The following is a 56605-nucleotide window of genomic DNA, read 5'->3' as shown; positions in this document are numbered from 1 at the left end:
CGCATCTCGCCGCCGCGGCCCGCGCCTATCTGCGCGAGAAGTTCATGACGACCAAGGTGGCGATCTCCGGCGCCAACTTCGGTATTGCCGAGACCGGCACCCTCTGTGTCGTCGAGTCCGAGGGCAACGGCCGCATGTGCCTGACCCTGCCCGACACCCTGATCACCGTCATGGGCATCGAGAAGGTGCTGCCGCGCCATCAGGACCTCGAAGTCTTCCTGCAGTTGCTGCCGCGCTCCTCCACCGGTGAGCGGATGAACCCGTACACCTCGATGTGGACCGGTGTGACACCCGGCGACGGGCCGCAGGACTTCCATCTGGTCCTGCTCGACAACGGACGCACCGCCGCGCTCGCCGACCGGATCGGGCGCGAGGCGCTCAGCTGCATCCGCTGCTCGGCCTGTCTCAATGTCTGCCCGGTGTACGAACGGGCCGGCGGCCATGCGTACGGATCGACGTACCCCGGACCGATCGGCGCGGTCCTCACCCCGCAGCTCGCCGGGATGCACGCGGCCAAGGACGACCCCAACAGCTCTTTGCCGTACGCCTCCAGCCTCTGCGGTGCCTGCTTCGACGCCTGCCCGGTCAAGATCGACATTCCGTCGCTGCTGGTGGAGCTGCGCCACCAGCACACCGAGCAGTCCGGTACGACGGCGGAGAAGCTGGCCATGAAGGCCGCGGCCGGAGTGATGAAGAGGCCCAAGCTGTACACCGCCGCGCAGAAGGGTGCGGTGATCGGCCGCGTCGTCGCCGGGCGGGACGGGAAGATCTCGCATCTGCCGCCGCCGTTCAACGGCTGGAGCGACAGCCGCGACACCGCCGCCCCGCCGAAGCAGACCTTCCGCTCCTGGCTGGCATCGGCCGAAGGCGCCGCGACGATGCGGGCCGCCGCCGACGAGTACGAGCAGAGCCAGAAGAAGGAGGAGGAGAAGTGACGACCGCTCGCGAAACGGTGCTGGGCAGGATCAGGGACGCCCTGGCCCTCGCCCCGGCCCCCGACACCACCGTCCGCCGCGCCTACCGCACCGGCCGCAGCCTCCCCGACGACGAGCGGCTGGCCCTCTTCACCGACCGGCTCGTCGACTACAAGGCACAGGTGCACACCTGCACCGCAGAGGGCACGGCGCAGGTCGTCGCCGAGGTGCTGCGGGAGTGCGGCGCCCAGCGGATCGGTGTGCCGGCCGGACTCGACGCGGCGTGGCTCGGCGCGTACGACGGTGAGGTTCAGCAGGACTCCGCCGACATTCCGGCTCCCCGGCTCGACGCGTTGGACGGGGTCGTCACCGCCTCGGCCGTCAGCTGCGCGGAGACGGGCACCATCTTTCTGGACGGCTCACCCGACCAGGGGCGGCGGGCGTTGTCCCTCGTCCCCGATCTGCATGTGTGTGTCGTCGATCTGTCGACGGTCGAGGTCGGGGTGCCGGAGGCGGTGGCCCGGCTCGTGCCGGAGCGGCCGACGACGCTGATCAGCGGTCCTTCGGCCACGTCCGACATCGAACTGGAGAGGGTGGAGGGCGTGCACGGTCCGCGCACACTGGCCGTGGTGATCAGGACAGACGTGTAGGGGAAGGCGGCGGCGAGGAACGTACGCGCGTACCTCTCCAGACCGTCGGAACGCACCCCGGATGTGGACGGGCGGCCCGGCAGGTCCAGCAGCGCGCCGCCCGGAGTGGCCCACTGCCAGGCGGCCTTGAGCAGTCCGTCCGCAGCCGCCTCCCAGTGCGCACGGGTGTAGCCGGTGTGGGGGCTCAACACCCGTTGATCGGTGGGGAGTTCGATGGGAGAGCCCAGATGGGGTGCGGTCATGCGAGGAATGCCAGCCTTTCGCGTCGTACGGGGTGGGCGAATCCGTCGCCCGCGGCCCAGCGGCCGGCCTCGCCGACCACCAGATCGACCAGTCGCCGCCACTCGTTGCCCTGCGAGCCTGCGAGGTGCGGAGTGATGGTCACGTTGTCGCACTCCCAGAGGGGGTGTGCGGCGGGCAGGGTGTCGGGCTCCGTGACGTCGAGGATCGCCCGGATCCGGTCCCGCCGGAGTACGTCGACGAGTGCGTCCTGGTCGACGACGGCGCCCCGCGAGGTGTTGATGAGCACGCCGTCGGGCCGCATCGAGGTGAGTAGTTCACGGCTGACGAGCCCGCGGGTGGCCGGCAGCAGGGGGGTGTGCACGCTCACCACGTCGCTGCGAGCGAACAGTTCACCGAGGCCGACGGGCCGGACGCCGAGAGCGGCGGCCTCCGCCTCGGAGACGTACGGATCGTGGAGCAGCACCGGCAGGTCGTACGGCCGCAGCAACTCGATGACGCGTCGGCCGATCAGCGAGGCGGACAGAATGCCGACGGTACGGCCGTAGTTCCCGACCTCCGTCGAGGTGGCGAGCCAGTTGTCGCGGCGGCGTTCCGTCCGGTAGTCGCGGGCCCGTTCCAGGACCCGTTTGCCGGAGAGCAGGATCATCGCGACGGTGTACTCCGCCACCGGCAGGGCGTTGGCGGCGGCCGCCGACGACACCTCGATGCCGCGTTCCCAGCAGGCTTCGGTGATGTGCCCGCGGATGGTGCCCGCGGTGTGGACGACGGCGCGCAGATGCGGCGCCGCGTCCAGGGCCGCCCCGTCGAGCGGCGGACAGCCCCAGCCGGTGACCAGGACCTCCACGTCGGCCAGTACGGCGCGCGCCCGGTCGGTGGTGAAGTCGTCGAGAACGGGCAGGGGAGCGAGGTCGCACACCTCGCCGAGCGCGGCCAGGGACCGTGCGTCGAGGAGCGCGGCCGCGGCGTCCGGCTTCATGGTGACGGCGGCGCGCGGTCGGTTCCGCGTGCCGGGGGAGGTGCGGGCGGTGCTGGGCATCTTTCTCCTGGTACGGGGGTGGGGGTGGCGGCGCGGCTATTTGACGGCGCCCGCGGTGAGCCCCGACTTCCAGAACCGCTGGAGCAGGGCGAAGGCGAGAATCAGCGGCAGGACCGCGAGCAGCGAACCCGTGATCACGGCGATGATCTGCCGCTGCCGCTGCAGGCGCTGAGCGCGCCTGTCAGAGGCAGGGCGGCGATCGTGGCGAGCACGGATCGACGACTCTGTCGACCGGGCATGTGCGCCTCCCGCGGCTCCTGATTCGGGTCACGGGGAATCTTGATCGGCTGATCGGTAGTGGTGCACGCATCGGTCAAAAGGCCAGGTTGGCGCACCGTGATCGGTTTTGAGCCTTTGGAGGTCAACTCTTTTCGCATGCACCGCACTTGCTTACGGTGATCACTGCGTCGCGCCGGGGCCCCGGCTTGGACGTCATCAGAGCAGGGCTTTGCACCAACCGGCGAATCACGCCGCTGATGCCTCTCTGGTATGCCCTGTGTTCTTTCGACATCTTCATCTGAAGGAGTGCACACGAATGACGAGGACAAAGTTCATCGCTGCCGCGCTGCTCACTGTGTCGCTCGCGGTCCCCACGGCCACTGCCGTTGCCGCTGACGCCGTCGCCAAAGGCGCCCATGCCTGGTCTCCGGCTGACGGCGGTGACAGCGGGAAGATAGCCGTCAAGGACAACAGCAGTGATGGGGACCCGGTGAAGGCCGAGTACTACCGGGTGGACAGCTCGGAAACGAAGCGGACCCTGTGGAATCACAGCGGCCCGGGAACCACCGTCTACTCCGGTGACGGGTCCAGAATCCACAAGTTCAAGGCGTGCGACGAGAACTACGGCTCGCCGGACGACTGCTCGGGCTGGGTCATTCCGTAAGTCTGCTCTTCACGCCCAATATGCCGCGCCGGCCCGGGACGGGCCGGCGCGGTGTCCCCATTTTCTGACAAGAGGCAAAATTCTGTGAAGCAAAGTGATTCGTCGGGGCTCCGCGTGAGTGGCCTCTGCTATCGGGTCGAGGGACGGACTCTCCTCGACGGCGTGGAGTTGTCCGTGTCCGCCGGCGAGTCGGTCGCGGTGACCGGCCCCAGCGGGTCCGGTAAGTCGACGCTGCTCATGTGCGTCCTCGGCCTGATCAAACCGCAGGCGGGCACCATCACCGCCGGGGGCCGGGAGATCACCGGGCTCAGGTCCACGCAGCTTGCGCAGGTACGGCGGGAGACTCTGGGCATGGTGTTCCAGTTCGGTGAACTTCTGCCCGAGCTGAGTCCGGTAGAGAACGTCGCCCTGCCGGTCCTGCTCGACGGAGGCCGCCACCAGGACGCCTACCGACGCGCGGAGGAGCTCCTCGACGAGCTCGGTGTCCCTGTCGGTTCCACCCCGACCGGCATGCTCTCCGGCGGCGAGCGCCAGCGCACTGCCGTTGCCCGGGCTCTGATCACCGAGCCGGACGTCCTCCTCGCCGATGAGCCCACCGGCGCCTTGGACCCCGACGCCAAGGAGGAAGTCGCCCGGCTGCTGTTCACGACTGCCCGTGAGCGGGGCTGCGCACTGCTGTTGGTCACGCATGACCTGACGGTTGCTGCTCGGGCCGACCGCCGACACGAGCTCCTCGGCGGGATCCTGGCCGAAGCAGGAGCCCTCTGATGCAGGAAAGAGCCCGAACCGCAGGAAAGTTGTTCAGGATCGGTCTCGCAGCGGGCCGCTCCACTCCCGGCGACCGTCTGCGCTGGTGGGGTCTGTTCTGCGCCGCGGCCGCAGTCGCCTTCGTCACCTTGGCGACCGTGGCCACCGTTGCGACGTATCACGGCCGTGAGACCAGAGCGGACGCCAGAGGGCCGGTGATCACTTTCAGCAAGGACGCCACGCTGCTGTACCGGGAGGGGATCGACTCTGTCGGCTCCAGGCCCGTATCCATCGTGTTCGTACACCCCCTCACACCCGAGGCTCCTCTTCCTGCCGGTGTGGCCCGCTGGCCGGATCCGGGCGAGGTCCTGCTTTCTCCCGAACTCGTCAGGACCGGACGCGGAGAGGGAATCCTGAACCGGTACGGACGGTTCGCCGGAACCATCACCAATGATGGGCTGGTCACTCCCTCTGAGCGGATCGCGTATGTCCGGGTGGCGGACAGTCCGCCGAAGAGCGATCCCAGGTGGATGGGAGTGTCTGCCTTCGGAAGCGGCGGCGGAGCGACGGGAGAGATGGCCGATCAGCCCTCTGTGACCTCCCCTGTCCTCGCTCTCTGGGCGCTGACCGGGCTGCCCGCCCTCGCCCTGGCTGTGGTCGCTGCTCGGGTCGGCTCCCGCACCCGTGACCGGCGCAGCAGCCTGCTGCAAGCCCTGGGTGGGACATGGCGGCACCGGATGATCGTCAACATCGGTGAAGCCGCGATTCCTGCAGTATTGGGAACAGTCACCGCGTTCGTCCCGTATGCCGTGGCCTCCGTATGGGACACCCGCCTCGCGCCCACCGGATACATCCTCGACCAGCGTGACGTGTGGGCGGCATGGCCGACCGCCATGGCGTCGGCGGCTGTATCTCTGTTGGTCGTGCTGGGCATCGTGGTGGGTACGCACCGCATTGCCCGGGACGGTACGTCCACCCGCCCCGCCTCTTTCACCTCCCGTGTTCCCGCGTGGCGCCTGGTCGCCTGTGGTGTCGGCGTCGCGCTGGTCCTGACGAGCCAGTACGTGCCCCGGAAGGCCCAGCTCGTCGTGTTCACCTGCGGGACCGTCGTGATGTGGGCCTTTCTTTCCTCGGTCGTGGCACTCCTCACCCGCCACCTGGGCTCCTGGCTCGCCGCCAACGGGAAGCGCAGGGGGCATGCGGGCCGCATGATCGGCGGACGGTGGACGCACGCGCATCCCGGCGTGATCGTGCGCCTCGCTCTGGCCATGGTGATCGGTATCGGGATTGTCGCCCAGATGCAGGTGTGGACCAGCAGGCTCGGAGTGCATTCACAGGCGGCAGCCGCCACGCACCAGCGGATCAAGGACACGGTGATCGAGGTGACCTCCGGCGGCATGACCGCGCCGGAGACGGACCGGTTCCGCTCGTCGCTTCCGTCCGGTTCGATACTGCTGAACCGGACTTTTTACGATCCGGGAGCGTCCAGAGACCCCTGGACGACCATCGGAGGATCCTGCCGCGACCTACGCAGGTTGCATGTGACCTGTGACGGTGACACGAGGGCAGTGGCGGGAAGCAGTGCCCAGTTGGCCAAGGTGGAAGAGATGCGCCGCTGGTACGGCGACCTCAGATTCACACAGGTCCCCCGGATCAGCGTGAAGCCGGACGGCACACAGTCCCTTCTCGTCGTGCCCCCCGCACCGGGGCAGCTCGCAGCGGTGAAGCAGGCCGCGTTCACACTTCCCAACCCCTCGGTGCAGGTCGAGGCCCTGGGCGGAAACTGGCTGGGGTCCTCGCGCTCTCGCCTGCCGAACTGGATCCAGCTGTTCGGCATCACTGGCATCCTGTTCATTCTCGTGGCCGGTTCGATGAGCGCGGCGGCCGAGTTCGTCAGGGTCCGCCACGCTCTCGCCCCGCTCTCCGTCCTGACCGGCCACCGCCGGGTATTCCGCTCCGTGACCTCATGGCATCTGACCGTCCCGTTGCTCATCTCCACCGTTGTCGCCGGGGCCGTGACCGCATGGCATTCGGTGTTCTTCATCGCCCTGGTACAGGAAGGCTCCGTGTCCTGGACGATTCTCGGATACGGGATCACAGCGTGTGCTGCGGTTTCCCTGACCGTCGGTTTCCTCGGCGCACGAGCGGCAGCCCGGGAGGCCAACCAGTGGCGACCCACCGCCGACTGAACGAAAGCACACCACGGCCGGCTCTTACCGAGACCACGCGCTGAGCCGGCGCATTCCGGCGCAATCGGCACGCAGTGCAATCGGCGCCCGACGCAGCCGGTGCACAGGGGCCGGACATCACGTGCAAGGGCGGGCGTGGGGCGCTTCCCGGCGTCCGCCCGGCGCCATGGGAGGCGCAGTGCGAATTCATCTGGTGACCGTGCCGTGGCAGCCGCTCGAACTCCCCTCGCTCCAAGTGGGACTGCTGCACTCACTGCTGCACCGCACCCGCCCGGACGACGAGGTGCGCGAGTCCCACGGCTCCTTGCGCTGGGCGGAATTCCTGCTGGAACGCTCGCAGGGAACGCTGCGACCCGGCGATCATGTCGCGGTGGGGAGCGAATCCATCTTCGACAGCCTCGGGGACCGGGTATTCTCCGGTGTCCTGCACAAGGATCCCGAATGGGGTGTGGCCCGGCCGAAGGACTACGCCTCGCGGCGCGGGATCGATATCGGCACGGCGACCGCGATGCGCACCCATGCGGCGGAATTCATCGACGAGAGAGAGGAACGGTGGACCTGCTGGCGGCGGAACGCCTCGCGTGGGTGACGGACGGCCGGGTGGTGGCCCTGCCACCGTGCGTCCGCCGGTGGCCCGTCCCCTGCACAGACATCTGAACGATGGAGCCGCCGCCCGACCCCCCTTCCTCTCCTCCTCGTACGGCTTTTGCCGGTGCCGGGAGCGACCACCCCGCGCACCCCGGACACTCCCTGCTGCGCCACCGCCCGTTCGCGCTGCTCTGCGGAGAACAGATCGCCAGCTCGGTGGGGCGCCAGGTCGCCACCCTGGCGCTCGCACTGCTCGCGGTGACCCGGCTGGACGCGGGCCCGTTCGGCGCGTCCGCTCTGATGGCGCTGAGCTATCTCCCCGGAGCGCTCCTGGGCCCGTTCGCCGGTGTGCTGGTCGACCGGGCACGTCTGCGCGGCCTGACCGCTCCCCGCCACCCGCGAGCTCGCTCTTCCCGCCTGGCAGTTGGGGACGGTGTACGCCGCGTTCAGCGTCGCGACCGTCCTGGGAGAGCTGCTGGCCGGCCGGTTCGCCGCCACCATCGGGCTGGCCCCGGCGACCCGGATCTGCGCGGTTGGGCGGCCTTCGCCATCTTCCTGGTTCCGGCCGCCTCCCTGGGATTCGGCTTCCCGGCGCTGCTTTCGTACCAGTTCCTCTTCGGCCTTTCGGCCACGGTCTGGGCCCTCTCCATGACCACCACCCAGCAACTGATCACACCGCCCGAGCTCCAGGGCCGGGTTGCCGGGGTCTCCAGGCCGCACTCATCGGTACGGTGCCGATCGGCGCACTCGGCGGCGGCGCGCTCGCCGGCTGGCTGGGTCCCGGTGATCACAGGTGGGGCGACGGTGGCGCTCCTGGCTGCCGCCTGCCTCTGGCTCCCATAGGTGGGCCTACCATCTGTTCCTGGCATGGACACTCTCACACTCTGGCAACTGGCCGCGCTCGCCGCGGCATCCGCTCTCGTCGGCTTTTCGAAGTCGGCCGTCAGCGGCGCCAAACGATCAGTCTGGCGGTCTTCGCGGCCGTACTCCCGGCCCGCGACTCCACCGGAGTACTGCTCCCGATCCTCATCGCAGGCGATGTGCTCGCCGTTCTCATCTACCGGCGGCACGCCCACCGGCCGACTCTGCTGCGGCTCTTCCCCGCTGTAGCCGTCGGCGTGGTGGCGGGAACGGCCTTCATGATGTGGGCCGACGACGCGGCCGTACGGACATCGATCGCCGCGATCCTGTTGTTCATGGCAGGTGTCACCATCTGGCGGCGGAGGCCCGCGGCCACGGGCCGGGAGGTCACGGAGGAGTCCGGCGCACCACCGATGCGAGGCGGCGGCAGGTTCAAGGCCCGCTCGTACGGGGTGCTCGGCGGTTTCACCACCATGGTCGCCAATGCGGGCGGCCCCGTCATGTCGCTCCATCTGCTCTCCGCCGGCTTCCGGAAGCTCGGCTTCCTGGGGACGTCGGCGTGGCTCTTCCTCATCGTCAACACGTCCAAGGCGTCGTTCAGCGTGGGCCTCGGCCTCATCGACGCACAGTCGCTGCTACTGGACGCCTGCATGCTGCTGTTCGTCCTGCCCGGCGCGTACATCGGCCGCAAGTGCGTGGACCGCATCAACCAGAAGCTCTTCGAGCAGCTGGTATTCGGCGCGACCGTTCTCGGCGGACTCCAACTGCTCCTGCGCTGACCGCACACAGCGCGTTCCGTACCGTCACCGCACACGCGCCTCAGCCCTCCCCGACAGCTGCTCGCTGCGGCCGGGGAGGGCTGAGAACACGGCGTGGACGGGGCGGGGTCAGACGATGCCTTCCTCGATCTCCGCCTGCTCACGAGCGTTCCCGTACGCCGAAGGCGTGCTGTACGAACGGCGCGCGACGAACCACCACACGGTGGCCAGAACCAGCACCGCGACCAGCGCGATCGACGCGTAGTTCATCGAGTCGACCGTCACCGGGGACGACTGCGGGAGCAGGAACAGCACGGTCACGATGGCGACCCACACCACGGCGATCCAGCCGATCGGCTTGCTCCAGCGGCCCAGGTGCCAGGGACCGCGTTCGAACCGGTCGCCGGAGCGCAGCTTCAGGAAGATCGGGATCGCATAGGCGGGCGTGATGCCGATGACATTGATCGCGGTCACCGCACCGTAGGCAGTGGCGGAGTACAGCGACGGCAGCGCGAGCACTCCGGCGATGACGACCGACAGCCACACCGCGTTGACGGGTGTCTGGGTGCGCGAGCTCACCTTGTGCCACAGCGCCGAGCCCGGCAGTGCGTTGTCACGGCTGAACGCGAACACCATCCGGCTGGCGGCGGCGACCTCGGCGTTGCCGCAGAACAGCTGCGCCGCGATCACGATCAGGAGCATGGCCGTGGCCCCGGAGGTGCCCAGCGCATCGATGAGGATCTGTGCCGGAGGCACCCCGGTTGCGCTGTCCTGGGCGCCCGCGTAGTCCTGGATGGCGAAGGTCAGCCCGGCCAGCAGTACGAAACCGGCGACCCAGGAGACCCAGATCGCGCGGACGATGCCCTTGGCGGCCGTCACCGAGGCGTTCGACGTCTCCTCCGACAGGTGGGCGGAGGCGTCGTAGCCGCAGAAGGTGTATTGCGCGAGGAGCAGGCCGATCGCCGCCACATACAACGGGTTGTGCCAGCCGGTGTCATTGACGAACTCGGTGAAGACGAACGACGGCGACTGGTGGTGCGAGGGCACGATGGCCAGCACGGCGACGATCACCGCGACACCGGCGAGATGCCACCACACACTGATGGAGTTGAGCACGCTGACGAGGCGGACACCGAAGAGATTCAGCACGGCGTGCAGCAGCAGAATGCAGACAAAAATGATCATTGTCTTGCCCGGTGTGGGGGTGAATCCCCACTGCAGATTCATCAGCGCACCGGTGAACAGCGCGGCGCCATAGTCGATACCCGCGATCGCACCGAGCAGCCCGAGCAGATTCAGCCAGCCGGTGTACCAGCCCCACTTGCGGCCGCCGAGCCGGTCGGCCATGTAATACAGCGCCCCCGAGGTCGGGTAGGCGCTGGTCACCTCGGCGAGTGCCATGCCGACGCAGAGCACGAAAAGACCGACACCGGCCCAGCCCCAGAGCATCACCGCCGGGCCACCGGTCGACATGCCGAAGCCGTACAGGGTCATGCAGCCGGACAGGATCGAGATGACGGAGAAGCTGATGGCGAAGTTGCCGAAGCCGCCCATGCGGCGGGCGAGCACCGGCTGATAGCCGAGTTCACGCAGTCGCTGCTCCTCGTCCAGGGGTGGGGTGGTCTCCGCACCCGACTTGGTCGGGGTGGATATGGACATGGGAAAGACCTCCATGAGCGGGATGGGGAAGGGACGGAAAGGGATCGGTTCGAAACGGGGAGGGAGACCGCGCGGTGTCACGGCGCCATGGCTCAGCCGTGCGGCCCCCGTCCGGGGTCGCGGGATCCGGCGAGACAGCGGCTCCGGGCGCGCAGGAAAACCTCCTCGGCGCCTCCCGCGGCCTTGGGATCACGGGTGCGGTACACCCAGGGAACCGAGGTGAAATAGGGGCCGAGCTCCTGGAACACCGGTGCGGCGTCGGTGAATTGGAGTGCTCCCCACAGGGCGTGGGCCAGATGGTTCAGGTCGAGCAGAGAGTGGGAGATCGGGGCCGTGCGACGGAACCAGAGCTCCAGGGCCCGGGCCGCGTCCCGCTCGGCATCCTCGGTGACCCAGTGGAGATCCAGGGCCTTCTCGTGACCGTGCTCACGGCGATAGCGCTCGACCCGCACATACAGCGGCAGCACATGCAGCGCAGAGCCGTCGGGGGCGGAAGATGCCGCCCACTGCACGAAGTTGACCGCTTCCGAGAGGGTCCCGCCGGCCTTTCGCGCGTACACGAACTGGAGCATCCGGTGGTAGGCCTCGCGGTTGTACGGATCGCGCTTGTCGGCCTCCGCCAGCAGCCCCCACGGGCCGGGGAAGAGCATCGGTCCCGGCGGATGCAGCCGGTGCTCCTCCAACTGCTGCCGCTCGTCGAGCTGGGACAGGGCCAGCAGGCACACCCATGGCACCGGGTCCGCGGGCGAGGTGTGCGCGGCAGTGCGGCAGGCTCCCCACGCCTCCTGCCACAGCTCCTGTGCGCGGGGATGGCCTTCGCGGTGGGCCCGCACGGCCCGTTCCACGACGACCCGAGCGTGCATCACGGCAGCGGCGACACTCCGGGGTTCCTCGGCCAGCCAGGCCTGCACCGCATCAGAACCGGCGGCAATCGCCCCAAGCACCTGGGTGCGCTGGGTCCACAGGGTCCAGTCGGGCGTACTCTCCAGTAGATTTCGCATGGACACCCAGCGTCCGGTGCGCAAGTCCTGTAACGCGACACGCAATTCGTTGTCATGGCCGGCCGGGTGATAGACCGGCCGGAAATCACTGTTGGCCATGGACTCGCCCTGCCCTCGTTCGACGGGACGGAATACGACGGATGGGGGATCTCCTCAGCACGTCACGCAACCCGGCGGTGGCACGGAACCCGTGCAGAAGCGGAAGGCCCGGGAGTCGAGATGTTGGTGCTCGGGGCGGAGTGTCGGTCTCATCAATCCTCAAGGACGTGGGGGGCTAAGCAGCTGTTGAAAAATGAACTGCTCGAAAGCGTCCGGTTGTTGCTCGGCGGTGAGTGTAAGGCCAGTTGCTCCGAACTCCGGACCGATTCGCGGATCTTACTCAAGTCATCCGATTCGTACGGACGTTGACCGACATCCGGTCGTTCCGGGCGGGAGTCCGTGCAGCCCTTGACGTACGCGGTGGTCTGCACCACTCTGGGCGACGGAGATCAATGATCACGATTCCGTTCAAGCCGCAGAGCTTCCGCACAGCTGGAGTGTCGATGACAGGCCCGGTACTCGCCGTGGACCAGGGCACATCGGGAACCAAGGCTCTGGTGGTCTGCCCCGAGCGTGGCGTGATCGGTTCCGGTTCGGCGCCGGTGCGGCCGCGTCACGGCGCCGGGGGAGCGGTCGAGGTCGACCCCGCCGAACTGCTGGACTCGGTCGTCGACGCCGGGCGACGGGCGCTGCACGAAGCGGGTGAGCCGGTGGCGGCCGTCGGCCTCGCCAACCAGGGCGAGACGGTACTCGCCTGGGATCCGGACACGGGGCGGCCACTCACCGACGCGATCGTCTGGCAGGACCGGCGCTCCGTCCAACTTTGTTCCGAACTCGCCTCGCACGAAGATGAGTTGAGGCAACTCACCGGACTGCCGCTCGATCCGTACTTTGCCGCACCCAAGATGGCCTGGATCCGCCGTGAGCTGACGCGCGAAGGCGTCGTCACCACCAGCGACTCCTGGCTCGTCCATCAGCTGACCGGGGCATTCGTCACGGACGCGGCGACCGCAGGACGCACCCAACTGCTCGACCTCGACCGGGTCGGCTGGTCGCCCGCGGCCCTGGACATCTTCGGCCTCGGCGACGAACGCCTCCCGGCCGTCGTCGACTCCGACGGGACCGTCGGTACCACTACCGCCTTCGGTGGCGAACTCCCGCTGACCGGACTCCTCGTCGACCAGCAGGCCGCACTGCTCGCCCAGAACGCCCTGGACCCGGGCAAAGCCAAGTGCACCTACGGAACCGGTGCGTTCCTGCTCGCCCAGACCGGGCCCGCCCCCCGCCGCGGCTCCACCGGACTGGTCAGCTGTGTCGCCTGGCGGCTCGGCGGCCGTACGAGCTACTGCCTCGACGGCCAGGTCTACACGGCCGCGTCCGCCGTCAACTGGCTCACCGACCTGGGGGTGATCTCCGGCGCGGTCGACCTCGACCCGGTCGGTGCCACCGTCCCCGACTCCGCCGGCGTCACGTTCGTACCGGCGCTCGCCGGACTCGCCGCCCCGTGGTGGCGCGGCGATCTGCGCGGATCGGTGACCGGCCTCGGTCTCGACACCACCGCGGGCCACCTGGTGCGCGCCCTGTGCGAGGGCATTGCCGCGCAGGTCGTCGAACTCACCGAGGCGGTCGCGACCGACCTGGGTTCCCCGCTGACCTCGCTCCGCGTCGACGGTGGCCTGACCCGCTCCGCACTGCTCATGCAGACCCAGGCCGATCTGCTGCAACGCCCCGTCGAGGTGTCCGCGCTGCCCGATGTCACCGCACTGGGCGTCGGAGCCGTCGCCCGCCTCGGCCTCGACCCCCGGCTCCCGCTCCGGCAGGCCGTACCCGAATGGAAGCCCGCCGCCGTGTACGAGCCCCGGATCGGCGCCGACGAGGCGGCCGAACGCCTCGCCGGATTCCGTGCGGCCGTGCAGACCTTGCTGGAACATGCCTGATACGTGCGAGAGTCACGCGATGAACTGCACGATCACCACGACCGGAGACCTGACGGACGACCTGCCCGGGGATTCGGCGGACGAGCTGCCGGGCACGCCGGTCCATGACGTGACCGTCGTCGGCGCCGCCATTGCCCGCGAACCGGCCCGCTACCGGCTCCGTACCGCCCTCGTCGACGCCTCGGACGACATCGGCAACGGCACATCGAAGGCCAACGCCGCCATAGCAACTGGCGCCGTCGGCGGCATTTGCTCCACCGGACTCACCGCCTCGATGGCCATCGCCGCGCACGTCTGTGAACTGCTCGGCGACCGGATCCCCGACCACGAACTGGCCCGGCGCGGCGCGGTCACCCTGGACCCCGGCACCCGCGGCCCCGCGTACGACGCCTCGTACCGCACGACCGAGACCGGAGTCTTCGCCGTCGGTAATCTGCTGCACGGTGTGGAGAGCGCCGGCATCGCGGCCGCCGAGGGACGGGCCGTCGCCGCACCCGTACTGCGTCACCTGGCGGCGGATACCTGGCCCGTGGGCCGGCCCTCCGTTGCGGTCGATTCCCCGCTGCAGTGGATCGCGCCGAACCTCATCGGTCCCGGAGGCGACACCCCGCTCCGTGGCCGCTTCACCCTGCGCACCAGCCGGAGGCTGCCCTCGCCGCTGCTCGTCGTCCGCCAGGACGGCCGTGTGCTCCACCGGCAGCGACTGCTGCTGCCCGCCGTACCGGGCCGTCCTTTCCATCTGCGCGCCGACTGGCTCGACCGCGTCGATCCGCACGGCGCGACCGTGCGGATCGCGATGCACTGACCGTACGTCAGGGAATCAGCAGCCAGTCCGAACCGATAGCCGCCAGCAGGCCGGCGGCCAGCAGCCAACTGCCGAGCCGCGTACGGCCGTTCCTGCTGAGCTCGATCACGATCCCGCACAGGATCAGCGCCAGCCCGTACACGCCGACCACCAGCACGGACGACCGGCTGGCGATCCGCAGCGCGAGAACGACCGCCATCGCCGCCATGCCGACCGACGAGAGAACGATCCGCAGCCGTCTCGCCTGACGAGGCGTCAGCCTTTGGTTCTCGGTCTCGGCAGCGGCCTCGGCAATGGCCTCGGAATCGGTCTCGGGAAGGATCTCCGAAGCGGCCTCGGAATCGGGTTCCGAAACGGTCTCGGGACCGGCTATCGGGGTGTCCACGGCCTGGTCCTGGTCAGAAGTGCTCATGACGCCGGATCGTAATGGCTGCGGGCCGCCCTGTTCACCGCTCCGGGCGGCGGGCGGCGAAAGTGACGTAGGTTCGGTGCATGCCCGGCCACATCCTGATCCTCGGCGGTACGACCGAAGCCCGGCAGCTCGCCGCTGAGCTGACCGGGCCCGGCGGCGACGCGACGGTGCGCATCACCACGTCGCTGGCCGGCCGGGTCGCCCGGCCCCGGATGCCCGCCGGCGATGTACGCATCGGAGGTTTCGGCGGCCCCCAGGGCCTTGCCGACTGGTTGCGTACCCACAGTGTGGACACCGTCGTCGACGCCACCCACCCGTTCGCCGGCAACATCAGCGCCAACGCCGCCGCGGCCGCGCATGCCACCGACAGCGCACTGTTCGCGCTGCGCCGCCCCGGCTGGACGGCGGGCCCCGGTGACCGCTGGCACCCGGCCGACGACCTCGCGCACGCCGCCGAGCAACTGCCCGCCCTGGGCCGCCGGATTCTCCTCACCACCGGCCGTCTGGGTCTGGCCGCCTTCACCACCGCCCCGGGCGCGGACACGCTCCACTTCCTCGTACGGTCCGTGGAGCCCCCCGAGCCACCGCTGCCCCGCGACACCGACGTACTCCTCGACCGTGGCCCGTACACCGTCGAAGGAGAGACGGCGCTGCTGCGCGACCGCGCCGTCGATGTCCTCGTCACCAAGGACAGCGGCGGCCCCGCCACCGCGGCGAAACTCACCGCGGCCAGGAACCTCGGCCTGCCCGTTGTCGTGGTCCGCCGCCCGCCGCCGCCCGAAGGCGTACCCGTAGTGCACGATGTGGCGTCGGCACTCCAACTGCTGTGCAAGGAAAACTGATTCAGCCGCGACGCAGCAGATACGTATCCATGATCCAGCCCTTGCGGGCGCGCGCCTCGGCCCGGAGCTCCTCGATCCGGTCCGACACCTCGGCGAGGCGCCCGGAGACCAGCATCTCGTCCTCGGTCCCCACGTACGCGCCCCAGTAGATGTAGAGGTCCTGGTCGAGATGGCGGGTGAACGCCTGCCGTGCGTCGAGCATCACCACCACGTCGTCGACCCCCTCGGGCCAGCCCTCGGCCAGCCGTCGGCCGGTCGTGATCTGCACCGGCCTGGCCACCCGGTTCAGCCCCGTCCGGTGCTTGGCCAGCAACGCGGAGACACTGCTGATCCCGGGTACCACCTCGTGGTCGAAGGCGACCGAGCCCCGGTCGAGGATCTCTTCGAGGATGCCGAGCGTGGAGTCGTACAGCGCGGGATCGCCCCACACCAGGAACGCCCCGCACTCGTCCGCACCGAGATCCTCCGCGATGAACCGCTCGTACAGATCGGCACGGCGCCTGCGCCAGTCGTCCACCGCGGGTGAGTAGTCCGACGTCCTGCGGTCCCGCTCCGGATCCCGTGCCTCGACGAGCCGGTACGAGGTGTTCTTCACATGCACATCGAGGATGTCCCGCCGCAGCCCGGTCAGATCGGACTTCTCCTCACCCTTGTCGAGGATGAAGAACGCATCCGCCCGGTTCAGCGCCTTGACGGCCTGGAGGGTCAGATGGTCGGGGTCGCCCGCGCCGATACCGATGACATAGATCTTTCTCACCGCACCGAGTCTGCCCCATGCCCCACCGCCCCGGGCGTCCGGGCTACCGGCCCCCGGCCCGCAGACACGGCGCCTCGTCGGCCGCGTCGACGGGCCGCACCCGCGCCGCGTCCGCGCCGCAGGCCTTCTTCGCCTCGACCCGCCCCGCCAGCTCCTCCGCCCAGCCGATCAGCCCATCGACCCCGATCCCGTGAGGGCGGGTGGTCCCGAACCCTGCGAGCGCCGCCGCGCCCCGTCGCAACAGCCGGGCCCCGCCCGTCGTATTGCCCCGCGCCGCGTGCGTCAGCCCCACGGCGAGCTGCGCCAGACCGCGCCACAGCTCTCGTTCCGCCACCGGGCCCGACTTCCACGCATCCTCGAGCACCTCGTGCGCATGGAACGGCATCCCCGCGTCCAGCAGCCGTTGCGCCTCACGCAGGGTCTCCTCGGGGGTACGGGTCACACCCTCGGGCTGCCGATCCACTCCCGGTGCCCCGTACGGCAGGGGGCGTCCCAGCCCGTCACGGGGGCGCGCACTGCGCGCGCGGCCCTCGGCGTCGCGGTCCCTGCGAGTCTCGTCCACCCCTCGATTGTGCCCCGCACCTGCGGCGAACTGTCCGAACCACTGTCCGTGGGCCCTCGCGCACGACTAGTGTCGACAGGCATCCGCACCACTTTGGGGAGGGTAGGGATGAAGCAGTCCCGGCCGCTGTACGAACGCGAACCGGAGCTCACCGCTGCCGCACAAGCCGTGGACGCCCTCTGCGGTACCCAGGCGGCAGGCGGGCTGCTGATCTTCAGCGGTGAGGCAGGCATCGGCAAGACAGCACTGCTCGCCGAGATCCAGGCGATGGCCGCCGACCGCTGCACGGTCTGCTCCGCACGCGGCGGCGAAACGGTCACATCCGTGCCGTTCCACGTCGTACGCCAGCTGCTGCAGCCCGCACTCGACCAGTTTCCGCCCGACGAGGTACGGGCCTTGTTCGGAGCCTGGTACGAGATCGCCGCGCCCGCACTCGGACTCGCCGAACCGAGCGGTCCCCAGCCCGATCCGCAGGGTGTGCGGGACGGCCTCGACTGGGTCGTCTCCCGGCTCGCATCCCGGCTGAGCCACCGTCCGCTGTTGCTCGTCATCGACGACGCACACTGGGCGGACGGCGAATCCCTCGCCTGGCTCGCCTCGTTCACCGCACGCCTCGGCGAACTGCCCGTCCTGGTCGTCCAGGCCCACCGGCCGGAAGAACTGGCAGCGCGGCAGAAGGAGAGCGGATCGGGCGGCGCCCACCCCTCCCAGGTCAGGGTCGCGCTGCGCGCCCTCACCCCGGACGCCACCGCGGCACTGGTCCGCGCAGGCCTCGGCGAACACGCCGACGACCCGTTCTGCCGCGAGGTGTGGGCCGTCACCGGCGGCAACCCCTACGAGGCGGTCGAACTCGTCGCCAAGGTCCAGGACCGCGAACTGGCGCCCCTGGAGGAGTCGGCCGGGCTGCTGCGCGAACTCGGTGCAACGGCCCGCGGCAGCGGACTCGTCGCCCGGCTCGAACGGCTCGGTACCCACGCCAACCGGTTCGCCTGGGCCGCCGCCGTGCTCGGTACGGACATCTCGCAGGATCTCGCCGCCACCCTCGCCGGAATGAGCCCCGCCGAGGCCGCCGACTGCACGGCGCGGCTGCGCGAAGCCCGTGTCGTCACCGGCTTCGACCCGCTGGAGTTCGTCCACCCGCTGATCGCCACCGCGGTGTACCGCTCCATCCCGCCGGCCACCCGAACCGCCATGCACGGCCGGGCCGCCTGGGCGATCACCCGTGCGGGACTCGGCCCCGCCGCGGCCTCCCGGCACCTCCTCGAAGTACACCCCGACGACGACCAGGAACTGGTCGAGCAGCTCCGCGAAGCAGCCGGACAGCACCTCGCGGTCGGTGCCCCGGAGGCCGCCCGCCGCTGCCTCGAACGCGCCCTGCAAGAACCACCGCGCCAACGGGTCAAGGCCAACCTGCTGTACGAACTGGGCTGCGCCACACTGCTCAGCTCCCCGGCCACCACCGTCCAGCATCTGCGGGCCGCCCTTGAGGTGCCCGGACTCTCCGACGACCAGCGGGTCGACGCCACCTTCCGGCTCGCGGCCGCGCATTCCCACAACAACCAGCTGAAGGAAGCGGCACGCGCCCTCGCCGCCGAGGCTGCACACACCGCCCCCGGCCCCGGCCTGATGCGGCTCCAGGCCGCCCACTTCCTCTGGGAGGGTATGCAGGCCGCCGAGGACGACGGACCCGCCCGTTCCGCCAGGCTCGCCCGGAACGCCGACCACCTGTCCGGCCGCGACAACGCCGAGCGCGCCCTGCTCACCATCCGCGCCTTCGACGCCATGATGCGCGGCGAGAACTCCCAGCTCATCGTCGACCTCTGCGAACGCGCCCTGGTCGACGGCCACCCCGCCCGCGGGCTCGGCTGGACCGACACCGAGTGGGGCTTCGAACTCCCGACCCTCGTCGGCATCACCTACGCCTTCACGGACCAGCTCGACCGGGCCGAGGAACTCTTCGGCGAGGCCGTCCGCGCCTTCGAGATCTCAGGCTGGAGCGGTGCACATCTCGCGTTCGCACACACCCTGCTCGGGCTGGTCCACCGCCGTCGCGGCCGGCTGGCCGAAGCGGAGGGATTCCTCCGCGAAGGACTGCGCCTCGCCGACCGTGTCGGCAGTGGACTTCCCGTCCACTGGGACGCGGCCTGTCTGCTGATCGACACGCTGGTCGCCCGCGGCCGTGTCACCGAGGCGCGCGAGATCGCCGACCGTTACGACTTCGGCTCGCCCTACCCCAGCGCGATGGTGCTGCCCGACGCGCCGTGCGTACGTGGACGGCTGCTGCTGGCCGAAGGCCGTACGAAGGAAGCGGTCACCGAACTCCAAGCGGCCGGTCAGGCCCTCGAACCCCGCGGCAGGTTCAACGGCGTATGGGCGCCCTGGGCCGGTGATCTCGCCCGCGCACTGGCCGAGGAGAACCCGGGCCGCGCCGCCCAACTCGCCGCCTCGGCCCGGGTGCACGCCGAACGCTTCGGCACGGACACCGCGATCGGTGAGGCCCTGCGCTGTGTCGCCCTCTTCGCCCGCGCCGAGGACGCCACCCATCTGCTGGCCGAGTCGGTCCGCCACCTGGAAGCGTCCCCGTCCGCGTACGAACACGCCCTGGCCCTCGTCGACTACGGCATTGCGATCCGCTCCCCGCGCGAACTCGCCAGAGCCCACAAACTGGCCACGGCGTGCGGCGCCGAATCCCTGGCAAACCGTGCCCACCAGGCACGGGCGTCGATCCGGTCCTCGGAGTGAGGTAATGTTTGTCCTGCGCAGCCGCCCGGGAACACCGGGGGGAATCGCATCGGGACGTGGCGCAGCTTGGTAGCGCACTTGACTGGGGGTCAAGGGGTCGCAGGTTCAAATCCTGTCGTCCCGACTCGTGAGAGTCGCAGGTCAGGGCCGGTTTCGGAGAGATCCGAAACCGGCCCTTGATCATTCTTGGGGACCAGTTGGGGACCAGCCTCCTTGACCGGCGTCAGCGGGTCATGACGATCGGGCCCGGCAGGGAGCGCGGTGCGCGCAGCACGCTGAGGTGCGCGGACGTGAGCGATCCGACCCTCATCATGGGCCTGCACGGAGTCTTCCACCGGCACCCGTGGATCGATCACGTCCTTGCCGAGAACGACCTCGGGGACGAGGACGTGTTCAGTCTGGCCGTGGCCAGGGCGGAAGCCTACGGCCGGAGCAGCACTCACCTGGGCCGCGGTCCACTGGACGGCAGCCGATGGGGACACAATGACGCCGGTGAAGACTGGACCGAGGACAACCGTGTCCGCCAACTGGCCTGGCTTCAGGTCGCCGTGGAAGAGAGGCTGCACGGCCAACGGCTGCCCCTGCTGCCCGTGGCCACCGTCCTCAGCGACGTACTGCACCACATGGGCACGTACGGTCTGCACACGGTCGCGCCCCTGCAACTGTCCGCAGACAACAGCCTCGTCTACTTGTCGCAGGCCGCGGATTCCCGGGCCGCGACGGTGAGGACACAGTCAGCCGAGCGGACTGGGTGGCCACCGCAGGGCCTGGACCGTCGAACGCTCCTTCGGCCGCCTGATCATCCATCCCACCAGACCCTCTACACCTACTGGAGGTCTGGCTCCTTCGCTGGTGGGTGAGGTACAGACCGAGGGAATGCAAAACGCGGCGTCGATCCACTGCTCCTTGCCGGCCTGGTCTCTCGACACCGCCATCTGGGCAGCCGAAGTCACCGCCGCCGCAGTACGCGGCGTCGGCGTGACAGAACCGGTGCTCCTGACCATCTCCCATAACGGCGGTGACCTCGCACAGAACGTGTAAGCGGGCTACAGGCCCACAGGACCGGGAACCAGTGGCGGGCGAGTACACGACCGCGCGGCACCACGCCCGCGGTGTTCACCACGCGATTCCCTCAGCGGGGAGTTCCGTGATGGGGGACGGCGCTGCGAGCGGGATGCCCCATTGTTTGCGGGCCAGACGGGCGGCTTGGGCCGCCTGTAGGTGGCCCTGCTCGCCCCAGCCGAGCAGAGCGGCGGCCTGCTCGGGCGCGGCCAGGAGCCGGGCGAACTGTCGGCCACTGGCAGGGTCGGTCGCGGACGGGCCAGCTGCTGTGATCGGCGCGGCCAGTCGCAGCCGCGCACACTCGCCGATGCCGCCATAGACATCACCAGTGGCGTCGTACACCCATCCCAGCCGTTCGGCCTTTCCCGGGGCCAGGGTCAGCTGCGCTTCTTCGGCGGTCTCGCGCACCAGCGCGGCCTCCGGGGACACATCTGTGGGCTCGACCGTGCCGCCGGGCAGTGTCGCCAGCGGTTCAGCGGGGTCAATGACCAGGACAACTCTGCCGTCAGGCGCGAAGAGCCACCCCCAGGCTTGGGGGACTGGGAGTTGGTCGGGGACGCGGTCGGGGTGCCAGGGCCACTCGCGTCCGTCCCGGGGCCGTGTGTGTACCTGGTGCAGGTCCAGTGGTGGCACCGCCCCGACGTGCCGGCCGCCTTCGAGGTGGGCGGTCGTGCCGGCCAGGCGGGCGCGCAGCGCTGCCAGCATGATCTGTGCGTCCACGGGGATCATCCGCTCGGCCGCCGCCCGGGAGTCAAGGAACTCGCACCCGTGCAGCTCGTCTGCGGGCAGGCGGAGGGCGGCGATGTCCGGCTCGGTCAGGGTCCCGCCGTCCAGCACATAACGTACCTCGCCAGGGAAAGGCAGGTCCGGCGCGACGTCCGGATGTCCAGGGGCGAGCCAGTTCACGGCCAGCACCCTCCCCGACGTCCTCAACAGTCCGAGTTCCTCGTGTACTTCGCGACGACAGGCCTGCTCGGGGCTTTCACCCGGCTCGGCACCGCCACCCGGCAGCAGCCACTGCCTGCGGTAGGTCGGCTTGACCAGCAGGACACGGCCGAGCCCGTCCGTGAACACCGACGCTGCGCTCAACCAGACAGAATGGCGTGATCGGGCGTATCCCTCCTGGGACATCTTCGGCTGCTCGGGTAAGGCGGCTGCGCCACTGTGTGCGGGGGTATTCATTCCTGCTCCCGTCTCTTGCGTTCGTGGTGCATGGCATTGGTGTGTTTGCGAGCTTGGCGGAACGGACCCGGACGCGGTAGCCCGTGCAGTGGCGCCGTCCCGGAGTCGGGATGTGGGCCAGCCCTGGGGAGACGAGGTGGTGGAAGCCGGTGCCGCCCTCGCGGAGCGGGGTGAGGATCTCTGCGGCGTACGCCCGGTTGAGGACCGTCATGGGCACGATGACTGGCCCGCTGGTGTACTCGGCGAGGTCGGTGACGAGCACACTGGTCAGGTGCCGCCATGCCGGCAGGTCGTGGTAATCCCGGGGATGGAGGGCGTGGCTGGTGAGCGTGCTCTGCAGCAGGTTGCCGATGGCTTCCGGGTCGGCGACCACGGCGCCGGGCAGAGCGCGGCGCAGCTCGGCAGCAAGGGTGCTCTTGCCGCCGCCGGCCCACGCTCGGCGCCGAGGATCGGTCGCGGTCTTGGAGAAAGCATGCTGACATAGACGGACAGAGTGCTGGCATGCGTCAGTCCGCTCCACGTGGAGCGCATTCGGCGGCCAGGACGTCGATGACCACTGGTGCCATCCATACGAGAGGAAGCACATCAACATGGCGAGTGCAGCACTCAAGAAGGTCCTCATCACAGGAGCGGGTACCGGCTTCGGGTATAGAGGCCGCCATGCGCTTGGCGGAAAAGGGCTTCGACGTGATTGCCGCGGTTGAGATCTACGCCCAGGTCCAGACTCTGAAGCGGCAGGCGGCCGAGCGAGGGGTGAGCCTGCAGGTCGAGAAGCTCGATGTCACCAACGACGGTGATCGTCGCAAGGCTCTCAACTGAGGTGTGGAGATCCTCGTGAACAACGCAGGAGTCGGCGAAGGTGGCTCAACAGTTGACATTCCCGCATCGAACATCCGATCACCAGTTCGAGGTCAACGTCACTGGACCGCTGCTCCTCACTCAGGGGATAGCCAAGCGGATGGTCAAGCGCGGCGCCGGTAGGGTCGTATGGGTCTCATCCCGGGAGGGCCTGAACGTCAACCCCTTCACCGGCATCTACTCCGCTTCCAAGCATGCGGTCGAGGCGATCGCCGAAACCATGGCCTACGAGCTGCAGGAGTACAACGTCGAGGTCGCCACGGTCAACCCGGGTCCGTTCCTGACCGGCTTCAACGACCGCATGTTCCAGACCTGGGAGAGCTGGGAGGATGACCCATCTCAGCGGCTCTTTGACTACTCCAAGCTCGCCTTCCCCCGAGCGCAGTTCGATCCTGAAGCCGTCTATGCGACGTTGACATCCGTCGCTGCCGGAGAGGTCGACCGTTTCCGCAATCTGGAGCCTGCGTCGATGCTCGAAGAGACCAAGCACCTCCAGCAGATTCCCTGGGAGCGCAAGGTCACGGATGGCCTCGGGACCCGGCATCAGGCCATTCAGCGCTCCTACGAGATGCAGCCTGAAATTCCCGTCGCCCACTGACGGCTTCCCAACCGACCGCAGTCCGGCCTGAGATGCGCTGGAGCCGCTCACAGCCGGACGATGCTGAGCGCAGGCCGCGGCTACCGAGGTGCCGGCCGAGTCATCCCGCACCGCCGCGAGACCGCAGGGTCCGCACGCGCGTCGAACACGCCCTCGCCCGCATGAGGAACGGGAAGATCCTCCGTGACTACCGGCTGAAGGGCAACGGCGTCCACCACGCCATGCTCGGCATGGCCCGTTTGCGCAACCTCACCCTGGCCGGGTGACACGGAAACAAGCAGATCAACTGGCACAGTAAAGATCATTTAAGGGACAACGCTTAGCCAGTGCGCACTCATGCCTAGGCGTGGCTGATTCGTAGCTGCCCTGACGGCAATAGCTGGTGATTCCCGCATGGGGGCTGATGACGAGCCCCACAGCGGGTCGTCAAGCTCGCGAGAGCGTGCGGAGATGCCCTGGCGGCAGCGCACATAAGCGAAACCCACAACGTGCAGAAGGGACACCAAGTGCCTATCAAACCGACCATTCTGCAGGATCGCTATCGCAACCGCGGCACAGCGTTCTCGCTGGAGGAGCGGGCGAAGCTCGGGATCACCGGCCGGCTGCCAGCCACTGTGGAGACCCTGGACGAGCAGGCTGCCCGCGCGTACGCGCAACTGCAGGATCAGCCCTCGAACTTGCACAAGTACATCTACCTCAACCGGGTCCACAACCAGAATCAGGTTCTGTATTACAAGCTGCTGGGCGACCACCTCGCCGAGCTGCTGCCGGTGGTGTACGACCCTACCGTAGGCGATGCCATTCAACAGTGGTCGACCGATTTCCGCGACTCGCGGTCGGTGTTCCTGTCGATCGACAGGCCGGGGGACGTCCGGGCCTCGTTCGAGTCGCTTGGGCTCGGCGCCGATGACGTCGATCTGATCGTGGTGTCCGACGCGCAGGCGATTTTGGGCATCGGCGACTGGGGCGTGAACGGCACCGACATCTCCATAGGGAAGCTCGCCGTCTACACGGCCGCGGCCGGCATCGACCCTAACCGGGTCATCGCTGTCAACCTGGACGTCGGCACTGACAACGAGCAGCTGCTCAACAGCCCGAGATACCTCGGGAACCGCCATGCGCGGGTGACCGGCAAACGATACGACGACTTCATCGCCCTGTACCTCAAGACGGCCTCAGAGCTCTTTCCGAACGCCCTGCTGCACTTCGAGGACTTCGGGCCATCGAACGCGCGGCGGATTTTGGTCGAGAACGCCGAGACCTATCGGATCTTCAACGACGACATGCAGGGTACTGGGGCCATTGTCATGGCCTCGGTGTTCTCCGCCTTGAAGGTGACGAAGGAACCCTGGGTCGAGCAGCGACTCGTGGTCTTCGGCGCCGGTACCGCGGGAACCGGGATGGCCGACCAGATCCACGCGGCAATGCTGCGTGACGGTGCGACGCCCGAGGAGGCGAAGAACAATATCTGGCTCATCGACGTCCACGGCCTCGTGACCGACGACATGCAAGACCTGCCGGACTATCAGCGGGTCTACGCGCGGTCAAAGGCCGAGGTCAGCTCCTGGGCGGACGGCGAGGTCGACCTGCTCACCACCGTCAAGCGCGTCAAGCCCACTATCCTCATCGGCACCTCGACTGCCCACAACGCATTCACCGAGGACGTTGTCAGGGCCCTGGCGCAAGGGGTGGAACGCCCGATCCTGCTGCCGCTGTCCAACCCCACCAGCCGCATCGAGGTCATGCCATCCGATGCGGTGCTCTGGTCCGAAGGGAGGGCGCTGATTGCCGTCGGCATCCCGGTGCCGCCGGTGGAGTACAACGGCATCATCTACACGATCGGGCAGGCCAACAACGCGCTCCTCTATCCCGGACTCGGCCTCGGCGCGATCATCTCGGGCGCCCGTCACGTAACCGACAACATGCTGCTGGCTGCCGCCGAGGCAGTAGCCGGCCAGGTCGACGTGTCACAGCCGGGCGCCTCCCTGCTGCCGCCCGTCGAGAACCTGAGGGCATCGTCGGCAACGGTCGCGATTGCTGTAGCCAAGGCCGCCGCCGCAGATGGAGTCGCAACGAAGTCCCACGAGAACCTCATTCAAGCCGTCCAGGACACAATGTGGCAGCCGGTCTACCCCACAGGCGATGTGGAGGACGAGCGATGAGCCAAGACAACCAGCCAGCACCCGAGATGAGAGACATACCGATCGGGGTCCGGGCGAGCGGAAAGCGGAAGGAATTCGACAGCATGGGCACCGTCGAGGTGCCGGCAGACCGTTACTGGGGTGCGCAGACGCAACGGTCACTCATTCACTTCTCCATCGGCGGCGACCGGATGCCCAAGCAGATCTACCACGCCTACGGTTATGTGAAGAAGGCAGCGGCGCTCGTGAACGCTGCCGCTGGACGGCTGCCCGAGTGGAAGAAACAGGCAATCGTGCGGGCCGCGGAGGAAGCCATTGCGGGGAAGCTTGACGAGCACTTTCCTCTCTTTGTCTGGCAGACGGGATCGGGCACCCAGAGCAACATGAACGTCAACGAGGTCATATCCAACCGTGCCTCGCAGTTGCTTGGCGGGACGCTCGGGACCCAGAAGCCGGTTGCCCCGAACGACGACGTCAACATGGGGCAGTCCAGCAACGACAGCTTCCCGACCGCGATGCACATTGCCTCAGTGCAGGAGATCGACGGCCATCTCCTGCCCCAGGTCCGGGAGCTCGCCGCTTCCATTGAGGCCAAGGCCGAAGAGTGGGCCAGGGTTGTCAAGATTGGCCGCACGCACCTCGAGGACGCCGTACCACTGACGGTGGGACAAGAGTGGTCCGGCTATGCCGCACAGTTGCGAGCCTGCATCGAGGAGATCGAGCATAGCCGTGAGGGGCTACTCGCCCTGGCTCTGGGCGGCACCGCCGTCGGGACGGGACTGAACGCCCCGGAGGGCTTCAGCCGTGACGTTGCGGCGCAGATCGCCGAATTGACCGGCAAGCCGTTCGTTACGGCCGAGAACAAGTTCATGGCACTGGGGTCGCTCGACCCAATGGTGCGTGCGCACGGGGCGCTGCGCGGGCTGGCCGTCGCCTTGATGAAGATCGCCAACGACATGCGATGGCTGGCCTCAGGTCCGCGCACCGGATTCACCGAGCTGCTGCTACCGCAGAACGAGCCAGGTTCCTCGATCATGCCCGGCAAGGTCAACCCGACCCAGTGCGAGGCGATCGTAATGATCGCGATCCAGGTGCTCGGCAACGACTCCGCGGTGTCTTTCGCCGGCAGCCAGGGAAACTTCGAGCTCAACGCCATGCGCCCGGTGATCATCAACAATTTCCTGCACTCCGCGCGGATCCTCGCCGATGGGGCGGAGAAGTTCCGGACCTTTTCCGTCAGCGGCACCGAGCTCAACCGCAGCAAGATAGCGCAATATGTGAGCGAGAGCCTGATGCTGGTCACGGCACTGAGCCCCATCATCGGCTACCAGAACGCCGCGCATATCGCCGAATCCGCTCTCGCCAACGGCCAGACGCTCAAAGCGGCCGCCCTGGCAAGCGGTCACGTCGACGAGAAGACGTTCGACTCCGTTGTCGATCCGCTCTCCATGGTCGGCCACGGCGTCTCCGGCGCCTGACCCGCGGCTCCGGCCGCGGTGAGGGCTATAGGTCGGGCTGTCGGCCCCCATCCAGCGGCCGTGCCGGAATCCACCCGGTCCGGCCCGGACGCCCACCCGCAGGGAAGACCGTGAGACGAACCGAAACCCTCCCCGAACATGTCCGCTTGAAACAGCAGCGGAGTCACGCAACAAGCTCAGGATCTGTGCAGCTCCGGTGCACCACAGCGGACGATGTTCAAAACGGCCATCATGCCCTTGTCCTCATGTGATGCTCATCAGGGTGAGCAAGCGCGAAGCGTAGGGCGAGGGCGTCGTCGAGCGTGCGCAGGACGTGGACCCCGGCCAGATCGCTGTCGGGAAGGCGCCGGGGGGCTACGCCGGTGGCGATGACGAGTGCGTCGGCTCTCGCCGTTGTCCAGGCGCACTGGATGGTCGTCCACGATCAGCAGCCGGATCTGAGCCGGCTGTTCGCTCGTTCGCCACCGCCCCGGCGGATCGCGGGCACGCTCGCGTTGATCGCGGTGCCCGAGCCGGGGGCGCTCTCGATGGTCAGCGTCCCCAGCACCCGGTCGAGCCGTTGCCGCAGGCCGTTGAGCCCGAAGCCGCTGTCGCCGTTCCCCGGCGGCGGCTCGCTGTGCTCGGTCACGGTGAAGCCGACGCCGTCGTCGCGAACGTCCAGCACGACCGTGTCCTCCAGGTAGGAAATGGTCAGTCCGACCTTACTGGCACCGGCGTGCTTCGCGACGTTGGCGAGCGTCTCCTGGGCGACCCGGAAGAGGGCGCGACCTCGATCTCCGTCAGCAACGGCACCGGGTCGCCCGTAGCCTCGACGGACGCGACCGCGATAGCGATCCGTTCCGGGGTGTCGGGTACTCCGCCGGGGATCAGGTTGATCATCAGCGAGGTGGCGCCGACGCTGACGAAAGCCCACTGCGGCGGGAGCAGATCGTACGCCTGGACGAACCCGATCACGGCGAACACGAAGAAGATCGGATGCTGCGTCATCAGCACCGCGGCCAGGATCTGCTGGACCGGCGATGTTCATCAGCGGGGAGGCGGGGATACCGGCGTCGCTGAGCAGCTTGGTGAGATCGTCCGCGGTGTACGTCGCGACCCAGGCGGCGATTTTCTCGTACAGCTCGTCGGCATGCTCGGCGCGCGCGGCGCGGGTGGCGTACGCGGGGGCGTTGGCCAGTTCCGGGGTCCCCATGAGGGCGGCGAGCCTCCGAGGCCTACGCCCGGGACACCGGGATTCCGCTGGAGGAACTCGACGAACGGGCGGCCGGCGCCTTCGCGCGCATGGTGGCCGGTCTCGCCGTGACTCCACCACCGGACGCGACGGACGGCGGGGCTGCGTCCCGCCCCCGCACGGGCACACGGAGCTGAGTGTCCCCGACCCGCCGGCCTCGACTCGCGCCGCCCTTCCCCTGGGTGGCGCCCCGGGCCCATTACGCTGGGACATATCGCTCAAAGCGGTTCAAGTGTGTGTGAAGAGGTGCGATGCCCTACGGGAGGCATGATGAGCCAGCAGCCGGTCCTCCTGCCCTACGCCGACCCGGCCTTCGTGGCGGATCCCTTTCCGCTCTACCGACAGCTTCGCGATGACGGCCCGGTACGACGCGCCGTCATCGCAGGAGGCCTGGAAGCCTGGCTGGTCACGCGGTATGAAGACGGCCTCGCGACCCTGTCCCACCCGCAGCTGAGCAGTGACGTCCGCGATGCGTCGGATCCCCGGCTCATCGAGCGGCTGCCCGCCACCGACCGCGAGTCCGTGCTGCGCAACATGCTCCGCTCAGATCCGCCCGATCACACCCGCCTGCGCCGCCTGGTCTCCAAGGCGTTCACTGCGCACAGGGTGGCGGAGCTGCGGCCCCGCATCCAGGGGATCGCCGACCGACTGCTCGACGAGATCGTGCCGGCCGGTCGCGCCGACCTCATCGAGGCCTACGCGCTGCCGCTTCCGGTCACCGTGATCAGCGAACTGCTCGGGGTACCCGTGACCGACCGGCACGACTTCCAGCAGTGGACCGACGACATGATCCTCCGGGGGAGCGAGCCGCCGGACCCGGCCCAGGTGGACGGGGCGTGGCGGCAGATGCGCTCGTACCTGACCAAGCTCCTGGAGGCCAAACGAGCCCGGCCCGGGGACGACCTGCTCAGCGCGCTGATCGTTGCCAGGGACGAGGAGCAGCGGCTGGACGAGGACGAGCTGATCGCCATGGCCTTCCTGCTGCTGGTGGCCGGATACATCACCACGGTCAACCTGATCGGCAGCGGCATCGCCGCACTGCTCGCCCACCCCGACCAGCTCCGGATGCTGCGGGACGACCCGGCGCTGCTGCCGGGCGCGATCGAGGAATTCCTGCGCTACGACGGACCCGTCAACCCCGGCATCGCCAGGTTCGCGCGCGAGGACATCACCATCGCCGGGGTGAACATCCCTCGCGGCGCGACCGTGCTGGTCGCCTCCGCCATCGCCGACCGTGACCCGGAGCACTTCCCCGAACCCGACCGCCTGGATATCGCCCGGCAGGACAACGCCCACCTCGCGTTCGGACACGGCATCCACTACTGCCTGGGTGCGCCGCTGGCCCGGCTCGAAGGCCAGATCGCCATCGGCACCGCCCTGCGCCGCCTCCCCGGTCTCGCCCTGGCCGTTCCTCCGGACGAACTGCGGTGGCGGCCGGGCGGATTGCGCGGCCCCGAACACCTGCCGGTCACTTTCACATTCGATGACGCGACCGCCGGCAGCCGTTTCTGAACTACGTGCCGACTGATGGGGCGCCCCAGAACAAACGGCATCTACCGGATGCGTTGCGCGTCCCCGCTCAGAGTGACCGGGCGAGCCGGAACCCGAGGTCGTCGATACGAAAGGTCGGGTGACTCTTGCGGCGGCACGACGCCCGGCACCCTCGGGGGCGATCGAATCCACCTCCGCCACGGAATACGCGGTACGGGCCGTAGATCCGGGGATCGTAGACATCCCAGCACCACTCCCACACGTTGCCGATCATGTCGTGGAGGCCCCACGCGTTCGGCGCCTTGGTCGCGACATCATGCACCTCGCCGCCGGAGTTCCCGCGGTACCAGGCGATCTCGTCCAGCTCTCCGTAGCGTGCACCGGAGGTCCCGGCCCTGCACGCGTATTCCCACTCCGCCTCCGTCGGGAGCCGATAGCCGTCGGCCTCCCAGTCGCAGACCACGTCCTGCGCGTCGGGGTCGTCGCCGATCGAGTAGCAGGGTTCGAGTCCCGTCGCGTGCGAGAGCAGGTTGCAGAACCGAACGGCCTCCTTCCAGGAGACCTCGGTCACCGGTGTCCGCGGCCCCGCCGAACTCGCGGGTGCCTCGCCCCGAACGGCGCGGTACAGGTCGCGGGTCACGGGATACGGTGCCAGCCGGAAGGCAGCGACCTCGACGTTCCAGTTCGTCCGGGTGCCCTCGTCCCGCAGGACGATCTCCCCGGCAGGGATGCCCCTCATGCCCTCGGCGATCGCCTGTCGGAGTAAGGATTCATGGCTCATCGCAGCTCCTCATGTGCACCGGCGCATCAGGCCGACGCGCCGGCCTGCCAGCAGAGCCCGGAGGGCGGACCGTACCTCCGGACTTTCGAACAAGTGACGATACAGACCCAGAACGTCATGGCGGCGCACAGTTGTCACAGACGATCGCGACGCGCACGTCGGTCGGGGCGGAGGCAGGAATCAGGAGGCCCGATCGTGGTGCATATATGGACATTTTGGGTGGTACGTTCAAATTTGGGGCCTGGAGGGGGGAGCGACAGGAACACAGGTGAAGGAGAGTGGGCGCACGGCGGCGCGGGCGGGTTGGCTGCCCGGCGCGCTGCTGCTCTTGATCACCGACGGCGTCACCGAGGCACGCAACCGGACGGGCACCTTCTACGACCCGTGTGCGTCCGCCGTGCTCACCGACGCCCGCTTCATGGATCCCGGCGGCCTGGTCCACGCGGTGACCGCGGATGTCGCACGCTGGAGCGGCGACGGTCACCAGGACGACATGTCCATCCTCGCCGTCGCCCGGCGCGGCGGCCACCGGCTCGGCTGAAGCCGACTGCGTCTACGAACCTCAGGCACAGGGCCGAGGTGCAGGGCTACGAGTCGTCTCCGGTGGCCGAGACGGTCAGCCGGTGCGCGGGAGGGTGCTCGATCGAGAGATCCGGGCGCCAGGCCGCGAGTACCTGCGCCGAGGGACCGAACAACGGACCCGGCAGAGCGTCGAGCCCGGTCCACTGCCAGGTGCTGATCAGATGGGGCTCGGTCACCTGCGGGCTCCCCGATTCCACGGTCACCACGGCAGCCATCGACACACGGTTGATCCCCGCGACCACGTCGTGGAGCATGGCGAAAACCGTCACGCTGTTCACGTCGACCTCCAGGCCCGTCTCCTCGCGGAGCTCACGCACGGCCGCCGCGGCGATGGACTCATTGGTCGGGTCGACCTTGCCGCCGGGAAGCTCCCAGGTTCCGCTGTGGTGCCTGCCGAGCAGCACGCGCCCCTGGGTGTCCTGCACGATGACGCCCACGCCGAGCGCCGCCTGCGCCTGCGGCGGACGGGCGTTGCGGGAGAGGGTGTCCGTGGGGGTGGTGTCCATGGTGCTCCTAGCGGGTGGGTGTGGGGTGCCGCGGGCGCGAGGCCTCGCATTCCGGTGTTCCCGGAAGCCTACGTACCACCGCACGCGGACCCATCGAAGTGACCCGCCGCCCGGCGGAGGCCCGGTGTTTGCCGCGGCCGGTCAGCTGACATGCGGCGCCGAGGGAGATCTGGAACTCTCCGGCGGTGAAGGTCGTCCGCTGACCGTGCCGGTGCCCGCTCGTCCTTGACGGAGGAGAGCGGGCGCCCGCGCGGCAACTTCCCTGGAGAGGTGCGTGGTTCGGGCCGTCAGACGGTCAGTCGCAGCGATGTCGCCGAGATGCCGAGCCGTACCGCCTGACCCCATGTCAGCTCCAGCGCGTCCGTCTCCATCCCGTCGCCGAAGACCACCACCCGGTCGGACTCCACGGTGAGCCTCAGCCCCTGTCCGTGCCCCAGTTCGCCTGCGACCAGTGAGGTGCCGGTCGCCGGTGACGGCCAGGCCTCGCGGACGAACCAGAGCAGCCGCGGGTCGGTGGGTGCGGGGAGCCGCAGGGCGCTGTGGCGTTCCTGCCACAGTGAGCGGAGCCAGCCCGTGGCGCCGGTGCCCGTGCCGACCAGGACGCCGGAGGAGGCCTGCGGTTCGGTGGGGGCATCGGGCGCGTCGGGGCCGAGCCGGTAGCGGGCGGTCTGGTGGCCGGGCGGGCCGAGGTAGATCTCGTTGAGGGCCAGCAGGCGCTGGGTGTCGTCGGCGACCGCCTCGACCATGGTGAGTTCGTCCGTCGTGCCGCCGGGGGATGCGGCCGCCCGGAGCAGGGCGGCCGCATCGGAGGGCCGGTGGCGTACGAGCACGCCCGGATTGCGTCCGGGGTCGGTGTCGATGCCCACGACGGGCTGGCCGGACAGGTACTTGGCGGCGTTGGCGACGAGTCCGTCCTGTCCGACTACGACCACCACGTCCTCGGGCGCGAACAGGAAACGGTCGAGATCGGCGCGCTCCACCCGCGACTGACGCCACTGGAGCGGTACGGCTGCCGCCACATCGGCGAGCGCCTGCTGGGTCTGCCGGTGCCGCAGGGCCACCTCGTCGATGGACCGGCCACGGCTGGAGAGGAAGAACGCGGCCTGGCCGTGCGTGCCGTGCCGGGCCAGCAACTCGTCGTACTCGGTGGTGCGGTGGACCAGCACAGCGCGCCGGGCGAGGCTCATGCCCGGGGCTCCGGGTCGGTCCTGCCGAGCTTGCTGAGCAGGCCGGTGAGGACGTCGGGGGAGAGGGTGAGGCTGTCGATGCGCGGCAGGTTCTCGGCGAGCCTGGTCGCTGCCAGGGCGTGCAGGGTCGCGGCGTCCACCTCGCCGTGCACCCGCAGCCAGGCCGCCTGGGACTCCGCGCGCGCGGCGCCGACCTCGCGTGCGGCTTCGGCCTCGGCCCGGGCCAGCCGCACCTTGCGTGCAGCTTCGGCTTCGGCACGTACCCCGTCGGCCGCGGCGTTCTCCTCGGCCTCGCGGCGGGTGTTGGTGCCGCGCTGCTCGACCAACTGCTCCTCGCGGCGGGCCAGTTCGATCTGGCTGGCGAGCTCGTTCTCGGCGATGGCCCGTTCCCGTTCCACGGCCACGGCACGGCGCTCGTAGGTGGCCCGGTCGGCCTCCTGCTGGATCTGCTCGCGGGCGGGGGTGCGCAGCGCGCGCTCCACCTCGGCCTCGGGACGGATGGCGACCACCCGCACCGCGACCACGTCGATACCGGTGGTGGGCAGCCGGGGTTCGGCTGCAAGCCCTGCTGCGACGCGGTCGCGTACCGATGCGACTCCGTCGACCAGGGCCGCGGCCAGTGCTGTTCTGGCCAGCACGTCCAGGGTGTGCTGCTGGGCGGTCTCCGTGAGCAGCGTGGCGATCTGCTCCAGCGGCGCGCCGCGCCAGACCCCGGTGTCGGGGTCGACGGAGAAGTCCAGGCGGGCGGCGGCCTCGGCCGGGTCGCTGATTCGGTACGTCACGGTGGCCTGCACGGTGACGTCCTGGAAGTCGGACGTGCGGGCGTGGAAGGCCATGGCCAACTCCCGGTCGTTGACCGGCACTTCCGAGAGTGCGGCGGTCAGTGACCGGTACCAGAAACTCAGCCCCGGCCCGTCGTGGGCGAGTCGGCCGCGCTTGTGGTGGCGGATGTGGGCAGTGGGCGCGGAGCGCAGATGGCGCCAGCCGAAGCGCCTGGTGATGTCGGCCATGTCGGAATCCCCCTCATTCTCGTCATGGAGACGATAAGGGCGTTGGTCGATATCGTCAAGGGGACGAGAACATCCGTGTGCACGTCCGCCTTCGAAGCTCCGGTGCTCGCCGCCGGCGATCTGTCGCTCACCGAAATTCCCGGGCTTCAGCCGGCGCCCTGTCCGCCCTTCGAGGCGAGGAACCTGGCCGGCACCTCACCCCCGCCGTGCACCGCCAGATCGGCCCCACTGACGTACTCGGCCAGATCGCCCGCCAGATACAGGCAGGCGCGCGCCACATCGTCCGGCACGGCCATCCGTCGCATCGGAATCACCCCGGCGACGGCGGCGCCACCGTCCTCCCCGTACACCGGTGCCGCGCTCTCGGTGTGGATCAGTCCGGTCGTGATGTGGTTGACGCGTACCTTCGGCGCCCACTCGAGAGCCAGCGCCCGGGTCAGTGCCAGCAGCCCGGCCTTCGCCGCCGTATAGGCGGCCGTGCCCGGCTGCGGGGTGTGCGCGGAGACGCTGCCGATGTTGATGACCGAGCCACCCTCGCTCTGGCCCTGCATGATCCGGTTGGCGGCCTGCGCCACATAGAAAGGGGCCAGCAGATTGAGTGCGACGACTTTCTCGATGAACCGCGGCGAAACGGTGGCTGCGTCGGTGTCGGGGGAGCCGCCCGCGTTGTTGACGAGTACATCCAGCCGTCCGAACCGTTCCGCCGCCGTGTCGACCAGTGCGGCGGCGGCCGCAGGGTCGCGGACATCGGCTGCGCGGAAGTGCGCCTGCCGGGCTCCGCTTCCCGGCACTTCCGGCGGTTCGCTGCGGCCGCAGACCATTACATCCGCACCGGCGGAGAGAAAGGCCTTGGCGATCGCGGCGCCGATGCCCTTCGTGCCGCCGGTGACGAGCACTGCCCGCCCCGTGAAGTCGATGGGATTGCCGATGTCCATGGTCCGCCTCTGCTGTGGCCGAAGTGCACGCTGATCGGTTCCGTAAAGCTACCAATCGTTTGTTTGGCGGAATAGTCGCCGATTCGGCCGAGAGGGATGAGCCGCGGGGAGGGAAGCGCGGGCGGCCGGTGACTCCCGGAGGAGTCACCGGCCGCCCGGATGGTGCGCCGCCCCCGTCCCCACGGTGCGGCGCGAGCGGGTCGTTGTCATCCGCTCGGACAACGGCCCACGTCTCTCGGGACTAGGGCGCGGACGCGTCCAGTCCAAGTGCGGGAAGGATGGCGTCCTCCACGAAACGGGTGAGATATGCCTCATCCGCGAATTCACCCTCCAGCAGCGGCCGGGCGCGCATCACGCCCAGCAACTGCGCGGAGACGAACTCCGCCGCGGGACTGTCCGCCGGAATCTCGCCGCGCGCCGCTCCGCGCCGGACCATCATTTCGATCGCTGCGATCTCCGGCAGGATCAGCGTTTCACGCAGCGCGCACAACAGCTCGGGGCTCTGCAGCGCGGCATGGCTGAGTGCGTGCATCAGCGGCGTGTCACGGCCTGAGCCCGCACCGATGGCCCGGGCTGCCTCGCGTAGATCCCCTGCCAGTGTGCCGGTGTCGATGTGCGGGAGCAGCACCCGTCGGGTGCCGTGCAGCGCCGCCACGACCAGTTCGGGCTTGGAGCCCCACTGCCGGTAGAGCGTGGACTTGCCGCAGCGCGTCCGCGAGGCGACACCTTCCATGGTGAGGGCCTCGTAGCCGGACTCTCTCAGCATGTCGAGCACGGCCGCGTAGAACTCCTGCACCCGCTCCGGCGTGATCTTCGAGCGGCGTGGCGTGTGTGCCCGTTCCTGTGCGGCTTCCTGCGGCGACATGCGTCTTCCCTCTCAGCGATTCTGCGACGAGGTCCATCGATACGACAGTGTACCGAAACGCGCGTGTACCGATACGTTCGCGTATCGGTACACTGGCGTATCGATTCGGCTTTGGACTGGACCATGCCGTCGCAACACTGCTTCGTCAGCAAAGGGGCACCGGGTGATGTACGCCGGTAGCGAGCCCGTAGATCAGGAGCCGGACAGTTCTGCCCGACCGCCCCTCGTCCGCGAGCTTCTTCTCGTCGTAGGGCTCTTCGTGATCTACAAACTCGGCAGGCAGGCCGCGAACGGTCACGTCGAGGAGGCGTATCGCAACGCCGGAAACGTCTGGGACTTCGAACGGTCGGTGCACCTGCCCGGCGAGGGCACTGTGCAGAATCTGCTGCTGCACAACGAGACGCTGATCCACCTCGCGAACACCTACTACGCGACCGTGCACTTCCCGGCCACCCTGCTCTTCCTCGTGTGGCTGTACTGGCGCCGCCCGCGCCACTACGTCTGGTCGCGCCGCATCCTCGCCGCGCTCACCGGCGCCGCGCTCGCACTCCATCTGCTGTTCCCGCTCGCCCCGCCGCGGCTGCTGGCCGCCGCCGGACTCGTCGACACCGGCCAGGTGTACGGACCGACGGTGTACGGAGCGACGCCGGCGACCGACTCGATGGCGAACCAGTTCGCCGCCATGCCCTCCCTGCACTTCGGCTGGGCGGTGATGGTCGCCGTCGGGCTGATTGTCGCCACCCGCACCCGGTGGCGCTGGCTGTGGCTGCTGCATCCGCTCATCACGCTGCTGGTGATAGTCGGCACGGCCAATCACTACTGGCTCGATTCGATCGTGGTCTCCGCGCTCCTCGCGGTGGCGTTCGTGGCGCTGCCGCTGAAGCGCACGGTGCCGGTACGGGCACACATCCCGTGGCCCTCCGCGGCGAGTGAGCCCGCGCTGACGGCCGTGCCCCGGCCCGCCGAACCCGCCGTGTCGACCGCCGGCGCCGAGCCGCGGACCGGCTCCGCCCGCTCGTACGCCTCGTCCGGGACCCGGCGATGAACGCCACCCTGATCGCCGTCGCGCTGTCGCTGGTCTCAGCCGCCGCGTACGCCTCGGCAGCGGTGGCGCAGGCCCGGCTGGCCGGGCGCACCGAGCCGGACGCCGGGGTCCTGAGGCTGCTCCGGCGCGGCGCCTGGTGGTGGGCGGTCGGACTGAACGCCGGTGGCGCGCTGCTGCATGTCGCGGCGCTCAAGTACGGCCCGCTCACCCTTGTCCAGCCGCTCGGCGCCCTCACCCTGGTCGCCGCAGTCCCGCTGGGCGCCAGGGCCGCCGGACGCCGGGTCACCAGGATCGAATGGCGCGGCACGATCCTCACCCTGCTCGGCCTCGGCGCCCTGCTGATGACCGCGGGCGGCACCGCCCCGCACGAAACGCTCAGCCTCCCCGAAGCCCTGGTCGTCGGCGCCGGGAGCATGGTTGTCGTCGCCGGACTCAGCCGCCCGGGAGCACGCCCCGGCCTGCGGCACGCGGCGGCGTCCGGCATCACCTCCGGGGTCGCCTCCGCGCTCACCCAGACCCTGACCGTCTCCGTCACCGACCACACCGGCCCGCTGTTCAGCTGGGACCTGGTGATCGTCGCGCTCCTCGTATCCGCGTTCGCGATGAGCGGGCTGCTGCTCTCCCAGACCGCCTACCGAAGTGGCCTGGGCGCGCCGCTGGCCGTCGTCACACTCGCCAATCCGGTGGCCGCGGCCGCCATAGGACTGGCGCTGCTCGGCGAACGCCTCCAGGGGGGCACGATCAGCCTGATCCCGGCAGCGCTCGGCACGGCAGCGGCCGTACGGGGCGTGATTCTGCTCAGTCGTGCACAGGCGGAGACGTCGACCGTCGCCGACCGGGCCACGGCCGAACCGAGGGCCGGATCACCGTCTCGCGTCGTGATCGGGAGCCGAGGGTCGATGGACCAGCCGACGCTACGACCGGAGCTGGGCCGGACTCCGGTGGGCGGACCGTGACGAGTGGAAGCGACGCCCGCCGCCCGTCGGGGGCATGCCGCGAAGACGTGACATCTGCCCACCGAACTGTCACGTACGGAAACAACCCCCCTACGGATTCGGCTGCTCGTCCTGGGCCAGTGCCCGCGTCAGCCAGCCGATCCAGAAGTTCTCCAGATCGATGCCGCCACGCAGCACCAGATGCCGCAGCCGGTCCTCGTCGGAGTTCCGCTCGGGCGGGAAGTCCCGCTCCTCGATCTCCAGGTACTCCGCCAGCTGCCGACGGTGCAGCCCCAGATGGCGGCGCAGCTCCGTATCCAGGCCGGGTGCCCCGACGACCGCCGCCGCCCGCATTCGCAGCAGTAGCGGATCCCGGATCTGCTTGGGGTCCTCGGACCGGGCCACCCATGCGGACAGCGCCTCGCGGCCCGCGGGCAGCACCTCGTACTCCTTCTTCTGCCCACGGGCGGGCTGCTCCGACGGCAGCGCCCGGATCTGCCCGGCCTGCTCCAGCTTCCCCAGCTCGCGGTAGATCTGCTGGTGAGTGGCGGACCAGAAATAGCCGATCGACCGGTCGAACCTGCGGGTCAGCTCCAGCCCCGACGACGGCTTTTCGAGCAGGGCGGTGAGGATCGCATGCGGGAGTGACATGGGGTGCATCCTAGGGACGGCCGGGCAGCGGCCCCATGACGGAGGGGCCGGGCCGGTCGGGAACCCCCGGACCGGGGGTTCCCGGATCCGTCACAGCGCAGCGGCGAGCTCCGTGCCCTGGCGGATCGCGCGCTTGGCGTCCAGTTCGGCGGCCACATCGGCGCCGCCGATCAGATGCGCCGGGCGACCCGCGGCGAGCAGCTCCTCGTACAGCTCGCGGCGCGGCTCCTGGCCCGCGCAGAGCACCACCGTGTCGACCGGCAGGAGCCGCCGTTCGCCGTCGACCGTGAGGTGCAGTCCGTCGTCGTCGATCCGGTCGTAGGCGGCGCCCGGAATCATCGTGACGCCGCGGTGCCGCAGCTCGGTGCGGTGGATCCACCCGGTCGTCTTGCCCAGCCCCTCACCGACCTTGCTGTTCTTGCGCTGGATCAGATGGACGGTGCGCTGCGTCTTCGGACGCTCCGGGGCGCGGAGACCGCCCCGGTCGCGGTAGTCGGTGTCGACGCCCCACTGCCGGAAGAACACCTCGGGGTCGAGGCTCGCGGCATCGCCCGAGTCGGTCAGGAACTCGGCGACGTCGAAGCCGATCCCGCCCGCCCCGATGATCGCGACCCGGTCGCCGACCTGTGCCCCGTCGCGCAGTACGTCGAGGTAGTTGACCACGCTGGGGTGGTCCAGGCCCGGTATCGCGGGGGAGCGGGGCGTGACACCGGTGGCGAGGACGACTTCGTCGAAGCCTTCGAGCACATCGGCCGTGGCCCGTGTTCCGAGCCGCAGCCCGACCTTTTCCTCCGCGAGCCGGGTACGGAAGTAGCGCAGTGTCTCGTTGAACTCCTCCTTGCCGGGAACCCTGCGTGCCACGTTCAGCTGGCCGCCGATCTCCTCGGCCGCGTCGAAGAGCGTCACCTCGTGCCCGCGCTCGGACGCTGCGACGGCGCACGCGAGACCGGCGGGACCGGCGCCGACGACCGCCACCCGCTTGACGGTGCGGGTCGGTGACAGGGTGAGCTCGGTCTCGTGGCAGGCGCGAGGATTGACCAGGCAGGAGGTGACCTGGCCGCTGAAGATGTGGTCCAGGCAGGCCTGGTTGCAGCCGATGCAGGTGTTGATCGCGTCGGCGCGGCCTTCGGACGCCTTGACGACGAAGTCGGGGTCGGCGAGGAACGGCCGGGCCATCGACACCATGTCCGCCCGCCCCGAGGCGAGGATCTCCTCGGCGACCCCGGGCGTGTTGATGCGGTTGCTCGTCACCAGCGGTACGGAGACGGCGCCGCGCACCTTTTCGGTGACCCAGGTGTAGGCACCGCGTGGCACCGAGGTGGCGATGGTGGGGATACGGGCCTCGTGCCAGCCGATTCCCGTATTGATGATCGTCGCGCCGGCGGCTTCGATCTCGCGGGCGAGCTGCACGACTTCCTCCAGCGAGGAACCGCCGGGCACCAGATCCAGCATCGAGAGCCGGTAGATCAGGATGAAATCGCTGCCGACGCGCTCACGGACCCGGCGCACGATCTCGACGGGGAACCGGATGCGGTTCTCGTACGAGCCGCCCCAGCGGTCGGTGCGGTGATTGGTGGCGGCGGCGATGAACTCATTGATCAGATAGCCCTCGGAGCCCATGATCTCGACACCGTCGTACCCGGCACGCCGCGCGAGCCCGGCGGCCCTGGCGAAGTCCTCGATGGTCTCCTCGACCTCGTCGTCGTTAAGGGCGTGCGGAGTGAATGCGCTGATCGGCGCCTGGATCGAGCTCGGTGCAACCAGGTCGGGATGGTGTGCGTACCGGCCGAAATGCAGGATCTGCATCGCGATCCGGCCGCCCGCCTCATGCACGGCGGCGGTGACCCGCTCATGCTGCTCGGCCTCCGCCTCGGTGGTCATCTTCGCGCCGCCGGGGAAGGAGCAGGCGCGGGCGTTCGGAGCGATGCCGCCGGTGACCATCAGGCCGACGCCGCCCCGGGCGCGTTCCGCGTAGAAGGCGGCCATCCGCTCGAAGCCGCGCTCGACCTCCTCCAGACCGATATGCATCGACCCCATCAGCACCCGGTTGGGGAGGGTGGTGAACCCGAGGTCGAGCGGGCTCAGCAGATTCGGGTACGGGCTCATGAGGCGGCTCCTCGCGCAGTGTCGTTGCGCCAGTTGTAGACCACCGAAACACCATTATGCAACAAGTTGCATAATGGTGTTCGTCGCAGAGCCGGGAGTGCGGTCGTCCCCCGGACGGCGTAACACCAGGACGCGTCGGCGCCCCGGGCCACGGAGAGTGGAAGCGTGGCATCTGTCCGCCATGGCGCGGGCGGCGCCTCGAAGCCCACCGACCCCCGAACCCTTGCGGAGACTCTCATGGCCTGCCTCGACCGGCGCGACCTCGGCCTGTTCGTCCTGCGCGTCGGTACCGGCGCGGTACTGGTCGCGCACGGCGCCCAGAAGCTGGCCGGCTGGTTCGGCGGCGGAGGCATCGAAGGAACCACCGCCGCGATGGAGGCCATGGGCTTCCACCCGCCCAAGCACAGCGCGGTCGCCGCCGGGCTCGGCGAGGCGGGCGGCGGCGCACTGCTGGCCCTCGGCCTCGCCACCCCGGCGGCAGGTGCGGCCGCGGCCGGGGCGATGGCGGGCGCCGTGGCCGTCCACGCACCCGCCGGATTCTTCGCACAGGTCGGCGGCTACGAGTACCCGGCCTTCCTCGGCTTCACCGCTGCGGCGATCGGCCTGACCGGCCCCGGCCGGTACTCCCTCGACCACGCCACCCGGCATGTCTTCAACCAGCCGTGGATGGTCGCCCTTGCCTTCGCGGGCAGTGCGGTCGCGGTGGCAGCCGTCGTCGGCAGGCGCGCCGAGGGCCGGGCCGCGGTCGACCCCGACGCGACCTGACCACCCGGCAGGACAGGGACCGGACGGCACCCCAGGGAGGGAGCCGCCCGGTCCCGGCAGCGTTACTTGCCGAACGTCAGCGACGCGGCCGGGGAGACGTTCCCGTACACGTCGACGGCGACGACCCGTGCCACGCCCTCGACCGCGCCCGTCACAGGGATGGCGAGGGTGTTCGGCCGGGGCATGAAGTAGAAGTCCGCGAGGGCCTTGGACGAGACGACCGAGGCGCCCGTCGAAGCGTCGGTGATGTCGACGTTGTAGTGGTGCACCATCTGGTCGTCCTCGGCCTGCGTGATGCTCAGAGCCGTGCCGCCCTTCGCGTCGTGCACCCGGGACAGCGGCTCAGAGAGCCTGTCGGGTGATCTCTGATCGGGCGGCCACGGCCTGGCACGCACGCTTCCGGCGTTGCCGAAATGCTGAAGTCGCGCTGGTGGATCGAGCGGTCGTCGTTGATGTTCAGGTGCGAGTGGCCGGAGAAGAGGATGGCCTGCGGGAAGGCGCTCCGATCCTCCGCCAGTCGCGGGTTGGAAACCTGCTGGCCGTCCATGGTGGTTCCGGTGGTGGGCCGGTGGTGGGCCGGTGGTGTTCGGCCGGTTCGGTTCTACGGGCCGGCTGCGGTAGCCGTTGGAGCCGCCCGCCTCGACGGTGGTCAGCAGGCGGCCGATCGGCCTCAGCCTCTGCCCTCTCCTCGGTCGGCCTGTGGGCCCGGGCGGTCGGTCGCTCTGCCTCCACCCGCCGATCGGACGCCTCGCTGTCCCGCTCGCCCCGTCGAGACCGCCGATTTGGCGCCGCAGGTGTGATGCCACCCATAGGAGCTGTGTCACATCCTAAGACAGGTAGTAGGGCAGAGGGCCGCCCGAATGGCAAGGAAGCGCCACAGAACATGTCATTTCGGACATTTGTCCGATGTTGGGTAGTACGTCACATCATTGCGCCTCGCCCCGCATGTCGCTAACCATGGCTGTCGTTGCGGGAAGCCGCGACAGGGCCGGGTGGATTCCTTCGGATCCGTTCGCTCCGGCCCGCAGCGCGGGGCGCCGCCCCGCAAGCCACCGCAACCGGTCGGCAACACCATGACATCCCCATTGGAGAGTTCCTTCCGTATGACCACGAACACGCAGACCCGCACCAGCCGCATCGCCCGTCTCCGCAACCTGTCCGTCGCCGGCGTCGCCACCCTCGGTGCCGCAGCCGCCGCCCTCACGCTGACGTCGACATCCGCGCAGGCAGCCGAGGCGGCACCGGCGAGCGCGTCCGTGGTCAAGGCTTCCGCGGACGGCGCCCAGGGCGCACCGGGCAGCAGGGGCTACGCCAACAACCTCGACGGCTGGATCAAGGAGTCGCTGGCCATCATGAAGGCCAAGGGCATCCCCGGCACCTACGAGGGCCTGCACCGCAACATCATGCGCGAGTCGAGCGGCAACCCCAACGCCCAGAACAACTGGGACGTCAACGCGCGCAACGGCATACCCTCCAAGGGCCTGCTCCAGGTCATCCAGCCGACCTTCAACGCCTACCACGTCGCCGGCACCGTGCACGACCTCACCAACCCCGTCTCCAACATCACCGCGGCCGCCAACTACGCCGCCCACCGCTACGGCTCGATCGACAACGTCAACTCCGCCTACTGAGCCACAAGCTCAGCACCCACCTCGCGAGCCAGGACCGGCACAGGCAGCAACACCGCTGCCCACGCCGGTCCTTCCGCAACAGGCCCCGTCCTGGTCACCGACAACTCGTCGCCCCAGGTCTCCGCCAGCACCCCCGCCGCCGGCCGGCGGATCACCGCGTCGGTCGTCCTCGACGTCCGGCTGGGGGACCTCTCCGGCGTGGTGGACGGCCCGGACGTGAAGCTCGACGGCAAACCGATCCAGCTCGGCGCCTCCGTGGGCCCCGGTCTGTCCGCCGGCGAGCACACGCTGTCGGTGTCCGGTACCGACGGCGTCGGCAACAGCGGCACCCGCGAGGTGAAGTTCACCTCCGCCGGCATCCCGGACACCCCCGCCGACCTCACTCCGAAGTCCGGCACGACCGACGCTGACAGCAATGTCAAACTGTCGGCGAAGGTGGCCGAGCCCGACGGCGGCACGGTGAGCGCCACCTTCTCCGAGGCCGAGATCCTCACCCCTGGCCAGGTGTACGTGGGAACGGCCACATCCGTTCCCACGACGCTCAAGGTCAAGGGCGAGAAGAAGGTGAAGGCCGACGGCCTCGCACCCGCCGACGGCAGGACGCTGGACGCGCCGGCTGCCGAGGACGTCACGTACCAGCGGTTCGACGTCCAGGTGAAGGGCCATGTCGACGCGCCGGTGCTGCGCTGGGAGGGCGTCATCGACCCCGAGCGGCTCGCCGCGCTGCGCGTGTGGAACACCGGGACGAAGCAGTGGGATGTCCTGACCAGCGCCCGCGGAGCCGCCGACGGCGGCACCGTCCTGACCGCCGTCGTCGACCGGAAATACGTCGACCGGCAGCAGGTCCACGTCATGGTGACCGGCGAGGACCCGTTCGCCGACGACATCGACGCCGGTGACCCGAACGGGTTCGCCGACCCCGACTCGTACGACTTCTCGATCGTCCACTACACCGACACGCAGTACCTCTCCGAGGGCGCGGTGGAGCAGGAGACGCCCGAGGAACGCGCGGTCTGGGAGAAGGCGTACGGCGACGTCTCACGCTGGATCGTGGACAACAAGGACGAGCGCAAGATCGCGTACGTAGCCCACACCGGCGACATCATCGAGATCAACATCCGCAAGCCCGTCGACGAAGCCACCCGGCGCCAGGTCACCGGCGAGCTGGAGGTGTCGTCGAAGCAGCAGAAGATCCTGGACGACGCGGGTGTGCCGAACGGTGTGATCGCGGGCAACCACGACAACCAGTCCGGCACCGAGAACGGTCCGGACGCGATCTACAACCAGTACTACGGGCCCGAGCGCTACCAGGCGCTCTCGAAGGGCTGGGAGCACGCCGAGTACGGAGGCCCCTGGCGCGAGGGCGACAACCAGAACCACTACGACCTGTTCTCCGCCGGCGGCCTCGACTTCGTCGTGGTCGGCCTGTCCTACGGGGTGACGCGCGAGGAAGCCGAATGGGCCGACTCCGTCTTCAAACGCTACCCCGACCGCAACGGCATCCTGCTCTCGCACGACTACCTCGCCCCGAGCAGCAACCCCGACGGACGTGGCGCCAAGTTCTCCGCGCCGGACGGCTCGATGCTGTACAAGACGGTGGTCCAGGACAACCCCAACGTGTTCCTGATCCTCGCCGGTCATGAGCACGGAGTCGGCACCAACGTGAAGCCGAGGGTCGGCGAGGCCGGTCACGACGTCGTCGAGCTGCTCGCGGACTACCAGTTCTACACGGTGTCCGCGGACCGGCTCGGGCTCACCGAGATCGGCGGCTACCAGCCCGACGACCGGCTGCAGTTCGGCGCGAGCTTCTTCCGCATGCTCCAGTTCGACGTCGACCGGTCCGAGCTGACCGTGGACACCTACTCCCCGCTGCTCGACGAGTTCGGCGCCACCGAGTACGACACCAACCACCGTTACGACGGCACCGAGGACAACATGGTCCTCCCGATCGACCTCAGCACCCGCAAGACGACCTTCAAGACCGACTCGCTGGCGCTCTACAACCCCGTGAGCGTCATCGGGAAGACCAAGGCCGGCTCCGGTGAGGTCGCCTCGGTGACCTGGAAGGGACTCAAGCCCGGCACGACCCACGCGTGGTTCGTCACGGTGCGCTCCACCGGCGGCGGCGTGACCGCCTCCGCGCCGAGCGCCTTCGTGACCAAGGACGCCCACGGCCGGCCCGGCACCTGGGGACCGGACGTGCCCGCTTACCCGTGGTTCACGTCGTCCGCCGACCGGCGGTGACCGGTTGACCCGTCGGTAGCACCTGTCCGGCACCCACGCCCGCCGTCCCGGACCCGAGCGGTCCGGGACGGCGGGCCCACCACTGCCCGGCCCTTGACAACGAGAACCGAGACCTCCATGCGTCCCGCCCCCTTGCCCCTGCCGGCGCCCCTGCCCTCCTCCTGGCCGGCCCGGCTCCGGCAGCGCCGGCTGCCCGCCGCGCTCCTCACCACCGTCGCGGCCCTGGTGGCCGTGCTCGCCGCCGGCCTCGCCCACCCGACCCCCGCCGCCGCGCACGACGCGACCTCGACCGCGTACGTCGACGTGGAGGGCACCGGAGCCCGCGTCGAGGCGACCCTCGACCTCGAATACGACCTGCTCATGAAGTCGGCCTGGCTGTACGCCGAGGCGTACGAGGCGAAGGACCGCGCGGAGTAGCTGCACCAGCTCGACACCCATGCCCAAGCGGTGACCGAGTACGTCACCGGACGCTTCGCCGTCACCCGCGACGGCACATCCTGCACCCCCCGCCGCGTCGGCGACGCGGACGTCCGCACCCGCGGCACCCGGCCGTTCGCCGTCCTCGACCTGGCCTACGACTGCGCGGGCGGCGCCGACGGCACCTACACCATCTCCAGCGCCCTGTTTCCCGACGCAGAGAGCTTCGTCCACAGCACGGAGACGATCGTCCACTACGACATCGACGGGCAGCGGGGCTCCCAGGTGCTGTCCGCCGCCGAACCGGCCCTGGCGACCGGCGGGCACCACGAGTCGCACCAGATCGTGGAGTTCTTCCTGCTCGGCACCGAACACCTGCTGTTCGGCCCGGACCACATCCTCTTCCTGCTGTCGCTGCTCATCGGCGCCCGGGGCCTGCGCGACATCGTCCTCACGGCGACCGCCTTCACGGCCGCGCACAGCGTCACGTTCCTGCTGGCGGCCACGGGCGTGGTGGACGTGCCGGGATCGGTCGTGGAGCCGGTCATCGCGGCCTCCATCGCTGTCGTGGCGCTCGCGGGCGTCGTCCTGCGCGACCGGGAGGGGACCGGACGCCGGCGGCTGCCGGTCGTCTTCCTGTTCGGCCTCGTCCACGGTCTGGGCTTCGCGGGTGCGCTCGGTATCGACGAGAGCTGGTCCTGGGAGCTGCTGCTGTCGCTGCTGAGCTTCAACGTCGGCATCGAGGCGGTGCAGTTGGGCATCATCGCCGCAGTGTTCCCGCTGCTGGTCCTCCTTCGCCGGACTCCCGCACACCGATGGGCCCTGCCCGCGATGACCGCGCCCATCGTGATCGTCAGTCTGTACTGGTTCTGGGACCGGGTAGCAGTCGCGGCGTGACCTGGGTGTATTGATCACGGGCCTCGTTGCCACCGACGGGCCCTGAACATGGGTCCGCCCGTGGCGGGCCGAAGGTGACGAGGGCCTGCACGATCGCTCCATCCGGCCCCGCACAACACCGCACCGCACGATGGCAAGAAACTCGCCGACCGCCGACTGCCGACCGACGCCGCCTGCTCGATACGGCCCCGGACATCGAAGTGACCGAGTCGTCGGAGGCACGCACTCACCGGTCAAGCGGGCAGTCGCGGCACGCTTTCGACGAGGCGACGCGTGTACGGGTGCGCGGGAGCGCCCAGCACCTGTGCGGTCTCGCCCTGTTCAACGATGTGGCCGCTCTTCAGGACAGCGGTGCGTTCGCACAGCGAGGCGACCACCGACAGGCCGGGGGAGACCATGACGAGAGTCAGGCCCTGCTCCTGCTTCAACTCGTTCAGCAGGTCGACGACCTCGACGCGAGTCGTGACGTCGAGTGCACTGACGGGCTCGTCGGCGAGCAGCACTCGCGGGTCGCACACGGTCGCGCGGGCAATCGCGATGCGCTGGCGCCGGCCGCCGGAGAACTCGTGCGGATAGCGCTCAGCGGCGTCGGCCGGGAGTCCGACCCGCTCCAGGGCGTCGGCCACCTTGGGCCCGGCCGTGCTCCGGCTGTCGATGCCGAGGGAGCGCAGTGGTTCGGACACGATGCTGCCGACGCGCTGACGCGGGTCCAGCGACGAGTACGGGTTCTGGAAGACGCACTGCACACTGCGCCTGAAACGCCGCATCTGCTCGCTGCTGCGCGGTTTCAGCTCCTCGCCGTCGAACCGGACGGTGCCGGTGGTTGCCCGGGCGAGCCCGAGCAGCAGTCGCAGCAGAGTCGTCTTGCCCGCGCCCGATTCGCCGACGAGAGCGAGGCTCTGAGCGGGATGGTGACGTTCAGCCGAGAGGCGATCTCGGGACCGACCGGCAGCGAGCTCACGAACGACGTACCGAGGTCACCGCTCGCCAACTGTCCGATCCAGCAAATGAACTGCTCGGGGCCGGCGCCCACTGAGGTGAGCGCGTTGGTGACCCGCCGCCTACTGAGCTGAGAGCGTCAGCGCCTCCTCCAGTTTCGCGAGCGTTGCCGCGTGACCGAAGAGACCGGACATACCCCCGAATGCAGGAAGACCGTGCGCTGCCCGGGTACCACGTCGCCGTCCTCGACCGCCGCGATCAGGCCGGCCATTGCGCGTCCGGTGTAGATCGGGTCGAGCACGATGCCTTCGGTGCGGGCGGTCAGGGTGAGGGCGGCCGAGGCCGCTGCGGTCGGTGTGCCGTATCCGTCGCCGACCTGATCGAGCCGCAGCCTCAACGTCTCCGGCTTGCAGTGTGTACCGGACGGGCCGGAGGCCAGCTCGGAAACGGTCCGGGCGGGATCGGTGACGGCACCGCAATGGACGCCGAGCACGCGCGCGGAACCGAGCGGATCGAGGAGGCCGCCCATGGTTCCACCGGAGCCAACCGCGACGACGACGGTCGCCAGGTCCCGCCGCCGAGGCCGGTGAGGTCGTCACGTTTGACCCACAGGTCGCCCGCGCCGAGACCAACGGCCCGGGCCAGCCGTGGCATGGGCTCGAGAGGGGTCGGCGGTTCCGAGTACTGCTCGCTGCGAGGTACGGCTGGCCGTGGTCATCGCCACCACTCTTCACCTGAGCTGCCGTCGTGTGTGTCTTCGGATCACGCTGCCACGGCGGCAACCGCGCCGACACCGGAAGCGTTCGACATCGGGGACGGTGGCTACGGCTCATGCACTTTCGGGTCGAGCGAGAAGGATGGCTTCGATCCACTCACCCAACCCGAAAACACTGCCGTGCGGACTGCTTGGACCTGCGGGCCGGACAAAAGGGTCCGCATGCCGCCTCGGGACAACTCCCTCCTTTCGGGCGGGGCGACATTCGCCCGTCCGGCGTGCATTGCGGCGGTGAGGTCATCGGTGTGACGGAACCTCAGCAGCCGTACACGTACGTACGGATCGTCGGTGCGCCGACGGCGCGGGGCTGTCGGGGTGCCGGCGTGAGCGCCAGGCCGACCATCACACCGGCGCATTCACGCACGTGCGGACTGATGCCGGTAGGTGGAGAGCGTGTACGCAGATCTCGACGAGGTGCCCGGCACCTCATTCGCGGGGTGGCTCTGCCATGGCGATCCGGGTGTTGGCCCAGGCCACCAGCTCCGGGTCACCCAGGGTGCTGACCCATAAATCGACCCGGTCCGCACCCCGTCCGGCAGGGCGGGGGCCGACCCCCAGCACGCGCAGGCCTGCGCTTCGCGCCGAGTCGATACCGGTGACGGAGTCCTCCACCGCCAGTGCGTCCTGCGGCCGCACGCCGCAGAGTTCTGCCGCAGCGGCATAGACGTCCGGATGGGGCTTGGGTCGCAGTGTGTCGCCCGCGACGACGATATGGCCGAAGTGGCGCAGCAATCCGGCCCGGTCCAGGCTGGACTCCACCATGTCCAGGGGGCAGTTGCTGGCAACCGCGAGTGGCAGATGGCGGGCGGTCAGACGGACCAGCGCTGCCGCGCCCGGCATGGTGACGGGGTCTGCGGCGACCAACGCCGTGAAGTGCTGGAGAAGCGAATGGGTCATATCGCCGGTGAGGTCAGGCTTTCCGGTCGCCTCGGCCATGAGGCTCCCGCACTCGGTGTAGTGCACCCCCTTGGCTCGCTCGGCGAATCCGGCCGGGGGCTTGAGACCGAACTCTCTGAAGACTCTGTTGCGTGCGTCCTGCCAGTGGCGTTCGGTGTCCATCAGGGTTCCGTCGCAATCGAAGACGATAGCGGCCGGGGACCAGCCAAGAATGCGATGAGCTGTCATTTCTCTGCCGTTCTCGGAGAGTTTGCCGACTCCGTTCTGTCGCCGGGTTCGTGAGATGTCGGACTGCGGGAGGGGTGCGCTCGACTGTTCAGCCTGGGATGCCGACAGTCTTTCTTGACCGCGCGCGAAGGTGGTCGATCCGCCTGCGTGGGGCCCACCGCTCCGGACATCGTCCGTCTCATGGGTCGAGCCCGAAAACATCGTGGCTACTACGTTAATTTTGTCCGAAGAGGGACGCAATCACTCCTTCGAGTGTTTGACGGCAGGCCAGTCGCAGGTTAGGCGCGAGGGACGGGACGGCCGGAGGGGGGCTACGGAGTGCCGCGATACCGTCAACTGCGTTGCGGAGTAGGTCAGTTAATGCAAACCGTGCCGTAGTGGCTGTATGAGGGCAGTCCCGTTCGCGGAGCCATCGGGATGAGGTCGAAGATTTCGCCGATGTCACCCACATGTACGCACGGTCGAAGAATAATAAAAGCTCCGCGGTCAGCGGCGCAGGGCCGCCAACGCGCGGGCGCACTACCCCCTGCATCAAACTCATTGCATGAATGAACGAAGGTGGAACATACGTGCAAGACAGGGCGAGAGCGACCCGGAGATCCCTACTGGAAGCCGCAGCGCAGCTTTTTGTCGAACAGGGATACGCAGGCACCAGCATCAACGACATAAGTGGCCGCTCGGGGAAGACCAGTGGAGCCATCTACTTTCACTACTCCAGCAAGGAAAAGCTCGCCCTGGCCGTCGTCAGTGAACAGTTCGCCGCATGGCCGCAATTGGCCCAGCACTACACGGCTCCGGGCGTCCCGCCGCTTGAGAAGCTCGTCGCTCTGAGCTTTGAAATCGCCAGAGTCCTGCGCGAGGACGTCGTAGCCCGCGCCGGCGCCCGCCTGTGGGCCGAACGCCGGGGCATCGAGGCGCCCGTGCCCGCACCGTTTGCCGTCTGGACCGCAGCCGTCACGAGGCTTCTGGCCGAGGCCCGGTCCAGGGGCGAACTCGCCGAGGGCATCGAGCCGTCGGGCACCGCTACGACACTCGTGTGCGCGCTCTTCGGTCTGTACAGCCTCACCGACGAGGTGGCGAGGGTGCAGGAACTCGGGTCCCGGCTGGACCAGTGGTGGCTCCTGGTCCTGAACGCGCTGCAGGCGCGCCCCGACCCCGCCGCCCTGATCGCACGAGCGCGAGCACGGTTCCCCGTGAACGGCCCGCCCGCCTGGGCCGAGTGACAGTCCGGCGCCAGGTGGTCGAACTGCCCGCTCAGCTGCCTGGCGGGCCTGACTCCGTGCTTCGCTTCGACTCCGCCCATGTTCGTGCAAAGAATGGCGGGGGCGAACTTGCAGGCCCGAGCCCCATGGACCGGGGTGAGCCGGGTTATGTGTCCAGGCTTTGGTTCTCTACTTCTGGGTCCGGGCGACGACTTGGTGTTGCAGGTCCTCGATCTGGGTCAAGATGTCCCGGGCCTCCTCGACGTCCGCCGATTCCACCGCGCCCGTCCCGCGGTTCGACGGTGGGTGGTTCCGGTGGGCGAGAAGGCGGAGGATGTCGGCGTGGTGCTGGTGGATGACGTCCAGGAGGGATGCGGCACAGCCGTCTGCTCTGGTGGCATGCACCGGCGAGGCAACGGAAGCGGACCATGATGCTCCCTCTGGCCAGCGGCAGCCGGTGATCCTGGAGTGCTTCGCATATCCGCCGCGGCCCCGGGCCTCGTTTGATCTCAGCGCGGGGAGAGGTCCTCGGGGAGGAGCAGCCGCAGGTCGTCCAGGCTCGGTACCGGGACGGTGCTCAGCCGTCCCGCCTGATGGGTCATCATCTGCTCCAGCGTCTGCCGGGCCAGCCGAGCGTTGCCGAACGTCGCCCCCCTGGGGATGCCGTCGAAGTGGGTCCGCAGCGCGTTGGCCGTGCCGGGCGCGCACTCGTAGCCGTTGTCGGCCGCGTGCATGCGGACGATCGTGACCAGTTCGTCCGAGGAGTAGTCGGGGAACTCGATACGCCGCGGGAAGCGTGAGTCGAGGCCCGGATTGGAGCTCAGGAACCGGTTCATCTCCGCGGTGTACCCCGCCGCGATCACCACCACCTCGTCGCGGTGGTCCTCCATCAGCTTCAGCAGTGTCTCCACGGCCTCCTGGCCGAAGTCTGAGGATCCGGCGCCCGAGCGGGGCGTCAGGGTGTACGCCTCGTCGATGAACAGGACGCCTCCCAAAGCCCGTTCGAACACCTCCCGGGTCAGCTGCGCGGTGTGTCCGACATAGCGGCCCACCAGGTCCGCACGTGAGACCTCGACGAGCTGGCCGCGCGGCAGCACGCCCAGGGAGGCCAGCAGTTCGCCGTAGAGCCGCGCCACGGTTGTCTTGCCGGTGCCGGGCGGGCCGGCGAAGACCAGATGGTTGCTGATCCGGGGCGCGGGCAGGCCGGCCTCCTTCCTCCGGCGCGCGGTGGCGAGCAGATTGACCAGGTCGCCCACCTCGCGCTTGACGGCCGCGAGGCCCACCAGGGCGTCCAGCCGCAGCAGCGGATCCTCGTCCTGCCCGTCCTCCGGCGCGCCGCCCGCCGGGACGCCCACGTCCTCCGCGGTCAGCACGGTCAGCTCCCGCTCGCCCGCCTCCGGCAGGGTGGCCAGCCGGGATGCCTGCCGGTCCACCATCTCCTCGAAGACCTTGCGGGCGGTACGGCCGTTGCCGAAGCCCGCGTCACGGGGAATCCGCTCGAAGCGGGTGAGCAGTGCGGTCCGCGCCGCCGGATCCAGCTCGTAGTGGTGGCCGGTGCACATCCGCTCCACGATCGTGACCAGCTCGTCCGAGGTGTAGTCGCTGAACTCGACGCTGCGGCTGAAACGCGAGGCGAGACCCGGGTTGGACGCCAGGAAGTCCGTCATCTCCTTCGGATAGCCGGCCGCCACCACCACCACGTCCTCGCGGTGGTCCTCCATCAGCTTCACCAGGGTGTCGATCGCCTCGCGCCCGAAGTCGGCGCCACTGCCGCCGCCGTCGGAGAGCAGGGTGTACGCCTCGTCGACGAACAGCACCCCGCCCAGCGCCTTGTTGAAGGCCTCGGTGGTCTTGATGGCCGTCCCGCCGATGATCTGCGCCACCAGGTCCGCACGCGACACCTCCACCAGGTGCCCGGAGCGCAGCACGTCGAGCGAGGCGAGGATGGAGCCGTACAGCCGGGCGACGGTGGTCTTGCCGGTGCCGGGCGGGCCCGCGAAGACCAGGTGGCGGCTCATCGGCGGAGCGGGCATGCCGATGCTCGCCCTGCGCTGCGCCATCCGGTTGAGGTTGATCAGCGTCAGCACCTGCTGTTTGACCTCGTCGAGGCCGATCAGCGACTCCAGCTCGGCCACCGGGCCCGTACCGGACCGGGTTTCGGCCGCCGCCGGGGCCGCTCCGCCGGGCAGCCGCCCGTCGCCCGCCGCCTCCGCGTCCTCCGCGGTGCCCCAGGCGTCCGGGGCACCGTTCTCCGCACTGGCCAGCCCCTCGACGGCGAGCCGGTCGCCGCGCACCGTCTGGCGCACTCCGCTGCCCCGGTTGGCGCGGACGGTGCAGCCGGTCAGCGACACGGCGTCGGTGCCCTCCACCCGTATGCCGTCGGCGCCCGAACCGGTCACCTCGCAGCCGTTGAGGGAGGCCCGCGCGCCCGCGGACACCAGTACGCCGTACTCGACGGACCCCGTCACCACGGCACGTACGGCCGCCAGTTCGCCCTCGGGTGCGATGTGGACGCCCGCGCCGCCGGACTCCTCGACCCCGGTGTCCCGCAGCGTGAGCGTACCGAGCGCCCCGATGTGGATTCCGGCCCCGGCGGAGGTACGCAGCCGGCCCTTGCCTACGAACAGATTGCCGTGGCCCGAGACATGGACCGCCGAGTCGCCCGACCGCTCGACGACGCACTCCTCCAGCCGCCCCCTGCCGTCCTTGACGACCTCCACGCCGTGCGTGCCGGCGCCGGTGACCGTGGCCCGCAGCAGCAGCGGGTTGGCGCCGCCGCGGATCACGATTCCGGACCCGCCGCTGTCCCGTACCTCAAGGCGGTTGAACTCGGCGGCCGAGTCCTCGTCGAGCAGCACGCCGGTGCCCTTGGCGTCATGGACGACGGTGTCCGTCAGCACCGGTGAGGAGAAGCCGGTGACGCGTACGCCGGGTTCCTCGGCGGTGGCGAACACGCACTCCTCGAACGTGCCACGGCTGCGCTCGGTCACCAAAAGGCCGTGCCCGCCGGTCCGTTCGGTACTGCACCGGGCCAGCGTCGGTGAACTGCCGCCGCCCAGGACGAATCCGTGCCCGGTGACGTCGCTGACGGCGACGTCCTCCAGGACGACCGGCCCGGCGCTGTTCACGAACACGCCGACGACGGCCTTGAGGACCGTGCCGCGCACCATCCTGACCGAACTCTCCTCCTCGACGGCGACGCCCGGCTTGCCGGTCGCCGATATCGCGCATTCCTCCAGGAGGACGTGCGCCTGCCCGTTGGTGAGGACACCGTTGCCCTTGGTGTCCCTGAGCCGGCTGAAGCGCGCGGTGATCCTGCCCTGCTCACCGGCCACCACGGCGGACGTACCGAGGTGTTCGACGACGCAGTTCTCGAGGAAGCTCTCGGCCGAGGAGGTGGACACCACACCGGCGCCCACCGGGTTGCTGATCCGGCACTGACGCAGCGCCAGCGACCCGCCGTCCCGCGCGAAGAGCGCCGACCAGGCCGAACCGTGGATGTCGCACCGGTCCATCGCGAGCTGCCCGCGCGGCGCGTCGACCACGGGCAGTTCGTCGTCGTGCCCGCGCAGCACGAGATCCCTGACCATCACCGCGTCCCCGGTGAGTGTCAGCGCCGTACCGCGCCGGGGCGCCAGCTCCACCGTCCCCTCGCCCTCGGCGGCGGTCAGGGTGATCGCGGCCGAGACCGTCAGGCTCTCCTCGTACCGCCCCGGAGCGATCCTGACGACCGCTCCGGCACGGGCCCGTGCGACGGCCTCCCCGACGGTGCGGTGGTCGCCCGTCCCGTCGGCGGCGACGGTGAGTATCTGGCGTGACACTTATCTGACCTCCCGGACCCCTGCGCCGTAGGTACGGGGCGGAGACGCGCGGCATGTAGGGCGTGGGAAACTGCTGTGCCCATCATGCCTGTTGCCGCAGGTCGCCCGCCATGGTGGTCGGCGTTCCGGGGCCGCCGGGGCACGGGTCCGGGGCGTGTTCCGGGGCAGGTACCGGTGGTGCGGGGAGCGTCGTTACCATCGGCGCATGCGATCTTCGAGGTCCTCGGTGTCCCACGCACTCGGGCCGGCAGCACTGGCCGCCCTGCTCCTGATACCCGGCACCGCGGCTCCGGCCGGTGCGGCGGGGGACGCGGACAGCCCCTCGCTGCCGGGAATGCCCGCCACTGTCGCCGACGGCCGCCCGTGCACTCCGGGATCCGCCAAGAAATCTGCCCAAGTCCCCTGGGCGCAGAGCTTCCTGGGGATCGACAGGGCCTGGGAGCTCAGCCGTGGCGCGGGGGTCAAGGTCGCCGTCATCGGCACCGGAGCGGACCTGCGGCGGGTTCCGGCGCTGGACGGCCGGGTCACCGGCGGCCCGGATGTGGTGGCGGGCGGCACCGTGCGGGACGACTGCGTCGGATACGGCACGTTCCTCGCCGGGATCGTGGCGGGCGGGCAGCAGCAGGGTGTCAAGGCGGCCGGCGTCGCCCCGGAGGCCGAGGTGATCGCGGTGCGGGCCACCGACAAATACGGTGCGACCACACCCGAGGCGCTGGCCAAGGGCATCAGGGCGGCCACCGACTCGGGGGCGCAGATCGTCCACGTGGCGCTGAGCGTCCCTTCCGCACCGAAGCAGCTCAAGGACGCCGTCCTCGCCGCGCAGAAGGCCGGTGCGCTGGTGGTGGCGCCCGCCTCGGCACGGGAGTGGGAGCGCGGCGCGGCGGCATCGCAGACGGCGAACGGGCCCGCCTACCCGGCGGCGCTGCCCGGGGTGCTCGCCGTTTCCTCGGTGGGGCCGGGCGGCGAACCGGAAGCACCGGGCACGGAGAAGGGGCGGCGTACGCAGCCCAGGCTGAGCGCCCCCGGCGTCTCGGTGACGGGGCCGGGGCCGGGCGGCCGCGGCCAGTTCACCGGCAACGGCGACGCGGTGGCCGGCGCCTTCGTGGCCGGTACGGCGGCCCTGGTCCTCTCCTACCACCCCCGGCTGACCGCCGAGCAGGTCGCGCATCGGCTGGAGTCCACCGCCTACGGGGCCGTGGGTGACACGCCGGACCCCGGCATCGGGCTGGGGATCGTCGATCCGGTGCGGGCGCTCTCCGCCGTACTCCCCGAGGAACACACACAGTCCCCGGCCGTAACGGAGAACGCCTCCGCACCGGCAGTCCCGCCGCTCGACCCGCCGGAGGCGCGCAACCGGGCGCTGGCCGTGGCCGGCGGGGCGACAGGGGTGACGCTGCTGGTCGCCTTCCTGGCGTTCGTACTGCCCAGAGGCCGCCGCCGGGGATGGCGGGCCGGCCGGGCGGCAGGTCGTCCTGCCGCGGAAGCGGACTGAGCCCCGGCCATCACCGCTGGGCGGCAGCGGCGTCAACGTCCGGCGATCCCTTCGGCCGGTCTCGACATCCGGTGACCCGCTCGGCCGGCCTCAACGTCCGACGATCCGCCGCAGCCACCGGGAACGGGCATCGTGGGCATCCTGGCTGAGGACCGCCCGCGGCGCGAGGGTGTCGAACCCGTGGAAGGCGCCGGGCCACACATGCAGTTCGGCCTCGCCACCGGCCCGCCAGATCGCGTCGGCGTAGGCCACGGCCTCGTCCCTGAAGGTCTCGGCCGACCCGGCCTCGATGTAGGCCGGGGGCAGCCCGGACAGATCTGTGGCGCGGGCGGGTGCGGCGTAGGGCGACAGGCCGGCAGCGCCGTACCGGTCGCCGAGCACCGCCTGCCACGCGGTCGCGTTGGAGGTCCGGTCCCAGGTGTCGAGGCCGGCCATCTGGTAGCTGGAGAACGTGGTGCCGCGGTCGTCGAGCATCGGGCTCAGGAGCAGCTGACCGATCGGGACCGGTCCGCCGCGGTCGCGGGTCAGCAGGGCGAGTGCCGCGGCGAGACCGCCGCCCGCGCTCTTGCCCCCGAGAATGACGCGGTCCGCGTCGAGGCTCAGTGCGGCCGCGTCGTCGGCCGCCCGGACGAGTCCGGCGTAGCAGTCCTCCACGGGACCGAGGTACGGCGCCCATGGCGCCAGCCGGTACTCGACGGAGATGACGGCGAGCCCCAGCGGCAGAGCCCATTCCCGGAGCAGCCGCGGAAGTACGGACCAGGCGTTGCCCATGATCATGCCGCCGCCGTGCATGTAGTACAGCAGCGGCAGGGGCCCGGCGGCACCGGCGGGCCGTGCGCTGACGAGCCTGACCTCCCGCCCGTCCCGGTCCGCGGGCGTCCGCAGCTCCTCCACCTCGAACCGGCCGTCGGCCCGGAGTTCGCCGAGGGCCGGTCTGGGGCGGGCGGCGGCATCCCGCTCCTGCCTGGCCGCGAGACCCTCCGGCGTCAGCGGCTCACGTGCCTCCGCCCCCATGGCCGCCAGCGCGG

General features: G+C 69.5%; 50 protein-coding genes, 1 tRNA gene and 6 pseudogenes (2 of these 57 only partly in view). 32 read left to right on the top strand and 25 right to left on the bottom strand.

What is annotated here, in order from left to right; all coding sequences use genetic code 11:
- Together OG953_RS06115 and OG953_RS06110 are read left to right on the top strand one after the other, a co-directional pair.
- On the top strand, positions 1-935 hold the 3' portion of the coding sequence (locus tag OG953_RS06115; protein WP_405682930.1) for a LutB/LldF family L-lactate oxidation iron-sulfur protein. It extends 607 nt beyond the left edge of the window; 935 of the gene's 1542 nt are visible here — the last part of the coding sequence; its start codon lies beyond the left edge, outside the window; the stop codon is at positions 933-935.
- Positions 932-1564 carry a lactate utilization protein C gene (locus OG953_RS06110; RefSeq protein WP_405682929.1) on the top strand — a complete coding sequence of 211 codons (633 nt, stop codon included), beginning with the start codon at positions 932-934 and terminating at the stop codon, positions 1562-1564. Before OG953_RS06115 ends, OG953_RS06110 begins: the two co-directional genes overlap by 4 nt.
- Before the next feature lie 2 nt (positions 1565-1566).
- Here the strand turns inward: OG953_RS06110 and OG953_RS06105 are convergent.
- From OG953_RS06105 to OG953_RS06095, 3 genes and pseudogenes are all read right to left on the bottom strand, one after another.
- Positions 1567-1806, bottom strand: a pseudogene (locus OG953_RS06105) (DUF2264 domain-containing protein); the annotation flags it as partial.
- Entirely contained in the window at positions 1803-2843 is a 1041-nt protein-coding gene (locus tag OG953_RS06100) for a hydroxyacid dehydrogenase (protein WP_405682928.1), read from the bottom strand. The pseudogene OG953_RS06105 and the gene OG953_RS06100, both read right to left, overlap by 4 nt.
- A 36-nt stretch (positions 2844-2879) precedes the next feature.
- A pseudogene (locus tag OG953_RS06095) lies at positions 2880-2981 on the bottom strand (carbohydrate ABC transporter permease); the annotation flags it as partial.
- Between the two features lie 397 nt (positions 2982-3378).
- Between OG953_RS06095 and OG953_RS06090 the strand changes: the two are divergent.
- The 6 genes and pseudogenes from OG953_RS06090 (at position 3379) to OG953_RS06065 (ending at position 8890) form a co-directional block, all read left to right on the top strand.
- On the top strand, positions 3379-3726 hold the full coding sequence (locus tag OG953_RS06090; protein WP_405682927.1) for a hypothetical protein: 348 nt from the start codon (positions 3379-3381) through the stop codon (positions 3724-3726).
- Positions 3727-3810: 84 nt separating this feature from the next.
- Positions 3811-4494, top strand: coding sequence for an ABC transporter ATP-binding protein (locus tag OG953_RS06085; RefSeq protein WP_405682926.1), 684 nt, complete (start codon positions 3811-3813; stop codon positions 4492-4494).
- Entirely contained in the window at positions 4494-6662 is a 2169-nt protein-coding gene (locus tag OG953_RS06080; RefSeq protein WP_405682925.1) for a permease, read from the top strand. The genes OG953_RS06085 and OG953_RS06080 overlap by 1 nt, the downstream gene beginning before the upstream one ends.
- Positions 6663-6840: 178 nt before the next feature.
- Entirely contained in the window at positions 6841-7251 is a 411-nt protein-coding gene (locus OG953_RS06075) for a hypothetical protein (RefSeq protein ID WP_405682924.1), read from the top strand.
- Between the two features lie 71 nt (positions 7252-7322).
- Complete coding sequence (locus OG953_RS06070) at positions 7323-8093, top strand: hypothetical protein (protein WP_405682923.1); 771 nt, start codon at positions 7323-7325, stop codon at positions 8091-8093.
- Between the two features lie 24 nt (positions 8094-8117).
- Positions 8118-8890: pseudogene (locus tag OG953_RS06065) on the top strand (sulfite exporter TauE/SafE family protein).
- A 108-nt stretch (positions 8891-8998) separates the two neighbouring features.
- On the opposite strand, the gene OG953_RS06060 reads toward OG953_RS06065, so the two are convergent.
- Together OG953_RS06060 and OG953_RS06055 are read right to left on the bottom strand one after the other, a co-directional pair.
- The gene (locus tag OG953_RS06060) at positions 8999-10528 is read right to left on the bottom strand and encodes an amino acid permease (protein ID WP_405682922.1); all 1530 of its coding nucleotides are present in this window, start codon (positions 10526-10528) and stop codon (positions 8999-9001) included.
- Positions 10529-10620: 92 nt separating this feature from the next.
- Positions 10621-11628: a hypothetical protein gene (locus OG953_RS06055; RefSeq protein WP_405682921.1), complete on the bottom strand. Its 1008-nt coding sequence runs from the start codon at positions 11626-11628 to the stop codon at positions 10621-10623.
- 443 nt (positions 11629-12071) lie between these two features.
- Between OG953_RS06055 and OG953_RS06050 the strand changes: the two genes are divergently transcribed.
- From OG953_RS06050 to OG953_RS06040, 3 genes and pseudogenes are all read left to right on the top strand, one after another.
- Positions 12072-13505 (top strand): FGGY family carbohydrate kinase, encoded by a 1434-nt coding sequence (locus OG953_RS06050; protein ID WP_405682920.1) that lies wholly within the window; start codon positions 12072-12074, stop codon positions 13503-13505.
- Between the two features lie 19 nt (positions 13506-13524).
- Positions 13525-13731: pseudogene (locus OG953_RS06045) on the top strand (FAD/NAD(P)-binding oxidoreductase); the annotation flags it as partial.
- 12 nt (positions 13732-13743) lie between these two features.
- A pseudogene (locus OG953_RS06040) lies at positions 13744-14310 on the top strand (oxidoreductase); the annotation flags it as partial.
- Positions 14311-14317: 7 nt separating this feature from the next.
- On the opposite strand, the gene OG953_RS06035 reads toward OG953_RS06040, so the two are convergent.
- Positions 14318-14722, bottom strand: coding sequence for a hypothetical protein (locus OG953_RS06035; protein WP_405682919.1), 405 nt, complete (start codon positions 14720-14722; stop codon positions 14318-14320).
- 80 nt (positions 14723-14802) lie between these two features.
- Here OG953_RS06035 and OG953_RS06030 point away from each other — a divergent pair, with 80 nt between their 5' ends.
- A complete protein-coding gene (locus OG953_RS06030; protein ID WP_405682918.1) occupies positions 14803-15564 on the top strand; it encodes a cobalt-precorrin-6A reductase in 762 nt (253 codons plus the stop codon).
- 1 nt (position 15565) lies between these two features.
- Here OG953_RS06030 and cobF read toward each other — a convergent pair whose 3' ends face one another.
- Positions 15566-16321 carry a precorrin-6A synthase (deacetylating) gene (cobF, locus tag OG953_RS06025; protein ID WP_405682917.1) on the bottom strand — a complete coding sequence of 252 codons (756 nt, stop codon included), beginning with the start codon at positions 16319-16321 and terminating at the stop codon, positions 15566-15568.
- Positions 16322-16364: 43 nt separating this feature from the next.
- Positions 16365-16883, bottom strand: coding sequence for a DUF309 domain-containing protein (locus OG953_RS06020; protein ID WP_405682916.1), 519 nt, complete (start codon positions 16881-16883; stop codon positions 16365-16367).
- A gap of 108 nt (positions 16884-16991) precedes the next feature.
- Between OG953_RS06020 and OG953_RS06015 the strand changes: the two genes are divergently transcribed.
- From OG953_RS06015 to OG953_RS06000, 4 genes are all read left to right on the top strand, one after another.
- The gene (locus tag OG953_RS06015; RefSeq protein WP_405682915.1) at positions 16992-19625 is read left to right on the top strand and encodes an ATP-binding protein; all 2634 of its coding nucleotides are present in this window, start codon (positions 16992-16994) and stop codon (positions 19623-19625) included.
- Positions 19626-19675: 50 nt separating this feature from the next.
- Positions 19676-19749, top strand: a tRNA-Pro gene (locus tag OG953_RS06010).
- A 166-nt stretch (positions 19750-19915) separates the two neighbouring features.
- Positions 19916-20485: a hypothetical protein gene (locus tag OG953_RS06005; protein WP_405682914.1), complete on the top strand. Its 570-nt coding sequence runs from the start codon at positions 19916-19918 to the stop codon at positions 20483-20485.
- 16 nt (positions 20486-20501) lie between these two features.
- The gene (locus OG953_RS06000) at positions 20502-20666 is read left to right on the top strand and encodes a hypothetical protein (RefSeq protein ID WP_405682913.1); all 165 of its coding nucleotides are present in this window, start codon (positions 20502-20504) and stop codon (positions 20664-20666) included.
- A gap of 75 nt (positions 20667-20741) precedes the next feature.
- Here OG953_RS06000 and OG953_RS05995 read toward each other — a convergent pair whose 3' ends face one another.
- Positions 20742-21776 carry an NUDIX hydrolase gene (locus OG953_RS05995; RefSeq protein WP_405682912.1) on the bottom strand — a complete coding sequence of 345 codons (1035 nt, stop codon included), beginning with the start codon at positions 21774-21776 and terminating at the stop codon, positions 20742-20744.
- A gap of 753 nt (positions 21777-22529) precedes the next feature.
- Here OG953_RS05995 and OG953_RS05990 point away from each other — a divergent pair.
- The 5 genes and pseudogenes from OG953_RS05990 (at position 22530) to fumC (ending at position 26944) form a co-directional block, all read left to right on the top strand.
- A complete protein-coding gene (locus tag OG953_RS05990) occupies positions 22530-22688 on the top strand; it encodes a hypothetical protein (protein ID WP_405682911.1) in 159 nt (52 codons plus the stop codon).
- 40 nt (positions 22689-22728) lie between these two features.
- A complete protein-coding gene (locus OG953_RS05985; RefSeq protein ID WP_405682910.1) occupies positions 22729-23325 on the top strand; it encodes an SDR family NAD(P)-dependent oxidoreductase in 597 nt (198 codons plus the stop codon).
- Between the two features lie 36 nt (positions 23326-23361).
- Positions 23362-23591, top strand: a pseudogene (locus OG953_RS05980) (IS5/IS1182 family transposase); the annotation flags it as partial.
- 240 nt (positions 23592-23831) lie between these two features.
- On the top strand, positions 23832-25487 hold the full coding sequence (locus tag OG953_RS05975) for an NAD-dependent malic enzyme (RefSeq protein ID WP_405682909.1): 1656 nt from the start codon (positions 23832-23834) through the stop codon (positions 25485-25487).
- A 26-nt stretch (positions 25488-25513) separates the two neighbouring features.
- Positions 25514-26944 (top strand): class II fumarate hydratase, encoded by a 1431-nt coding sequence (fumC, locus tag OG953_RS05970; RefSeq protein WP_405691667.1) that lies wholly within the window; start codon positions 25514-25516, stop codon positions 26942-26944.
- Positions 26945-27368: 424 nt separating this feature from the next.
- On the opposite strand, the gene OG953_RS05965 is transcribed toward fumC, so the two are convergent.
- Positions 27369-28388 carry an ATP-binding protein gene (locus OG953_RS05965; RefSeq protein ID WP_405682908.1) on the bottom strand — a complete coding sequence of 340 codons (1020 nt, stop codon included), beginning with the start codon at positions 28386-28388 and terminating at the stop codon, positions 27369-27371.
- A 57-nt stretch (positions 28389-28445) separates the two neighbouring features.
- Between OG953_RS05965 and OG953_RS05960 the strand changes: the two genes are divergently transcribed.
- Entirely contained in the window at positions 28446-29687 is a 1242-nt protein-coding gene (locus tag OG953_RS05960; RefSeq protein WP_405682907.1) for a cytochrome P450, read from the top strand.
- A 67-nt stretch (positions 29688-29754) separates the two neighbouring features.
- On the opposite strand, the gene OG953_RS05955 is transcribed toward OG953_RS05960, so the two are convergent.
- Positions 29755-30447, bottom strand: coding sequence for a formylglycine-generating enzyme family protein (locus OG953_RS05955; protein ID WP_405682906.1), 693 nt, complete (start codon positions 30445-30447; stop codon positions 29755-29757).
- Positions 30448-30715: 268 nt separating this feature from the next.
- On the opposite strand from OG953_RS05955, the gene OG953_RS05950 reads away from it, so the two are divergent.
- Complete coding sequence (locus OG953_RS05950) at positions 30716-30988, top strand: SpoIIE family protein phosphatase (protein WP_405682905.1); 273 nt, start codon at positions 30716-30718, stop codon at positions 30986-30988.
- Positions 30989-31034: 46 nt separating this feature from the next.
- Here OG953_RS05950 and OG953_RS05945 read toward each other — a convergent pair whose 3' ends face one another.
- From OG953_RS05945 to OG953_RS05925, 5 genes are all read right to left on the bottom strand, one after another.
- A complete protein-coding gene (locus OG953_RS05945) occupies positions 31035-31535 on the bottom strand; it encodes an NUDIX hydrolase (RefSeq protein WP_405682904.1) in 501 nt (166 codons plus the stop codon).
- A 287-nt stretch (positions 31536-31822) separates the two neighbouring features.
- Positions 31823-32722 (bottom strand): hypothetical protein, encoded by a 900-nt coding sequence (locus tag OG953_RS05940; protein ID WP_405682903.1) that lies wholly within the window; start codon positions 32720-32722, stop codon positions 31823-31825.
- A complete protein-coding gene (locus OG953_RS05935; RefSeq protein WP_405682902.1) occupies positions 32719-33732 on the bottom strand; it encodes an SPFH domain-containing protein in 1014 nt (337 codons plus the stop codon). Before OG953_RS05935 ends, OG953_RS05940 begins: the two co-directional genes overlap by 4 nt.
- Before the next feature lie 146 nt (positions 33733-33878).
- Complete coding sequence (locus OG953_RS05930) at positions 33879-34667, bottom strand: SDR family oxidoreductase (protein WP_405682901.1); 789 nt, start codon at positions 34665-34667, stop codon at positions 33879-33881.
- A 241-nt stretch (positions 34668-34908) separates the two neighbouring features.
- Positions 34909-35532 (bottom strand): TetR/AcrR family transcriptional regulator, encoded by a 624-nt coding sequence (locus OG953_RS05925; RefSeq protein ID WP_405682900.1) that lies wholly within the window; start codon positions 35530-35532, stop codon positions 34909-34911.
- Positions 35533-35698: 166 nt separating this feature from the next.
- Between OG953_RS05925 and OG953_RS05920 the strand changes: the two genes are divergently transcribed.
- Both OG953_RS05920 and OG953_RS05915 read left to right on the top strand, forming a co-directional pair.
- Positions 35699-36577 (top strand): phosphatase PAP2 family protein, encoded by an 879-nt coding sequence (locus OG953_RS05920; RefSeq protein WP_405691665.1) that lies wholly within the window; start codon positions 35699-35701, stop codon positions 36575-36577.
- Positions 36574-37533: a DMT family transporter gene (locus tag OG953_RS05915; RefSeq protein WP_405682899.1), complete on the top strand. Its 960-nt coding sequence runs from the start codon at positions 36574-36576 to the stop codon at positions 37531-37533. Before OG953_RS05920 ends, OG953_RS05915 begins: the two co-directional genes overlap by 4 nt.
- A 90-nt stretch (positions 37534-37623) precedes the next feature.
- On the opposite strand, the gene OG953_RS05910 is transcribed toward OG953_RS05915, so the two are convergent.
- Positions 37624-38163, bottom strand: coding sequence for a PadR family transcriptional regulator (locus tag OG953_RS05910; RefSeq protein WP_405682898.1), 540 nt, complete (start codon positions 38161-38163; stop codon positions 37624-37626).
- A gap of 90 nt (positions 38164-38253) precedes the next feature.
- Positions 38254-40269, bottom strand: a complete 2016-nt coding sequence (locus OG953_RS05905; protein ID WP_405682897.1) for an FAD-dependent oxidoreductase — start codon at positions 40267-40269, stop codon at positions 38254-38256.
- Positions 40270-40506: 237 nt separating this feature from the next.
- Here OG953_RS05905 and OG953_RS05900 point away from each other — a divergent pair, with 237 nt between their 5' ends.
- Positions 40507-41034, top strand: coding sequence for a DoxX family protein (locus tag OG953_RS05900; RefSeq protein ID WP_405691663.1), 528 nt, complete (start codon positions 40507-40509; stop codon positions 41032-41034).
- 62 nt (positions 41035-41096) lie between these two features.
- Here the strand turns inward: OG953_RS05900 and OG953_RS05895 are convergent, their stop codons facing one another.
- Positions 41097-41363 carry a hypothetical protein gene (locus tag OG953_RS05895; RefSeq protein WP_405682896.1) on the bottom strand — a complete coding sequence of 89 codons (267 nt, stop codon included), beginning with the start codon at positions 41361-41363 and terminating at the stop codon, positions 41097-41099.
- A gap of 744 nt (positions 41364-42107) precedes the next feature.
- Between OG953_RS05895 and OG953_RS05890 the strand changes: the two genes are divergently transcribed.
- The 4 genes from OG953_RS05890 to OG953_RS05875 all read left to right on the top strand — a co-directional run bounded on the left by OG953_RS05890 (position 42108) and on the right by OG953_RS05875 (position 46223).
- Entirely contained in the window at positions 42108-42665 is a 558-nt protein-coding gene (locus OG953_RS05890; protein ID WP_405682895.1) for a transglycosylase SLT domain-containing protein, read from the top strand.
- Positions 42666-42863: 198 nt separating this feature from the next.
- Complete coding sequence (locus OG953_RS05885) at positions 42864-44909, top strand: metallophosphoesterase (RefSeq protein WP_405682894.1); 2046 nt, start codon at positions 42864-42866, stop codon at positions 44907-44909.
- A gap of 117 nt (positions 44910-45026) precedes the next feature.
- Entirely contained in the window at positions 45027-45326 is a 300-nt protein-coding gene (locus OG953_RS05880) for a hypothetical protein (protein WP_405682893.1), read from the top strand.
- A gap of 30 nt (positions 45327-45356) precedes the next feature.
- Positions 45357-46223: a HupE/UreJ family protein gene (locus OG953_RS05875; RefSeq protein ID WP_405682892.1), complete on the top strand. Its 867-nt coding sequence runs from the start codon at positions 45357-45359 to the stop codon at positions 46221-46223.
- Positions 46224-46456: 233 nt separating this feature from the next.
- Here the strand turns inward: OG953_RS05875 and OG953_RS05870 are convergent, their stop codons facing one another.
- From OG953_RS05870 to OG953_RS05860, 3 genes are all read right to left on the bottom strand, one after another.
- A complete protein-coding gene (locus tag OG953_RS05870) occupies positions 46457-47071 on the bottom strand; it encodes an ABC transporter ATP-binding protein (protein ID WP_405691661.1) in 615 nt (204 codons plus the stop codon).
- A gap of 230 nt (positions 47072-47301) precedes the next feature.
- Positions 47302-47691 carry a pyridoxal-phosphate dependent enzyme gene (locus OG953_RS05865; RefSeq protein ID WP_405682891.1) on the bottom strand — a complete coding sequence of 130 codons (390 nt, stop codon included), beginning with the start codon at positions 47689-47691 and terminating at the stop codon, positions 47302-47304.
- 672 nt (positions 47692-48363) lie between these two features.
- Positions 48364-49062: an HAD family hydrolase gene (locus OG953_RS05860; protein WP_405682890.1), complete on the bottom strand. Its 699-nt coding sequence runs from the start codon at positions 49060-49062 to the stop codon at positions 48364-48366.
- A 548-nt stretch (positions 49063-49610) separates the two neighbouring features.
- Between OG953_RS05860 and OG953_RS05855 the strand changes: the two genes are divergently transcribed.
- Positions 49611-50285 carry a ScbR family autoregulator-binding transcription factor gene (locus OG953_RS05855; protein ID WP_405682889.1) on the top strand — a complete coding sequence of 225 codons (675 nt, stop codon included), beginning with the start codon at positions 49611-49613 and terminating at the stop codon, positions 50283-50285.
- 168 nt (positions 50286-50453) lie between these two features.
- On the opposite strand, the gene OG953_RS05850 is transcribed toward OG953_RS05855, so the two are convergent.
- Positions 50454-50669, bottom strand: a complete 216-nt coding sequence (locus OG953_RS05850) for a hypothetical protein (protein WP_405682888.1) — start codon at positions 50667-50669, stop codon at positions 50454-50456.
- Positions 50670-50773: 104 nt separating this feature from the next.
- Positions 50774-54085, bottom strand: a complete 3312-nt coding sequence (locus OG953_RS05845; RefSeq protein WP_405682887.1) for a right-handed parallel beta-helix repeat-containing protein — start codon at positions 54083-54085, stop codon at positions 50774-50776.
- Between the two features lie 205 nt (positions 54086-54290).
- On the opposite strand from OG953_RS05845, the gene OG953_RS05840 reads away from it, so the two are divergent.
- The gene (locus OG953_RS05840; RefSeq protein WP_405682886.1) at positions 54291-55577 is read left to right on the top strand and encodes a S8 family serine peptidase; all 1287 of its coding nucleotides are present in this window, start codon (positions 54291-54293) and stop codon (positions 55575-55577) included.
- A gap of 90 nt (positions 55578-55667) precedes the next feature.
- Here OG953_RS05840 and OG953_RS05835 read toward each other — a convergent pair whose 3' ends face one another.
- Positions 55668-56605 carry the 3' portion of an alpha/beta hydrolase gene (locus OG953_RS05835; RefSeq protein WP_405682885.1) on the bottom strand. 82 nt of this gene lie beyond the right edge of the window, so the window shows 938 of its 1020 coding nt (coding positions 83-1020); the start codon falls outside the window, past its right edge; it ends in the stop codon at positions 55668-55670.

Origin of the sequence: Streptomyces sp. NBC_00057, from assembly GCF_045041165.1 — a bacterium.
In the GTDB taxonomy this organism is placed as follows: Bacteria; Actinomycetota; Actinomycetes; order Streptomycetales; family Streptomycetaceae; genus Streptomyces.
This window is presented reverse-complemented; position numbering and strand designations above follow the sequence as displayed.

What these genes read in the sequence shown, in the direction of transcription:
- OG953_RS06100 (WP_405682928.1), bottom strand. Translation starts at nt 2,843, where the DNA reads ATGCCCAGCACCGCCCGCACCTCCCCCGGCACGCGGAACCGACCGCGC.
- OG953_RS06090 (WP_405682927.1), top strand. Translation starts at nt 3,379, where the DNA reads ATGACGAGGACAAAGTTCATCGCTGCCGCGCTGCTCACTGTGTCGCTC.
- OG953_RS06080 (WP_405682925.1), top strand. Translation starts at nt 4,494, where the DNA reads ATGCAGGAAAGAGCCCGAACCGCAGGAAAGTTGTTCAGGATCGGTCTC.
- OG953_RS06070 (WP_405682923.1), top strand. Translation starts at nt 7,323, where the DNA reads ATGGAGCCGCCGCCCGACCCCCCTTCCTCTCCTCCTCGTACGGCTTTT.
- OG953_RS06060 (WP_405682922.1), bottom strand. Translation starts at nt 10,528, where the DNA reads ATGTCCATATCCACCCCGACCAAGTCGGGTGCGGAGACCACCCCACCC.
- OG953_RS06055 (WP_405682921.1), bottom strand. Translation starts at nt 11,628, where the DNA reads ATGGCCAACAGTGATTTCCGGCCGGTCTATCACCCGGCCGGCCATGAC.
- OG953_RS06050 (WP_405682920.1), top strand. Translation starts at nt 12,072, where the DNA reads ATGACAGGCCCGGTACTCGCCGTGGACCAGGGCACATCGGGAACCAAG.
- OG953_RS06035 (WP_405682919.1), bottom strand. Translation starts at nt 14,722, where the DNA reads ATGAGCACTTCTGACCAGGACCAGGCCGTGGACACCCCGATAGCCGGT.
- OG953_RS06030 (WP_405682918.1), top strand. Translation starts at nt 14,803, where the DNA reads ATGCCCGGCCACATCCTGATCCTCGGCGGTACGACCGAAGCCCGGCAG.
- OG953_RS06015 (WP_405682915.1), top strand. Translation starts at nt 16,992, where the DNA reads ATGAAGCAGTCCCGGCCGCTGTACGAACGCGAACCGGAGCTCACCGCT.
- OG953_RS06000 (WP_405682913.1), top strand. Translation starts at nt 20,502, where the DNA reads ATGCAAAACGCGGCGTCGATCCACTGCTCCTTGCCGGCCTGGTCTCTC.
- OG953_RS05990 (WP_405682911.1), top strand. Translation starts at nt 22,530, where the DNA reads ATGCGCTTGGCGGAAAAGGGCTTCGACGTGATTGCCGCGGTTGAGATC.
- fumC (WP_405691667.1), top strand. Translation starts at nt 25,514, where the DNA reads ATGAGAGACATACCGATCGGGGTCCGGGCGAGCGGAAAGCGGAAGGAA.
- OG953_RS05965 (WP_405682908.1), bottom strand. Translation starts at nt 28,388, where the DNA reads ATGTCCCAGCGTAATGGGCCCGGGGCGCCACCCAGGGGAAGGGCGGCG.
- OG953_RS05960 (WP_405682907.1), top strand. Translation starts at nt 28,446, where the DNA reads ATGAGCCAGCAGCCGGTCCTCCTGCCCTACGCCGACCCGGCCTTCGTG.
- OG953_RS05955 (WP_405682906.1), bottom strand. Translation starts at nt 30,447, where the DNA reads ATGAGCCATGAATCCTTACTCCGACAGGCGATCGCCGAGGGCATGAGG.
- OG953_RS05945 (WP_405682904.1), bottom strand. Translation starts at nt 31,535, where the DNA reads ATGGACACCACCCCCACGGACACCCTCTCCCGCAACGCCCGTCCGCCG.
- OG953_RS05940 (WP_405682903.1), bottom strand. Translation starts at nt 32,722, where the DNA reads ATGAGCCTCGCCCGGCGCGCTGTGCTGGTCCACCGCACCACCGAGTAC.
- OG953_RS05935 (WP_405682902.1), bottom strand. Translation starts at nt 33,732, where the DNA reads ATGGCCGACATCACCAGGCGCTTCGGCTGGCGCCATCTGCGCTCCGCG.
- OG953_RS05930 (WP_405682901.1), bottom strand. Translation starts at nt 34,667, where the DNA reads ATGGACATCGGCAATCCCATCGACTTCACGGGGCGGGCAGTGCTCGTC.
- OG953_RS05925 (WP_405682900.1), bottom strand. Translation starts at nt 35,532, where the DNA reads ATGTCGCCGCAGGAAGCCGCACAGGAACGGGCACACACGCCACGCCGC.
- OG953_RS05920 (WP_405691665.1), top strand. Translation starts at nt 35,699, where the DNA reads ATGTACGCCGGTAGCGAGCCCGTAGATCAGGAGCCGGACAGTTCTGCC.
- OG953_RS05915 (WP_405682899.1), top strand. Translation starts at nt 36,574, where the DNA reads ATGAACGCCACCCTGATCGCCGTCGCGCTGTCGCTGGTCTCAGCCGCC.
- OG953_RS05910 (WP_405682898.1), bottom strand. Translation starts at nt 38,163, where the DNA reads ATGTCACTCCCGCATGCGATCCTCACCGCCCTGCTCGAAAAGCCGTCG.
- OG953_RS05905 (WP_405682897.1), bottom strand. Translation starts at nt 40,269, where the DNA reads ATGAGCCCGTACCCGAATCTGCTGAGCCCGCTCGACCTCGGGTTCACC.
- OG953_RS05900 (WP_405691663.1), top strand. Translation starts at nt 40,507, where the DNA reads ATGGCCTGCCTCGACCGGCGCGACCTCGGCCTGTTCGTCCTGCGCGTC.
- OG953_RS05890 (WP_405682895.1), top strand. Translation starts at nt 42,108, where the DNA reads ATGACATCCCCATTGGAGAGTTCCTTCCGTATGACCACGAACACGCAG.
- OG953_RS05880 (WP_405682893.1), top strand. Translation starts at nt 45,027, where the DNA reads ATGCGTCCCGCCCCCTTGCCCCTGCCGGCGCCCCTGCCCTCCTCCTGG.
- OG953_RS05865 (WP_405682891.1), bottom strand. Translation starts at nt 47,691, where the DNA reads ATGGGCGGCCTCCTCGATCCGCTCGGTTCCGCGCGCGTGCTCGGCGTC.
- OG953_RS05860 (WP_405682890.1), bottom strand. Translation starts at nt 49,062, where the DNA reads ATGACAGCTCATCGCATTCTTGGCTGGTCCCCGGCCGCTATCGTCTTC.
- OG953_RS05855 (WP_405682889.1), top strand. Translation starts at nt 49,611, where the DNA reads ATGAACGAAGGTGGAACATACGTGCAAGACAGGGCGAGAGCGACCCGG.
- OG953_RS05840 (WP_405682886.1), top strand. Translation starts at nt 54,291, where the DNA reads ATGCGATCTTCGAGGTCCTCGGTGTCCCACGCACTCGGGCCGGCAGCA.